Below are 57,671 nucleotides of genomic sequence, written 5' to 3'. Positions count from 1 at the left end.
TCCCCAGCCGAGCTGGTGCGCCGTGGAGCCGAGGAGGTTGCCGTCGAGGACGACGTAACCCCAGTACACCGCGATGGCGATCGCCCAGATGAAGAGGGCGCCGTAGCGTCCGAACTGAGGACGGGACTGCACCATCTGCGGCAGACCCAGGTGCGGGCCCTGCGTCGCGTGCGCCGCGACGGGCACCGTCCCGATCACGGTCCCGACCAGCAGGGCGATGACCGACCAGAAGAGGTTCAACCCCAGACCGATCGCGAGCGCTCCCGTCGCGAGACTGAGGAGATGGGCACTTCCCGCGAACCAGATCGTGGCCTGGTCCGACAGCCGACCCTTCCGCTCGTGGAGCGGGACATAGTCGATCGACCGGGCTTCGACCCGGCCTCTCAGTGACCCCCGAGAAGCCATTTCGTCTCCTGTGTGCACCGTGGACACCGTGTGACCTCCTACCGCCGCGTCGCCTGTACGACGCGCTGATGCCCGGATGCTAGGTGGCGCGCGTCACACGCTGGAATGCGACGAGATGACAAGGCGACGGGTGTCGCTGCTATCGGCGTACAAACGCGTAGCGTGTGTGGAGCGCGTGCTCGTGATCGATGATTGGCTCCCCGAGCAGGCCGTGCGGACGAGGATGACCATGCTGACTGTCCAGGACCTGGTGGCGAACCCGACGCTCCGGACGCGGGTGCTCGCCGGCGCCAGCGGCATCGGGCGCGAGCTCACCTGGGCGCACTCCATCGAGCTCCCCGAGCCCTGGGTGTGGATGGGCAACGGCGAGCTGCTCATGACGACCGGCCAGAACTTCCCTTCCGACCCGGCGGGCCAGGTTCACTTCATCCGCAACCTGGACGCCAACGGCATCTCGGGTCTGGCGTTGGCCGAGAAGATGTCGGCCCCCCTCACCTCCGAGGCCGAGGCGGAGGCCGATCGGCTCGGGTTCCCTGTCCTCGAGACCGCGTACGAGGTCCCGTTCGTCCTGGTGGCGCGCGCGGTGTCCGACTCGAGCAGCCGCGACTCCCAGCTCACGAAGATCCTCCGGGTCTACGAGCTCTACCGACTGTCCTCGGTGCAGAACCTCTCCGAGGAGGCCGTCTTCGACCGCCTGGGCAGTGAGGTCGGCGCGCGCCTCGGCGTGGTGAGCATCGACACCTGGGATGTCCTCGTCCCTCCGAGGCCCGGCGTGTCGGAGCTCGACCCGGAGATGCGGGCGCAGCTCCCGACACGCCGGCCGCTCCCGGCCGTCACCCGCGTCAAGTCCGACGAGACCGAGCACCTCCTGCTGCCGATCGGGGACGGGACCCGGTATGCGCTCCTGGCCGAGGTCACCAGCGCGGCGTTCGACCTGGTCGTCCTCCAGCACGTGTCCACGATCGCCTCCGTCCAGGCCGAGAAGCTGGTCGCGGAGGCGGCGGCGTACCTCCACAGGTCGACGCGCCTGTTCACCCAGCTCATCAGCGGCTCGCTCGACACGGAGTCGGCACGCGACCAGATCGGCGCACTGGGACTGAGGCGCGGGCCGTGGTTCACCGCTGCCCTCGACACCCCGGACGCGATCGATCTGCTGCGGCTCCAGCAGCGGCTGTTGCGAGCCGACGTGCCATCCCTCGTGTGCGACGTGCAGCAGCGCACGATGGTGCTCTTCCCCGTGTCGAAGAAGGCGGGGGCGATCCCGATCCTCGAGGCTGCCGTCGGCGACCAGGGCCGCATCGGCGTCTCCGACGCCACCCAGCGGCTCAGCGACGTCGCCGACTCCGTCCGTGAGGCGTCGTGGGCGAGCCAGGCCGCTCGCCTCGACGACACGACGACCGCCTGGTACGGCGTCGACCGGCCCCTGTTCCTACCGGGAACCGTGACCGAGGCCAAGGCCGTGGTGGCTCGCGTCCTCGGAGTCCTCATCGAGTACGACCGCGAGCACGACACCGAGCTCACGACGTCGCTGGAGACCTACTTCCGCGAGAGGCGCTCGTGGCAGACCGCCAGCCAGAAGCTGTCCATCCATCGACAGACCCTCATCTATCGGATGAGGCGCGTCGAGGAGCTGACCGGGCGGCAGCTGGACAACCTGGACGACCTCACCGAGCTGCACCTGGCACTCCGCACGCGCAGGCTCCTCGCCCGCGACACGACGCTCGACTGACTCCTCCGGCGCGGCCGTTCAGCCGACGAAGCTGGTCGGGTCGAGGCCGGCGACAGCCACCAGCGTCCTGCCAGGTCGCTGCCCGTCGTCCTCGAGGCGCTCCTTGCGCGTGATCGCTCGGCGGACCACCTGACCACCGAGGAAGCGGGCGGGCTCGGGTGGCAGTCCACCGCGCGGAGTCCGCACGAGCGGGAAGCGGCTCCACTGGTCGTCCAGCCCGAGTGCACGCGAGGCGAGGACGTGACCCGCGAGTCGCGACGGGCCGACGCCGTCTCCTGAGAATCCGGCGACGTAGTGGACGCTCGGCATCCTCGTCAGCGACCCTAAGAACGGCATGCCGTCGATCGAGTAGTCGACGGCACCGGACCACGCGTGCGTCACCGGCACGTCACGCAGCTGGGGGAAGGTGCGGCGCAGGTGTCGGCTCACGTCGTCGACACGCTCCGACGGACCCCAGAACCGCGGGTCGATCCGACCGCCCCGGCCGATGCGCCCCCCTCCCTTGCCGAAGACGACGCGACCGTCCTTGGTGGTGCGGTAGTAGTGGACGAGCCGCCGGGAGTCCGAGATCGCCAACCCCGGGCTCCACTCGCCGATCAACGTCGGGCAGGGCGTGGTCGCGACGACGTCGCTGCCGAGCACGAGCAGGTGTCGCCGGATCTCCCGCTCGGCCACGAGCGCTGCGTTGGTGGCGAGGACGACCTGGGACGCGACGACGGAGCCCTCGGCGGTCGTCACGATGGTGTCGCCGCCCTGCTGACGCACGTCCGTCATCGGGGAGTGCTCGTAGATGCGGACCCCTCGCTCGATCGCGATGCGGCGCAGAGCGCGCACCAGCCGACCGGGGTGCAGGGTGGCGACGCCTGCCTCGAAGACACCCCCGAGATGGGTCCGGCTGCCCGTCATGGCCGCGGCGGCCGCAGCGTCGACCGGGGCGTACGGCGACAGACCCGCCTCGCCCCATCCGTCGACCGTCTCCTGCCACGAGCCGAGCTGCGCGGAGCTGGTGGCCGCCCAGAGCCAGCCTGCTGCCGTGTAGTCGGCGGCGACTCCGTGGGTGGCCGCGAACTCCCCGATCTCCGCCACCGCGTCGGCCGACGCCTGGGCGACGGCGGCACCGTCCGAGCCGACGAGCTTCCTCAACGTCCGGAACTTCGGCCACCAGGTCATCGCGAAGCCCCCGTTGGCGCCACTGGCGCCCGCCCCGCAGATACTGGCCTCGACCAGCACGACGTCGACAGACGGGTCGCGGTCCTTGATCGCAAGCGCGGTCCACAGGCCCGTGTAGCCGCCGCCGACGATGCAGATGTCAGCCCGGCTCCGCCCGTGCAGTGCCGGAGATGCCGCAGGGTCCTCGTCGAGCGCCTCCTCCATCCAGAGGGAGCTGCGCACGACGGCGAGCGGCTGTGGAACGACGGTCTTCTGCATCAATCTCTCCGAACGGTTGTGTCCGATCGCCGGCTGACCCGTCCGGTCACCCCGCAGTGGTTTGGGTTGGCGAAGCGGGGCGCCGCCGGTGCGTCGCACCGGCCGAGCCACCGCCCTGAGTCACGTGGTGAGGGATCACCAGCCCCCGACGGTCTCCCGGCTCACGCGTCCTCGGTCACCGAGCTCGAAGACCAGCAGCTTCGGCTCCATGAACGCCTCGAAGAAGCAGTCGCCGAGCTCGCGACCGACGCCGCTCTTCCCGGCACCGCCGAACGGGGCGAGCTGGTCCCAGTAGTTCGACGTCTCGTTGATGTTGACCGCGCCGTGCGGCAGCGCCTCGGCGACCCGCCACGCGGTCGCGAGGTCACGCGTCCAGAGCGAGGCGACGAGTCCCATACCGGACGAGCTCGCGATCTCGACGGCCTCCTGGGCCGACGCGATCCTCACCACCGGGATGACCGGACCGAACGTCTCGTGGACCATGACGTCGGCGTCGAGCGGGACGTCGGTCAACACGGTCGGCGGGTAGAAGTTCCCCTCCTCGCTCCCGTGCTGCCACACCTCGGCCCCGAGCTCTCGGGCCTGCGCCACGTGCGCGCGCACCCGGGTCAGGGTGGCGTCGTTGCACAGGGGGCCCATGTCGGTCGCCGGGTCATGCGGATCGCCGACCCTGAGCTCGCTGATGGCCGCCTTGAACTTCTCGAGGAACTCGTCGTAGACGTCCTCGTGGACGAGGATCCGCTCCGCGGACGTGCACACCTGGCCGGCGAGGTAGAACGAGCCGGTGACGGCGCCGGTGACGGCGGCGTCGACATCCGCGTCGGCGAGGACGATCTGCGGGCCGTCGCCGCCGAGCTCGAGGAGGAGCTTCTTGAGGCCGGCCTTGGCGGCGATCGCCTTGCCGGTCGCGGTGGAGCCGGTGAAGAAGATGCCGTCGACGTCGTCGTGCTCGACGAGCGCGGCGCCGATGTCACCGAACCCCTGGACGACGTTGATCACGCCCGGCGGCACACCGGCCTCCTCCGCGAGAGCAGCGACCATCGCACACGCTCTCGGGGCGTACTCGGAGGGCTTCCAGACGACCGTGTTCCCCGCCGCGAGCGCGTGGGCGACGGCGATGGAAGAGATGTCGGTCGGGAAGTTGTACGGAGCGATGACCGCGACGACGCCGATCGGGCGGTGGGTCAGGACCAGCCGCTTGTTGTTCGACCGCTCCTGCGTGGACGGATACGTCTTGCCCGTGTAGCGCAGGATCTGCTCGGCGGCGCGACTGTAGGCAGGCGCCGTGTACTCGTACAGCTCCTCGCGCGTCTCGCGGATCGTCTTGCCCGTCTCGGTCGTGACCATCCGGGCGATCTCCTCGCCGTGGGCGTGGACCAGCTGGGCCATGCGGCGCAGGATCTCGACCCGCTCGATCACCGACAGGTTCGCCCAGCCGACCTGGGCCGAGCGTGCCGCACGCACGGCTGCCGAGACGTCGTGGACGTCGCACCTGCTCACCTCGTGGACGACCTCGCCGGTGCCGGGCGAGCGGACCTCGAAGGTGCCGGCAGCGCCGTCGAGCCACTTGCCGTCGATCAGAACGCCGCCGTGTGCGTGGTCGAATTCCATTTTCGTCTCCTGGACAAGTGCGCAGTGGGGCGTCTGCCCCGAGCCGGATCAGGCTCGCGCTCAGGCTAGGGCGGCACGCTCTCCCCCTGAATGCGACGTGCGTCTGACCCTCGTCGCGGGTCTCGTGCATCCGTACAAGCGGCGTCGGCCACATGCGGTGGGACTCCCCGTGGCGCGCCGTCGACCCCGACGCCGGGTCAGAACAGCTAGTCGAGCCGATCGGCAGCCTCCAGTAACCGGAGGTCCACGGTCACGGCTACGGCCGACATGTCCGCGTCGAAGCCGACGTGGACCGGGTAGATCCCGGAGCCGTCCGGACAGAGGAACACCACAGCCACGACGCGACCATCGACCTCCATGGCGACGACCTTCTCGGTCAGCGCTCGGTCGTACACGGTCTTCATGTGGTCGGCGTCCTCGAACAGTGGCTGCAGGAGCGCCGCGTCGGAGATCTCGTAGAACGCACCGAGCGCAGAGTCGGAGTCGAGATGGAAGTGCTTCTCGTCCTGGAGCAGGGGTTCCCAGGTGGCCACCCGATCGAGGTCGCCGGCCGACGCCGCCACCGCCATCACATCTGCGTCGCCGTCACCAGTGCGTGTGCGCGCCACGGTGGTCAACGACGTCACCTTCGCGCCGCCGCCTCCGATGGTCGTGGCGGCGAACTTCGGCGTGGTCTCCGGGTACCACGGGTCGGCGATCGCCAGCAGACCCCACCGCATCGGCAGCGCAGGTCCGGGCATCGCGGTCAGCGTCACTGTCTGCTCCGGGTAGCGCACGTTCTCCGGGAACAGGTATCGATCGCCGAAGCGGACCAGGAACTCGGGCGGGCAGCTCATCTGCGCTCCTCAGTTGGTTGAACACATCGACACCGGCGGGCCGGTGGAATCTCGCCGAGCGTATTGCTTTCGAGCGCCGAGGAACGACGACGACCCCTGCCTGCGTCGCCGCAGGTCAGGGGCCTTCGATCGGGCGGGCCCGTCGGGATCGAGGTGACGACCTCTCACCCGGGGACCGACAGCCGGTGTGGTGCTCAGCGACCGATGAGCTCGCCGGCCTCGGCCGTGGACCCCGTCGCGGACGAGGTCGACGAGAGGCTCGTGTCGGTCGGCGGCTCGTCGTCGCTGCTCTCCACGGTCACCCGCGGCAGGACCCGGTCGAGCCACCCCGGGAGCCACCAGTTGGCCGCGCCGAGCAGTGCCATCGTCGCGGGGACGAGCATCATCCGGACGATGGTCGCGTCGATGAGGATGGCGGCGGCGAGTCCGAGGCCGAGCATCTTCAGCGACGGGATCGGGCTGAAGACGAAGCTGGAGAACACGGCGATCATGATGAGGGCCGCCGAGGTGACGACCCGGCCGGTGCCGGCCAGTCCGCGGGCGACGGACTCGGCGTTGTCGCCGGTGCGGTGGTACTCCTCGCGGATGCGCGAGAGCAGGAACACCTCGTAGTCCATCGAGAGCCCGAACAGGATCGGGAACATGATGATGACGATGACCGACGTGATGGTGGTCGGCCCGTCGAGACCGAGGAGGGTGGCGCCCCATCCCCACTGGAAGACCACGACCAGGATGCCGTACGCCGCGCCGATGGACAGGAGGTTCATCACCGCGGCCTTGAGCGGGACGGCGACGGAGCGGAACACCAGCATCAGCAGCAGGAACGACACGGCGATGACGGCGCCGATGAAGAGCGGCAGCTTGGCCGACAGCTGCGCGTTGAGGTCGTCGGTGACGGCGGTGATGCCCGAGACGTAGACGTTGCCCGGGATGACGTGGCGCACCCGGTCGATGGTGGCTGACGTCTTCAGGTCGGCCGGGCCGGTGGTCGGGGTCGCGGTGAACACGACGGTGTCGCCGTCCTCGGAGGTCTGGGGGTCGCTGACGGAGACGATCCCGGGCACCGCGGTGATGTCGGCGGCGACCGCCTGCACGCCCGCGGCGTCGACGCCCGGGGCGTCGAGGTCGATGACGACCATCAAGGGCGCGTTGATGCCGACGCCGAAGCCTTCGGTGAGCAGGTCGTACGCCTGCCGGTGGGTGGTCTCCTTCGGGGCGTCGCCGGCGGCCGGGAACCCGGTCTGCATCCACAAGGCCGGGGCGGCGACGGCCAGGAGCACCGCGACCGAGGCGAGGAGGTAGGGCCACGGACGGGCGGACACGCGATGGCCGAACCGCCACCAGGCGGTCTCCTCGGCGGTCTTGACGGGGCGGTGCCCGCGGCCGATGCGGCCCTTGTCGATGCGGTCGCCCAGCAGACCCAGCAGGGCCGGGAGCAGCGTGACGGCGGCGACGACCGAGGAGAACACCATCATCGCGGTCGCGAGCCCGATGGAAGTCAGGACGCCGACCCCGGTGATGACGAGTGCCGAGGTGGCGATGACGACGGTGCCTCCGGCGAACACCACCGCCGCACCGGAGGTCCCCATCGCGCTGGCGAGGGCTGCCTCGTTGTCACGGCCGTGGTTGCGGTTCTCGCGGTAGCGGGCGACGACGAACAGGGCGTAGTCGACGCCGACCCCGAGGCCGACGAGCCCCGCGACGGGGACGGCCGACACGGACACGTCCATCGAGCCGGCCATGAGGGTGATGCCGCCGATGCCGGCCCCGACAGCGACGATCGCGAGACCGATGGGCAGGACGGCGGCGACGAAGGTGCCGAACACGACGAGCAGGACCAGGAGCGCGACGAGGAGGCCGATGCCGACGTGCCCCGAGCTGCCGCCCCCGGCGTTGAGGAACACCGCGTCGCCGCCCAGCTCGACCCGCAGGTTGTCGGCGTTGATGCTGGTGACACCCTTCGAGAGCGTGGCGAATGCCGGCTTGCCCATGTCGCGCTCGGGTACGTCGAGGGTCAGCTCGGCGTACCCGATGCGACCGTCACGGGAGATGGTGCCGGACTGGAACGGGTCCGTCACCGTCGCGACGTGGTCGAGCTCGCCCACCTGCTTCAGGACGGCCGAGACGGCCGTCCGGTCTTCCTCGAGGGTGGTGCCGTCGTGAGCCGCGAGCACGACGAGTGCCTTGCCCTTGGCGGCCTCGGGGAAGTTGCTGTTGACGAGCTCCATCGCTCGGGAGCTCTGGCTTCCGGGCGCGGAGAAGTCGTCGACGAAGGTGCCTCCACCGAGGGCGGCGAGGAAGAAGACGGCGGCGACCGCGAGCACCCAGCTCGCGATCGTGCGCCACGGGTGCCTCGCGCTGGCCATCGCCAGGGCGCGGGTGAGTCGGTTCATGGTCGTGCCTCTCCTAGGTGTGCCGCCGTCGGTGGTCGTGCCCGTCTTCGAGGGTCGGGCTGAGCGGCGGCTGCTGTTCGGGTGGTCAAGTGGTGCCTTGTTGGACCGTGAACCTAGGAACGGATGTGGTGAGGGGTCGTCACCACAGGTGGTGACCGGGGTGGTGATCTCGTCCGGAGGGACTCAGGCGCGGCGGGCGAGGAGGCGGCCGCGCGCCTTGTGCAGGCGCGGCATCAGCCCGTAGATGACGATCGGGACCGCGATGGTCGCCAGGACGAAGGTCCGCAGGACAGGGTTGCTGTCCTTGAGCGACGGACCGATGGTCAGGTTCAGGACGGTGAGCGTCGGGAAGACGGCGATCCAGATCATCAGCGCGAGCTGGTGCTTGGTGGGAGGGCCGACGACCCGTCCGGTCGCCGGGTCGGGAACGTGCTCGGACATGGGGTGCTCCTTCGGAGTCGAGGGGGTACGCCGGGTCAGCGGGGTGCTGGACCGGTGGGTGCGGCCGGGTGCCGCGTGTCTGCGGGTTCGGCTCAGCCGACCGGCAGCCCGAGGCGGAGGTTGGTGACCGCGATCGGGAGGTCCTCGTCGACGAGGTCGTTGTTGATGGCGATGGCGGCGGCGGAGCCTTCGCCCGCCGCGGTGATGACCTGGGCGCGCGGGTTGACGGCGTTGCCGGCCGCCCAGACCCCGGCGACGCTGGTGCGGCCGGTGGCGTCGACGACGACCCAGCCGTTCTGAGCGGTCTCGCAGCCGAGGTCGGTCAGCAGGGTGTCGTTCGGCACGGGCTGCGGCCGGACGAACACCGCCGTCCGGGGCACGACCCGGCCGTTCGCGAGCTCGACGCCGCGGAGCCGGTCGTGCTCGACGACGAGCCCAGCGACGGGCTCGTCGACGACGCCGATGGCGCGGGCGACGAGCTGCTCGCGTTGCTCCGCGGTCAGCGCGCTGCCGTGGGTGAAGAAGACGACGTCGTCGGACCACTGGCGGACGATGTGGGCGTGCGCCACGGCGTCCTCGGTGGCGGTGGGGCTGCCGGCGAGGACCCCGAGGGGCTGGTCACGGACCTCGTATCCGTGGCAGTACGGGCAGTGGAGCAGGTCCCGACCCCATCGTTCACGGACGCCGGGGATGTCCGGGATGTCGTCGCGCAGACCGGTGGTGACGAGGACGCGGCGCGTCGTCAGGACGGCGCCGTCCTCGAGGACAACCTCTAACGACAGCCGGCTGTGGCGACCGACACGCGGGCAGGATGTCACGGTCGCGACCGTCCCGGAGACCAGTTGGCCGCCGTATCCGGTGACCTCGGCGCGGCCGGCCGCGAGGAGCTCGGTGGGCGGGAGCCCGTCGGAGCCGAGGAAGCCCTGCATGTGAGCTGCTGGTGCGTTGCGAGGCTGACCGGCATCGACGACGGCGACGCGACGGCGGGCGCGGGTGAGGACCAGGGCTGCCGAGAGGCCGGCAGCGCCTCCGCCGACCACCACCACGTCGTACTCGTTCATGTCATCAGAGTCCTCCGAGCCGGCCCGCTCGACAACGGATGTTGCCGAATCTGGGAACGGCGCGGTGCAATCGACCCATGACCGAGCCTCGACGCACCCCCGGACCTGACGCGGCTCCGGTCGGCAGCACCGGCCCCATCGCTGCCGCACTCGATCGGGTCGGCCCCCGGCTGAGGCGCATCCGTGCGCAGCGCGGCGTCACCTTGACGGAGGTCGCGCACCTGACCGGGATCTCGAAGAGCACGCTGTCGCGGCTCGAGAACGGCCAACGTCGCCCGAGCCTCGAGCTGCTGCTGCCGCTCGCACAGACGTACCGGGTGCCCATCGACGACCTCGTCGGCGCCCCCGAGGTGGGTGACCCTCGCATCCGGCTGAAGCCACGGCGCATCAACGGGCGCACCGTGCTTCCGCTGACCCATCCGGGCGGGATCCAGGCGTGGAAGATCATCATCCCGACGGCCCAGTCGGAGCCGAGTCCGCGCACTCACGACGGGTTCGAGTGGCTCTACGTCCTGTCGGGCCGGATGCGGCTCGTGATGGGCGAGCAGGATCTGGTCCTGGGTGTCGGAGAGGCGGCCGAGTTCGACACCCGGCTGCCGCACTGGTTCGGCAGCACCGGCGACGGGCCCGCCGAGGTCCTGAGCATCTTCGGCCGGCCGGGCGAGCGAGGGTTCACCCACGCCGGCAGGTCCGAGTCGGCGCACTGACGAAGGAGCCGTGGCGATGGCCGGACGACCCCCGTACCGACCCCCGTACTGCGATCCGTTCTGCCCTACGCTCAGGAGGCGTCGGGTCCGACGCCCAGGGAGGGAGCGGAGTGGCCGACCCACTCGTGGAGACGAAGCTGCTTCAGCCGAGCCCGCGGCGCGAGGTCGTCGCACGGCCTCGGCTCATCGGCCTGCTCGGCCGCGCTTCCGGCTCCCCGGTCACGCTGGTGTCGGCGCCGGCCGGGTTCGGCAAGACGTCGCTCCTCGCGGCCTGGCTGAGCGCGCATCGAGACACGTCGGCGGGTGAGCGGCCCGTCGCATGGGTGTCGCTGGACGAGCGGGACCGCCAGGCGACGTCGTTCTGGTCCTACGTCCTCCTGGCACTGGACCGCGCGGTCCCGGGCTCGGGTGCTGCGGCGCTCACCCTGCTCCAGTCCGGGCAGGCGTCGGTCGAGACCGTGCTCGCCGGCGTCGTCAACGAGCTGAGCGTGCACTCCGAGGAGGTCGTCCTGGTCCTCGACGACTACCACCTCGCTGACGGTGTCGATGTCGCGACCGGGATGACGTTCCTCGTCGATCACATGCCGCCCCAGCTCCGGCTGGTGATCAGCACCCGCGCCGACCCGGCGCTCCCCCTGTCGCGGCTGCGGGCGCGTGGAGAGCTGCTCGAGGTCCGTGCGTCCGACCTGCGCTTCAGCGGAGACGAGGTCGCGTCCTACCTCAACGAGCTCCACGGGTTCGGCCTGACAGCGGCCGAGGTCGCCTCGTTGGAGAGCCGCACCGAGGGCTGGGTCGCGGCGCTCCAGCTGGCCGCCATCTCGTTGCGCGACCGCGACGACCCGTCCGCCTTCATCGCCGGGTTCGCCGGCGACGACCGGTTCGTCGTCGACTACCTCGCCGACGAGGTTCTCGCCCGCCAACCCGACGACGTACGCCGCTTCCTGCTCGACACCTCCATCCTCTCCCGACTCACCGGTCCGCTGTGCGATGCCGTGAGTCCGCCCGAACACCCGGGGCGCGGCCGCAGCGGCAAGGCGATGCTCGAGATGTTGGACCGGGCGAACCTGTTCGTCGTCCCGCTCGACGGATCCCGCACCTGGTACCGCTACCACCACCTGTTCGGGGACGTGCTCCTCTCCCACCTGCTCGAGGAACGACCCGACGACGTGCCCGAGCTGCACCGGCTGGCCGCCGCCTGGCACGCCGACGCGGGCGACGTCGAGGCCGCCGTCCGCCATGCACTGGCGGCCGACGACCTCGACCGGGCCGCGGACCTCATCGAGTCCTCCTTCCGAGCCTTGGGCCTGGAGCGGCGCGAGGACCTCCTCAGCCGATGGGCGCACGAGCTGCCCGACGAGGTGCTGTGCGACCGCCCGGTCCTGGCCATCGCGCTCATCGGCGGCCTGATGGCCAGCAACGCGTTCGACGGCGTCGACCGACGCCTCGACCACGTCGAGCACCTTCTGGCGGGACCGACGGCGGATCTCGTCGTGGGGAACCGCGGCGAGCTCGCCCGGGTCCCGGCGGCGGTCGAGATGTATCGTGCCGCGCTCGCTCTCATCGGAGGCGACCCAGCCGGCGCCATCGCCCGCGCGCAGCGCGCCATCGACGTCGCGGTCGACGACGACCCTCTCGCTGTGGGGGCGGCCGCGGCGCTGTCCGGTCTGGCGTCCTGGTCGACCGGGGACATCGCGTCGGCGCACGAGAGCTACGCCCGGTCCATCCCGGCGCTGACCCGGGCCGGGCACATCGCGGACGTCCTGGGCTGCTCGATCGCGATGGCCGACATGGAGCTGCGCCTCGGGCGTCTCCGCGACGCCGAACGGACCTTGACCGACGCGCTCGAGCTGGCCGAGGCCAACACCCCGCCCGGTTCGAGCGTCATGCGGGGCACCGCCGACATGCTCGTCGGCCTCAGCCGGACGGCGTGGTATCGCAACGACCTGGCCGCGTCCGCCGAGCACCTGCGGCGATCCGACGAGCTCGGCGAGGCGGCCGCCCTCCCGCAGAATCCCTACCGGTGGCGGGTCGCGATCGCTCGGCTGCGAGCAGCCGAGGGTGACCTGTCGACGGCTCTCGAGCTGCTCGACGAGGCCGAGCGGGTGTACGTCGGTGACTACTCGCCGAACGTGCAACCGGTCCATGCATCCCGCGCCCGCGTGCTCGCCGCACGCGGCGACCTGGCCGAGGCACACGCCTGGGCGCGCCAGCACCACGTGACGGTCGACGACGAGCTGTCCTACTTCCGCGAGTACGAGCACGTCACCCTCGCCAGGGTGCTCCTCGCGGACCACGCCGCCACCGGCTCCGCGCAGGCCCTCGAGGCCGCCATCGGGCTGCTGGTGCGTCTGCTGGCCGCGGCCAGCGACGGCGGTCGCTCGAGCACTGTCATCGAGCTCGAGGTGCTGCTGGCCACGGCGTACGACGCCAGCGGGGACCGGGGTAAGGCGCTCGAGTCACTGCGTCACGCCGTCGACCTCGCCGAGACGGACGGCTGGGTCCGGGTGTTCGTCGATGCGGCGGCCACCCCGACGCCGCTGCTTCGCGAGCTTGCAGCGAGCGGGCCGCCGTCCGGGTACGTGAACGACCTGCTGGCCGCCGCGACCGCGGCCCTTGCTGGCGCCGTCCCGAGCACCGCACCGCCCCCGGCACCAGCACCAACGGTGGAGCGGGGAACGGGACTGGTGGACCCGCTGAGCGACCGGGAGCTCGACGTGCTGCGACTCCTCGGCTCAGACCTCGACGGCCCGGCCATCGCACGGCAGCTCGTCGTCTCGCTGAACACGGTCCGCACGCACACCAAGCACATCTACACCAAGCTCGGCGTGAACAACCGACGCTCCGCGATCAGCCGGGCGCACCAGCTCGGCCTCCTGACGCACTCCGGGGCGCGCTGAAGGGCGCGCTGAGGACGCGCTGAAGGGCATCGCCATGGCCGCGCCGGCGCCGGAGCCCCGAGGTTCACCACGTCGCTCACCACATGATGTGACGACCGCTCACCGCATCCGCTCCTAGCGTGCAGACATCAGGACGACTCCGGCCTCGCTGGAACCGTCAGGACCAGCAAGAGGAGCACTCCCATGAGCAGCCACTGCGTCGGCCAGCACGAACCGGGGCTGTACGAGATCCGACTCGAAGGTCGGCTCCACGAACGGTGGCTGACGTGGTTCGACGGCATGATCCTCGACAGCGTCACCGACACCGGCCCACAAGGCCGGGGCGGCGAAGGTGCGGGCGTCATCACCGTCCTTCGTGGCCCGGTCGCAGACCAGGCGGCGCTACACGGGATGCTCGCGCGACTGCGCGACCTCGGGATGCCGCTCATCTCCGTCGCCCGAGTCGAGCCCGGGCCGGCAGACGGTCGCGGTGTCGCCACCGGGAGCGACGGGTGAACCGCGGTCCCGCGCCCTCTCCACCATCCGCCTCTGCAGCTGCCGCCGTCCGGGCGTCGAGGGACTGCGGTGCGTTCTACTCGCTCTTGTCGCCGACCAGGGTGCCGCCGGCGACCATGCCGAGCTGGGGGTGTTCAGGCTCGCCGACGAGGTGTTCCTCGATGACACGACGTCCGACGGCCGGGATCTTGAGGGCGACCGCGGCGCACACGAGCATCACGACCATCAGCGTGGCGAAACCGCGGGTGTAACCGGACTCGTGGGGCAGCCCGTTGGGGAACACGCTCGCCGTCACGATGGTCGCCATCACGGCGGCGCCGATGGAACCGCCGACGGTGCGGATGTTGGCGTTCATGCCGCTGGCCACGCCGGTCTGCTCAGCGGGCACCGCGGCCACGATCAGGTTGGACAGACACGCGAAGATCAGCCCGATGCCGGCACCCATCACCGCATTGGCGACGGCCAGCTGCCAGGGGTGATCGTGGACGAATGCGACCATCCCCATGGAGAGTGCCGCGATCAAGGAGCCGGTCACGACGACGGCCTTGGGGCCGATCCTTCGCGCCGCGCGCGCCGAGTACATCCCGGCCAGGAACATCGTGACCGACGACGGCAGGAGGATCAGCCCGGACTCGGTGACCGAGGCGCCGAACCCGTAGCCGGCCGCGGTCGGCGTCTGGCTCAGCTGGGGCAGGAACGCAAACGACCCGTACATCGCGAATCCGACCAGCAGCGCCACCAGGTTGGTGGTCCACACGGCCGGGAGCCGCATCATCCTCATGTCGATGAGGGGAGACACCGACCGGTTCTCGACCCACACCCACGCCCCGGCCAGGACGACCGTCGCCACCAGCAGCCCCACCACGGTCGCAGAGGTCCACCCCCAGTCGGAGCCCTGGCTCAACGCCAGCAGCAGGCACACCAGCCACGATGAAAGCAGCACCGCCGGGAGGACGCTGATCCTGCCGGGGGTCCGCACCGGAGACTCGGGCACGAACACCACAGTGGCTGCGGCGGCGCCCGCCGTGATGATCATGGGGAACCAGAACAGCCAGTGGTAGTCGAGGGCCCGGACGATGGGGCCGGCGAGCACGAGTCCGAGTCCGGCGCCGACCGCTGAGAGGGAGGCCACCGCCCCGACAGCGCTCGGCACCTTCTTGGCAGGGAACTCGTCGCGGATGATCCCGAACGACAGCGGGAGCACGCCACCGCCGACGCCCTGGATCACGCGGCCGACGATCATCGGCCCGATGCTCGTGGACAGGGCTGCGATGAGCGACCCGACGGACAGGGCAGCGAGAGCGACGACCAGCATCCGCTCCTTGCCGACCTTGTCGCCGACCCGGCCCACGATCGGCGTACACACGGAGGCGGACAGCAGGTACGCCGTCAGAACCCACGTGACCGTCGTCTGGCTCGTGTGGAGGTCGGCCTGGATCTCCGCGAGGACCGGCACCACCAGCGACTGCAGCAGCGCGAAGGCCGACACCGAGACGGCGAGGACCGCGAACGTGACCTGGTAATGGGACCGGCGCTGAGTGGCGGACACGGGGATCCTTCGGGTTGGGTGACGTTGAGACTAACAGAAACGGAGACTTAGTCCGCTTGTGCGACGATCGTCACACCGGCACGCTTTGACGACCACGTCGTCGCCAGTGCCGCGGATCCGAGTCATCACGTGACTCGGGATCACGGCACACTGCACCGCCTCGGACCCAGCGGACTGGGACACCTGACGCGAACGCCGGAGCCTCGCTACCCGGCCCGCCCGACGACCAGCTTGATCGGCGCTCGAGGTCGAGACAGTGACGGCGGTGCCGCCGATCACGTGCCCATCACGTACTCCTGCGGCCGCCGCCCAGGAACGACGAAGGCCCCTACCCTGCGTATCCACAGGTCAGAGGCCTTCGATCCGAGCCGCCTGTCAGAATCGAACTGACGACCTACTCATTACGAGTGAGTTGCTCTACCGACTGAGCTAAGGCGGCGTGCTGCACTCGAGGAGTGCAACGCGGGGAAGCATACCGACGACCCCGCCAGGCGACGAAACCGGCGGGGCCGTCGGGAAGCGCGAGTGCGTCCAAGGAGGGGCACACCCGGCTGGCGACGTTGCGTCGTCCGCCTACCGATCGGGCACGGGACCCGAGCGGGAGGGATCAGGCGGCGACGGCGTCGACCGTACGGCGGCCGGCGAGCCGGCCCGAGATCGTGGTCTGCTCGGCGCCACACCAGCAGGCGAAGCGGAGCTCGATGCCATGGGCGGTGTTGTCCAGCGAGGTGAGCTGGCTGTCGAAGATCAGGTACGTCTCATCGCAGACGGAGCAGTGGTGCGCGAACATGTCTCAAGTCTGACGGGCACACCACTCATAGAGGTAGGCTCTCTTTCCAGGAGAACCAATAGGATGTCCCTATGCTTTCGCTGCACCAGCTGCGGTGCTTCCTCACGACCTACGAGATGGGCTCGCTGACCGCCGCGGCCGAGGAGCTCGGCTACGCCCAGCCGTCCATCTCCGAGCAGATCCGCACCCTCGAGAAGACGCTCGGCGTCCAGCTCTTCCGGCGGGTCGGCCGCGGCGTCGTGCCGACCACGGTCGCCGACGAGCTGCGCCCGCACGCCGAGCGGACGCTCGCGGCGGCCGAGGGGGCGCGCAGGGCCGTGCAGAGCGTCAAGCAGTTCGAGACCGGCACGATCAGGTTCGGGATGTTCGGGGCCGCGCGGCTCTACTTCGGGGCGCGGCTCGTGGCCGACGTACTCGAGCGGTATCCGGGGGTGCGCGTCGAGCTGATCGGGCAGAACTCCACCGAGGTGCACGAGGAGCTGAGGCGGGGGCGCCTCGAGGCCGCGATGATCGCTGTCGCCAGCCTGGAGAGCGAGGGCATGACCGTGACCCCCGTGGCGCGGGACGAGCTCGTCTACGTCAGCGCGGACCCGGCGCACCTGGCGACGCCCGTCACCGCACACCGGCTCGCCCTGGCGTCGCTCGTCATGCCGGAGACCACCTGGCGACAGGTGGACTCGATCCGGATCATCCTGCGACGGATGCTGCACGAGACCGGCCGCAACCCGGCCACGCGGATCGAGGTCGAGGACGTCGAGACGGCCGTCGAGCTGGTCGGCATGGGACTCGCGGACTCGATCATCCCGCGCGGCGCGGCCGACCAGCTGCTCCCCCGGCTGGCCCCGAACGCCGGCTGGGTGTCGCTGCGCCCGAGGATGTACGACACGTTCGCGATCGTGCACCGCGCCGACGCGACCCTGTCACCGGCCGCGCGGCTCATGATCGAGCTGGCGAGCGCGCGGATGAGGGAGATCGCCGAGCCGCTCTGAGGGTGCGGCGGGTCGGCGCCGCCAAAGTGTCACCGTGATAGTTCGAGCGACCGGTGACAGTTAGCAGGTATCACCCACCCCGCAAAGCATCACGGTGATAGTTAGGCCCGGACACGCCCGGACCAGGGCCGGCCGGGCGGCAGTCAGCAGGCGAGGCCGTCGCGCGGGACGGTGCCGTCGATCAGGTAGGCCTCGAGCGCGGAGTCGACACACTTGTTGCCGGAGTTGTACGCCGTGTGGCCGTCACCGTCGCGGGTGACGAGCACACCGGAGTCGAGCTCGGAGGCGAGGTTCTTCGCCCACTGCAGCGGCGTGGCGGGGTCGCGGGTCGTCCCGGTGACGACGATCGGCGGAGCACCCTTCGCGTGCAGTGCGGCCGGCTTCGACGTGGTCGGCTCCTGCAGCCCGGAGCACGACGCGCCCATCCAGGCGAACACCCGACCGAACGTCGGCGACGCGGCCTCGAAGGCGGGGATGTCGGCCTTCACCTCGGCAGCAGTGTGACGCGCCCAGGGGTCGTCGAGGCAGTTGACCGCGTAGATCGCCTCGGAGGAGTTGTTGTCGTAGGTGTGACCGGTGCGATCGGCGTACGCGTCGGCCAGCAGCATCAGAGCGGTCCCCTGACCGGCCATCGCCGACTTCAGCGCGGAGCTCAGCAGCAGCCAGTAGCTGCGCGAGTAGAGCGGCAGCGCCAACCCGAGGAACGCGTCCCCCTCGGTCAGCTCGCGTCCGTCCTTGGTCGGCAGCGGCTTCTGGTCGAGATCGGCGAGGAACGACTGCACCTTCGCCACGCCTGCGTCGACGGAGTCGCCGAGGAAGCACCCGGGCGACTTCGTGCAGTTCGCGACGTACGCCCGCAGCGCCGTCTCGAACCCGGCCGCCTGCTGCAGGTTGAGCTCGCGGGTCGGGAGAGCCGGGTCGAGAGCGCCGTCGAGCACGAACCGCCCGACGCGCGACGGGAACAGGTCGGCGTACGTCGCGCCGAGCTTGGTGCCGTAGGAGGCGCCGAAGTACGTCAACCTCGCCTCGCCGAGCGCAGCGCGCAGCACGTCCATGTCTCGAGCCGCCTCGACCGTGGACACGTGCGCGGCGATGGCGCCCGATCGCTTCGCGCACCCCGCGCCCATCTCGCGGGCGGAGGCGAAGTAGGCCGACTCCTCGTCCGCGTCGTCGGGGTCCGGGTCCGCCGAGAGGAACGCCGTCAGCTCGCCGTCGCTCAGGCAGTCGACCGGACTGCTCGCGCCGGTGCCGCGGGGGTCGAACCCGACGATGTCGTAGCGGTTGCGCAGCGGTTCGCGGAAGGCCCTGGCGGCAGCCGCCGCATAGTCGGTGCCGGGCACGCCGGGGCCGCCGGGGTTGACGACCATCGCGCCGATCCGCTTCCCCGTCGCCGGCGCCGAGAGGAGCGCGAGCTTGATCGTGGTGCCCGTCGGGTGCGCATAGTCGAGCGGCACCTCGAGCGTCGCGCACCAGAAGTGGCCACGGCACTTCTGCCAGTCCAGCCGCTGGGCGTAGAACCGCTGCAGGGCCGGGTCGGGAGCGTCCTGCGCACCCGGCTCCGCCGACCCCGCGGCCGGCGACGGCGGCGGACCGCTGGTCGCCGCGCTGTCATCGGAGCGAAGCAGGGTCAGCACGACGAGGCCGGAACCGCCGAGCACCAGGGCGAGGACGACGACCAGCGCGACGATGCGGCTCAACGGAGCGCCTCCTCGGTGACGCGGAGCGCGACCATCATGGACTCGAGGGCGAGCGCGGGCTGGACGTTGAACTCCAGCATCTGCTCGCGCGCCTCGAAGACGGCGGCGATCCGCTTGATGTTGAGCTCGGGCGTCGAGGTGCGCGCGAGCTCCTCGATATCGGCTCGGATGTCCTCGTTGACCAGGGCCCCGGGCGCACCGGTCGAGAGCGCGATCGCGTCGCGGTAGACGCTGACCAGATCCATGAGCCCGCGGTCGACGACGTCGAGCACCCGACGCTTGCCCCGCGTGCGCTGGGAGTCCTCGAGGCGCTTGAGCGCCGGCCCGTACTCCCGTGGGCGGCGGCCGCGGTCGACGACGCCGTACGACGCGTCGAGGTCGGCCTTCTCCCGGGCGTCGAGGTCGGTGGTGATCACCTCGGCCTCGGCCCGCGCCACCTCGACCATCCTCTCCGCCGCACGCAGGCAGGCGCCGAGGCTCGTCAGCCGGGTGGGGATCGACACGATGTCGCGGCGCCGGTTGCGGGTCGGCTCGTCGCGCGCGAGCGCGCGGGCACGCCCGATGTGACCCTGGCTGGCGCGGGCGGCGTACGTCGCCAGGGCGTCGTCGACCCCGTCGTTGGCGCTCAGGAACCCGGCGACCTCCTCGGTCGTCGGCGTCGACAGCGTGACCAGCCGACAGCGCGACCGGATGGTCGGCAGCAGGTCCTCGACGGTCGGCGCGCACAGGATCCAGACCGTGTGGGCGGTGGGCTCCTCGATGGCCTTCAGGAGCGCGTTGTTGGCCTGCTCGGTGAGTCGGTCTGCGTCCTCGACGATCATGATCTGCCAGCGGCGCCCGACCGGTGCGAGCGCGGAGCGCCGGACCAGGTCGCGCACCTCGTCGACGCCGATGGAGAGCTTCTCGGTGCGGACGACGCTCACGTCGGCGTGGCTGCCGCCCAGGACGGTGTGGCACTCGTGGCAGACCCCGCAACCGTCGCCCGGAGACGCGGCCGACCGGCACTGCAGCGCCGCGGCGAACGCGATGGCCGCGTTGGACCTGCCCGATCCGGGCGGCCCGGTGAACAGCCAGGCGTGGGTCATCCCGCGACCGGCCGCGGCCGCGCGCAGGACGTCGATCGACCTGCGTTGACCGACGAGGCTGCTCCAGACCGTGGTCATCGCGCCGCCTGCGCGAGCAGCGGGTCGATCCGCTTCCGGATGGCGGCCGCGATCTCGGCGACGGGAGCGCGCGCGTCGAGCACGAGGTAGTGGTCGGGGTCGGCCTTCGCCATCGTCACGAACGCCTCGCGGACCCGCTCGTGGAACTCCAGCGACTCGCCCTCGATCCGGTCGCGGCCCTCGAACCGGCCGAGCCCGGCCGACGGCTCGAGGTCGAGCACGACGGTCAGGTGGGGCCGCAGGTCGCCGGTGGCCCACCGCGCCACCTGCTCGACCTCCGCGACGTCCAGGGAGCGGCCCGCGCCCTGGTAGGCGAGCGTCGAGTCGACGTACCGGTCCGTGACGACCACCTCGCCGCGGGCGAGAGCGGGGAGCACGACCGTCTCCACGTGCTCGGCCTTGTCGGCGGCGTACAGCAGGGCCTCGGTCTTGTCGGCGAGCTCGCCGGTCTCGGGGCTCAGCACGATGCGGCGCAGCTCGCGACCGACCAGCGTGTCGCCGGGCTCGAACGTGAGCAGCACGGAGTAGCCCTCCGCGTCCAGCGCGTCGCGCAGCAGCTTGGACTGGGTCGACTTGCCCGACCCCTCCCCGCCTTCGAGGCAGACGAAGACGCCGCGGTCCGTGTAGAGGCTCACCCCGACAACCTATGCGGTCGCACGGACAGTGCTCGCGGCCCACGCCACGATCCGCGGTACGACGACCTCCGGCCGCCTCGCCCACTTGAAGTGGTCGATCCCGTCGACGTCCAGGTGCTCGCGCTCGACCCGTGCCGCGGGGAGCTTGGCCACCAGCGCGTCGACCGCGCGGGCGGGGCCGAGCCAGTCGCCCTCCACGGAGACGACGAGCAGCGGCAGGTCGACCCTCCCCAACCCGTCCTCACCGGCGACGAACCGGCCGGTGCGCGCGAGGTGGGCCCAGTCGCGGATCACGCCGCGCGCCTCACGACCGGCGAAGCGCACCCGCTGACCGGGGAAGTGGCCGAGCAGTGCGCCGGTGGCCGCGAACGCCGCGCTCACGGGCAGGATCCAGGGGGACCAGGTCCGCCAGTGCGGCGTCGACGAGGCCGCCAGGACGACGCCGGCCGCCTCGTCGGGGTGCAGTGCGGCGTACATCGTGGCGAGCTGGCCGCCCATGCTGTGGCCGAGCAGCACCACCGGCGCCTCCGGGAGGGCCGACCGTGTCGCGGTCACGGCGTCGGCGACGTCGGCGACCATGTCGACGTACCCGAAGTCGTAGCCGCGCCCCGGGATCCGGCCACCTTCCGCCTCGTGGCCGCGCAGCTCCATCAGCGAGCAGTGCACGCCCGCGTCGGCGAGCGCTGACCCGAACCGGTGGTAGTAGCTCGCGGGCATCCCCATCGCCGGAACGACGAGGACTACGGGCGCGGTCGCGTCGGAGGCGGACCAGACGGTGAGCGTCGACCAGGTGCCCTCCGCGCGCTCGAGGACGATCTCGGTCGCGCTCACGCCTTCTTCGTCGCCTTCTTCGCCGTCGCCTTCTTGGTCGTCTTCTTGGCCGGCGCCTTCTTCGCACCGCGCTTGGCGGTCTTCTTGGCCGGGCCCTTCGCACGCTTCTCCGCGAGGAGCTCCGCTGCGCGCTCGAGCGTCATGGCCTCGACCGAGTCGTCGCGGCGCAGGGTCGCGTTGTACTCACCATCGGTGACGTACTCGCCGAAGCGCCCGTTCTTGATGACGATCGGGTTGCCCGACACCGGGTCCTTGCCGAGCTCCTTGAGCGGAGCCGCGGCGGCGGCGCGGCCACGCTGCTTGGGCTGGGCGTAGATCCTCAGCGCCTCGTCGAGCGTGATCGTGAGCAGCTGGTCCTCGGTCGTGAGCGAGCGCGAGTCGGTGCCCTTCTTGAGGTAGGGCCCGTAGCGGCCGTTCTGCGCGGTGATCTCCTCGCCGTCCTCGCCGGCGCCGACCACGCGGGGCAGCGTGAGCAGCTTGACGGCGTCGTCGAGGGTGACGGTGTCGAGGCTCATCGACTTGAACAGCGAGCCCGTGCGCGCCTTGGCGCTCTTGGGTGCGTCCTCGGGGAGCAGCTCGGTGACGTAGGGCCCGAATCGCCCGTTCTTGGCCACGACCTCCAGCCCGGTCTCCGGGTGGCGGCCGAGCCGGACCTCCTCGCCGGCGGGGTTGGCCAGCAGCTCCTTGGCCTTGTCGAGCGTGAGCTCGTCGGGCGGCAGGTCGTCGGGCACGTTGGCGCGCACGGCCAGCGGCGTCCCATCGTCGCCCGGGCCCTCGAGGTAGGGGCCGTACTTGCCCACACGCAGCTGGACCCCCGACTCCTCGCCACCGATCAGGTACGTCGCCAGGTCGCGCGCGTCGATGTCGCCGAGCCCGTCGACGAGCGCCTTGAGGCCCGGGTGGCGGTCGGAGCCGAAGTAGAACTCGCCCAGCTCGTTCTGACGGGTGCTGCGTCCGCCGGCGATCTCGTCGAGGGCGCGCTCCATCTGCGCGGTGAAGTCGTAGTCGATCTGCCGCGGGAAGTGCTCCTTGAGCAGCCGCACCACCGAGAAGGCGATCCAGGCCGGCACCAGCGCGGTGCCCTTCTTGTAGACGTAGCCGCGGTTGAGGATCGTCCCGATGATGCTCGCGTACGTCGACGGGCGGCCGATCTCGCGGTCCTCGAGCTCCTTGATCAGCGTCGCCTCGGTGTAGCGCGCCGGCGGCTTCGTCTCGTGGCCCTGGGCGCGCAGGCTGGCGGCCGTGACGGCGTCGCCCTCGGAGACGTTCGGCAGCCGGGTCTCCGCGTCGTCGCTGCTCTGGTCGGCGGAGTCGGTGCCCTCGACGTAGGCCTTGAGGAACCCGTGGAACGTGATGACGCGACCGCTCGCCGAGAAGACGACGTCCTCGCCGCTCGCCGCGGCGCCGCCGAGACGGATCGTGACCGACTGGCCGACGGCGTCCTTCATCTGGGAGGCGACCGTGCGCATCCAGATCAGCTCGTAGAGCCGGAACTGGTCGCCGGTCAGGCCGGTCTGCGCCGGCGTGCGGAAGGAGTCACCGGCCGGCCGGATGGCCTCGTGCGCCTCCTGGGCGTTCTTGACCTTGCTGGCGTAGACACGGGGCGCGTCGGGCAGGTACTCGCCGCCGTACAGCTCCTGCACCTGGCGGCGGGCAGCCGTCACGGCCGTCTCCGACAGGCTGGTGCTGTCGGTACGCATGTACGTGATGAAGCCGTTCTCGTAGAGCCGCTGCGCGACGCTCATCGTCACGCTGGCGCTCATGCCGAGCTTGCGGGAGGCCTCCTGCTGCAGGGTCGTCGTCCGGAACGGCGCGTAGGGGCTGCGGCGGTAGGGCCGGGACTCGACCGAGCGGACGCCGTACGTCGTCTCGGCCAGCGCCGCGACGAGCGCCTCGGCCCGGGTGCGGTCGAGGTGGACGACCTCGGTGCCGGTCCCGGGCGTCTTCAGCAGGCCGTCCGGGCCGAAGTTGCTGCCGGAGGCGACGCGGGAGCCGTCGACCGTCCACAGCCGGGCCGGGAACATCCGCTGGTCGGACGAGCTGCCCGCGTCGAAGGTGCCGTCGATGTCCCAGTAGGACGCGACCTTGAAGTCCATCCGCTCCTGCTCGCGGTCGACCACGAGCCGGGTCGCGACCGACTGAACGCGGCCCGCGGAGAGGCCGGAGGAGATCTTCTTCCACAGGACCGGGGAGACCTCGTAGCCGTACAGGCGGTCGAGGATGCGCCGGGTCTCCTGCGCCTCGACGAGGTCCATGTCGAGCTCGCGCGGGTTGTCCGCGGCGGCCTGGATGGCCGCCTTCGTGATCTCGTGGAAGACCATCCGCTTGACCGGGATGTTCTTCGGCTTCAGCTCGTCGAGCAGGTGCCAGGCGATCGCCTCTCCCTCGCGGTCCTCATCGGTGGCGAGGTAGAGCTCGTCGGCGTCCTTGAGCAACGTCTTGAGCTTGGAGATGTGGCTCTTCTTGTCGCGCGGCACGACGTAGAAGGGCGCGAACCCGTTGTCGACGTCGACCGCCAGCCGACCCCAGGGCTTGTCCTTGATCTTGGCCGGGGTGTCGGCTGCGCTCTGCGGGAGGTCGCGGATGTGGCCGATGGAGGACTCGACGACATACCCCTGCCCGAGGTACCCGCCGATCGTGCGGGCCTTCGCCGGGGACTCGACGATCACCAACTTGTGCGCCACTGCTGCTCTTCCTACTCGACCTTGTCAGCCCCACACGGGGCTCACGGCGGACCACGGTAGCGCCTGATGTCCAGTCGCCCTCCCACTGATTCCACCACCAAGCCCTCGCCGGACTGTCGGTGGCGTGCTGTCTGATGGGTCACGGACGACGACTTCCAACCCGCACTGGAGGTCATTGATGTACGACGAGATCGACAATCTGCTCGGCGACGAGCGGGGCCGTTACTGCTTCGACTGCGCGTCGCTGGTCGAGCGTGCGCTGACGGTGATCGACCGGCTCGAGACCGAGCAGCTCCGGCCCCGACCGCCCGAGCGGAAGGAGCACGAGCTGGCCCTGGAGTGGCTGGCCTCGGTCTGTGGAGGTCCCGCCGCCGTGGCCGCGCTCCACGACCGGCCACTCACCGACGACGGCCTCGGGCTGCCGCTCGTCGAATCCGCGGCCGACCGACAGCGCCTCGACGCGGTCGCCGAGCTGCTCGACGGAGCGGCCGAGCGGTTCTTCGACGCCGAGGTCGGTCACGCGCTGCGCCGCGCGCTGCTGCGGTTGTGGGAGCTCGAGCCCCTGGTCGTCCTCGGCGCACGGCCCGCGACCCAGGTCGCCGCCGGGATCTGCCACGCGGTGGCGTCCGCCAACGGGCTGGTCGGGCCGAAGGGTGTCGTGCGGCAGTCGGCGCTGCGTCAGTTCTTCACGGTCTCGCAGTCGCCGTCGGCGTACGCACCGCCGGTGACGCAAACCCTGCGCGGCTTCTGGCCGTGGCACGACGTCTCACGACCGTGGATGTGGCAGCGCCAGCTCCCCGAGCTGACGGCTCTCGGCTACGCGGACCTGCTCACCGCCCGTGTGCGAGGACAGCTGCTGCGGGTGCGCGACCAGGCCGTCGCAGCGGCCGGAGCCGGTCAGGCCGGCACCAGGAAGCCTTCGCCGACGAGCTCCTGCGCGATCGGCACGTAGGTCGCCCGGGTCTCGGCCGGGTCGAGGCCGAGCAGCTCGCTGATGGCGTCGAGCAGCTGGCCGACGGCGAGCTCCCCGTCGCAGGCGCCCGCGAGCGCCGCGGTCACGGTGTCGACCTGACGGGCGCGCCTGAGGCCACGCTGCTGGCGGAGCACGACGGCGGTCGGGTCCTCGGCGCCCGGTGCCCCGACGGTCTCCTGCTGCACGTCCACCGGCAGCACCAGCCGAGACTCGGGGCCGACCTCGACACGGACCGCGGTGCCCCACGAGGCGATCGCGGGGGCGATCGGCTGCTCGACGTCGTACGGCCACTCGAGCAGCTCGCGCCGCGATCCCGGGCCGCCGGTCTTGTGCAGGTTGATCCATCCGAACCCGACGCCCTCGACGCCCTGCTCCTCCATCCAGGAGAGCCACGTGTCGTAGCGGAGCCGGTAGTCGTCGGCGTGGCCGCTGCCGGTGGAGGGGTGGTGGCCCGAGTCCTTGAGCCAGAGCTCGACGTAGGCGGCCGGGTCGAGGATCTCGCGTTGCACGACGAACGCATCGGTGTCGTCTCCGAGCCACGACCCGAGGCGCTCGTCCCAGGCGATGTCGCGGGAGATGACCCAGTTGGCGAGGATCTGGCACCAGCCCCCGGGGTTGAGGAGCTCGGGTGCGCCACGGACGATGTCCTCGACGACACGGTCGCCGGGCAGGCCCGAGTCCCGGTAGACCAGCCGCTCGCCCGTCGCCGGCGAGATGACGAACGGCGGGTTGGTGGCGATCAGGTCGAACGTCTCGCCCCGCACGGGGTCGAAGAACGAGCCCTCGCGGACCTCGACGTTGTGGCCGACCTCGTTGAGGGCGGCGTTGAAGCGGGTGATCCACAGCGCCCGCTGGTTGACGTCGGTGGCGACGACGTGGCCGGAGTGGGCGGCGAGGTGGAGCGCCTGGACGCCGCACCCTGTCCCGAGGTCGAGGCTGCGACTGACCCGGTCCCGGATGGTGAGCTGGGCCAACGAGGTGGACGCGGGGCTGATGCCGAGCACGTAGTCGGCGCCCACGCGCTGCGGCGCACCGTCGAGACCCGGAGTGAGGTCGGAGACGACCCACAGGCTGCCACCGGAGTCGGCGGCGGCGTCGGTCGCGTAAGGCCGCACGTCCATGCGTGCGGCGACCTCGCCGACGGACTGGTCCAGCAGGCCCTCGACCGCCAGTCGGTCCACGAGACCTGGGAGCGCGCCCTCCGCGGCGGCGAGGGGCACGGGCGTCTGGAGCAGGAAGAGCCTGACGAGGGTCTCGAGCGGGCTCCCGCCACGGGTCCGACGCAGCCCGGGCGTCGTCTCGTTGCGACCGAGCGCGGCATGGGCGAGCGGCCCGAGCACCTCGGCGACGTCGTCGTAGGTGAACCGCGCCGCGGTCAGCGCCTCGCGGAGCCGGTGGGGGAGGTCGGTCACGTCGCGCACGTCCGGGACGTTACCCGCTCTCCCGCACCGGCTGCTCCGGCCGGGGCCGGCCTCAGGTCAGTCCGCTCCTCACCGGCGGCGCCGCCACGGCGTCCGGCTCGCCGTCGTCGCTGCCGATGGCGATCGGGCGCCGCTTGGACACGTACACCGCGACCACGATCCCGGCCGCCGCCGCGACGGCGATGAGGACACGCAGCCAGTCGCTCGCGTGGGTGCCGTACGTCAGGTTCACGATGGCCGCGACGATGAGCAGGCTGACCAGGTTCATCACCTTGAGCAGCGGGTTGATCGCCGGACCGGCGGTGTCCTTGAACGGGTCGCCGACCGTGTCGCCGATGACCGTCGCCGCGTGCGCGTCCGAGCCCTTGCCGCCGTGGTAGCCGTCCTCGACGAGCTTCTTGGCGTTGTCCCAGGCGCCACCGGAGTTGGCGAGGAACACGGCCATGAGCGTGCCCGTCGTGATCGCGCCGGCGAGGAAGCCGGCCAGCGGGCCGATCCCGAGGCCGAAGCCGACGGCGACCGGCGCGAGGATGGCGAGGATGCCCGGCGTCGCCAGCTCGCGCAGCGAGTCGCGGGTGACGATGTCGACGACCTTGCCGTACTCCGGGCGACCGGTGCCCTCCATGATCCCGGGGATCTCGCGGAACTGCCGGCGCACCTCGTAGACCACCGCGCCGGCCGCCCGGCCGACCGCGCTGATCGCGAGTCCCGAGAAGAGGAACACCACGCTCGCGCCGAGCAGGGCGCCGACGAGCAGCTTGGCGTCGAACACGAGGAAGCCGTCCAGGATGCCGGACTCCCCCTTGCCGGTGGCCTTGGCGAACGCGTCGAACGCGCTCTGGGTGTAGGACGCGAACAGGGCGCTCGCGGCGAGCACGGCGGTCGCGATCGCGATGCCCTTGGTGATCGCCTTGGTCGTGTTGCCGACGGCGTCGAGCTCGGTGAGGATCTTGGCTCCCTCCTCGCCGACCTCGCCGGACATCTCGGCGATGCCCTGGGCGTTGTCGGAGACCGGGCCGAACGTGTCCATGGCGACGATCACGCCGACCGTCGTCAAGAGGCCGCAACCGGCGAGCGAGACCGCGAAGAGGGCGAGGGAGGTCGTGCCGCCGGCCAGGAGCGCCGCCCCGAACACGGCGGCGCCGATGACGAGCGCGGTGTAGACGGCCGACTCGAAACCGACGGAGAGGCCGCTCAGGATCACGGTCGCCGCGCCGGTCAGGCTGGTGCGGCCGACGTCTCGCACGGGTCGGTGCTCGGTGCCGGTGAAGTAGCCGGTCAGCGCGAGGATCGCGGCGGCGAGGACGACGCCGATCGCCACCGCACCGGCAGCAAGGACGCGCGGGCTGACGTCGGCGGCGGCGCCGGACCCGTTGAGGCTCGCCCAGTCGCCGGGGAGGTAGAGGAAGGCCGCGATCGCCGAGGCCACCGCGCCGATCGCCGCCGAGATGTAGAAGGCACGGTTGATCGTCCGCAGGCCGTTCTCTCCGACGCGAGGGCGGCAGAGGTAGACACCGGCGACCGCGGTGAGCGCACCGATGGCGGGGACGATGAGCGGGAAGACCAGGCCCTTGTCGCCGAACGCCTGCGAGCCGAGGATCAGCGCGGCGACCAGGGTGACGGCGTACGACTCGAAGAGGTCGGCGGCCATGCCTGCACAGTCGCCGACGTTGTCGCCGACGTTGTCGGCGATCGTCGCGGCGTTGCGCGGGTCGTCCTCGGGGATGTTCTGCTCCACCTTGCCGACCAGGTCTGCGCCCACGTCGGCGGCCTTGGTGAAGATGCCGCCGCCGACACGCATGAACATCGCGAGCAGCGCTGCGCCGAACCCGAAGCCCTCGAGCACGTGCGGCGCCTGGTCCTGGAAGATGATCACGACCACGCTGGCGCCGAGCAGCCCGAGTCCGACGGTGAGCATGCCGACCGTGGCTCCGGTGCGGAAGCCGATGGTCATCGCCGGCTCGCGACCGCTCACCTCGGCGGCGGCGGCCACGCGCACGTTGGCACGCACGGCGAGCGACATGCCGAGGTAGCCGACGGTCGCACTGAAGCCGGCGCCGAGGAGGAAGAAGATCGAGCGCCCGACGCGGACGCCGACGTCGTCGGCCGGCAGCGCGAAGAGCACCACGAAGGCGATGGCGGCGAAGACGGCGAGGGTGCGGAACTGACGACCGAGATAGGCCGAGGCGCCCTCCTCCACCGCTTGGGCGATCGTCCTCATCTTCTCGGTGCCAGTCTCGGCCGCGAGCACCTCGCGCCGGAACATGAAGCCCAGGCCGAGACAGGTCAGCGCGACCAGCCCGACGATGATGACGAGGACGAGATCGCCTCCGGATACTTCGACTTCGGGCATTCGGTCCTCCTGCGCGCGGGTCGGTTCCCACCGCAGGGTATGTGACCCGTGCCACAGTGTGAAGGAGGCGAAGCGAACGAGTGCGCGCAAAGTGCGCCGAAGACGGCGAGCGCCCGCGTCGCCACAGGGCGAGCGGGCGCGAGGGGGTCGTCTGCGAGCGTGGGTCGACGGCGCGTCGCGGCGTCAGTCGGCCGCGATCGCCGCCTCTGCCGAGCCGTGGATCGCGAACACCTTCGCGAGGCCGGTGATGCGGAAGATCTTCAGGAGGCGGTCCTGCGTGCACACCAGCTGCAGGCTGCCGTCGTGCGCACGCACCTTCTTCAGGCCGCCGACGAGGACGCCGAGCCCGGTCGAGTCGAGGAACTCGACGGCCTCGAGGTCGACGACGAGGTCGTGCGAGCCGGCGGCGACGAGCTCGGTGATCTTGTCGCGGAGCTTCGGCGCCGTGTAGACGTCGATCTCACCACCGACGGACACGACGGTCGTCCCATCGACCTCACGAGTCGAAAGGGTCAGGTCCACGGAGCACTCCACTCGGACGTCAGGTGACGGACGGTCGGGCCACGTGCCGGGATCACGACGTCCCGGTCCGCGAAGCCGGACCCTATGTAATCACGTTCCACGACCCACCGTACAAAGAAGTCGCACAGGGCGACCCCGCGGGTGACGCCGCGACGGCCGTTGTCGGTGTCGTTTGGGAGGATGGAGCGGTGACGGCGCCTCCGATGCACCACGACGTGCCGACCCTGCTGCAGCGGCTCTCGGCCGTCCCCGGCCGGGAGGGTCGTCTCACGCATCTCGAGGAGCTGCCGCCCCGTCCCGCCGACGAGGTCGACTGGCCGGGATGGGCCGATCCGACGGTTGTCGAGGCGTTCCACAGCCGCGGCGTGGAGCGGCCCTGGCGGCACCAGGTGGTCGCCGCCGACGCGGCCTACTCGGGCGCCCACGTCGTGCTCGCCACGGGCACCGCGTCCGGCAAGTCGCTGGCCTACCAGCTGCCTGCGCTCACGGCTGTTCGAGAGGGGCGCGGGCCGAAGGGACAGCGGGGTGCGACGGTCCTCTACCTGGCGCCCACGAAAGCGCTGGCGCAGGATCAGCTCGCCCGTCTGCAGTCGCTCGAGCTCGACGTGCGGGTCACGACCCACGACGGCGACAGCCCGCGCGAGCAGCGGGACTGGACGCGTGCGTACGCCGAGTACGTGCTCACGAACCCGGACATGCTCCACCGCTCGCTCCTGCCCGCGCACAGCCGATGGGCGTCGTTCCTCGGCTCGCTGACCTACGTGGTCGTCGACGAGTGCCACCACTACCGCGGCGTCTTCGGCGCCCACGTCGCGCACGTGCTGCGACGGCTGCGACGCGTCGCGGCGTCGTACGGCGCCTCACCCACGTTCGTCCTGGCCTCGGCGACCGTCGCCGAGCCCGAGACGGCGGGCCACCGGCTGACCGGGCTCGACGTCGTGCCCGTGACGACCGACGGCTCTCCCCGCGGGCGCGTCTCCCTCGCGCTCTGGCAGCCTCCGTTGACCAGCTTCGCCGGGGAGAACGGCGCGCCCGTGCGCCGCGCCGCGTCGTCCGAGACGGCCGACCTGCTCGCCGACCTGGTCTCCTCGGAGGTCCGCACGCTGGCGTTCGTGCGCTCGCGGACCGGCGCCGAGCAGGTCGCGCTGACGGCGGCCGGCCTTCTGGCCGACGTCGACCCGGACCTGCCCGGCCGCGTGGCGGCGTACCGCGGTGGCTATCTCCCCGAGGAGCGCCGCGAGCTCGAGCAGGCCCTGCGGTCGGGCCGTCTGCTCGGGATCGCGGCCACCAACGCCCTCGAGCTCGGCATCGACGTCAGCGGGCTCGACGCGGTGCTGATGGCCGGCTTCCCCGGCACGCGAGCGGCGCTCTGGCAGCAGGTCGGCCGCGCGGGCCGCGGCGCGCAGGACGCGCTCGGCGTGCTGGTGGCCCGGGACGACCCGCTCGACACCTATCTCGTCACCCATCCCGACGCGCTGCTCGGCCGTCCGGTCGAAGCGACCGTGTTCGATCCGGGCAACCCCTACGTCCTCGGTCCGCACCTGTGCGCCGCCGCTCAGGAGATCCCACTGACGTCGGCCGACTTCGAGCTCTTCGGCCCGACCGCTGCCGGGATCGTCGAGAGCCTGACCGAGGCCGGTGTCCTGCGCAGGCGACCGCGGGGGTGGTTCTGGACCGACCGACGCAGAGCCGCGGACCTGGTCGACATCAGGTCGGCGGGCGGCAGCGCCGTCCAGCTCGTCGAGGCGTCGACGGGGCGCGTCGTGGGGACGGTCGACGCCGCCCGCGCCCACGGCACCGCCCACGCAGGCGCCGTCTACCTCCATCAGGGCGAGACCTGGCTGGTCGCCTCGCTCGACCTCGAGGAGGGCGTCGCGGCCATCGAGCGTGCCGACCCCGGCTACACGACGACCGCACGTGAGACGACCGACATCAGCATCGTCACCGAGCAGGAGCACGAGCGCTGGGGCGACTGCCGGCTGTCCTTCGGCGACGTGGACGTGTCGCACCAGGTCGTCTCGTTCCTGCGGCGCCGCCAGCCAGGCGGCGAGGTGATCGGCGAGGAGCCCCTCGACCTGCCCGTCCGGAGCCTCCGGACGAGCGCCGTCTGGTGGACGGTGCCCCATCACGTCGTCGAGGGCGCGGGCTTGCAGCAGGTCGACGTGCCGGGCTCGGCGCACGCCGCCGAGCACTGCTCGATCGGACTGCTGCCCCTCTTCGCGACGTGTGACCGTTGGGACATCGGCGGGGTGTCGACCGCCGTGCACCCGGACACCGGGGTCCTCACCGTCTTCGTGTACGACGGCCACCCCGGCGGGGCCGGCTTCGCCGAGCGCGGCTTCCGGGCGGCCGGCGACTGGCTCTCGGCGACGCTGGAGACCATCGAGGCGTGCGAGTGCGACGACGGCTGCCCTTCCTGCGTCCAGTCGCCGAAGTGCGGCAACCAGAACAACCCGCTCGACAAGAACGGCGCGGCCCGGCTCCTGGGGGCGTTGCTCGCGGCGAGATCGAACGTCACCGCGCCCGTCAGCGAGTAGCTGTCCTCCAGACGCACCGCGCGTTCCACGGACGGCCGCGCTAGCCCGGTCCCGCCCGCGCCTGCGCCGTGAGGTCGCCGTGGGCTCCCAGCCAGCCCGGTCCGCGCACGACGACGGTGACGCGGAGATCGGCCCCCTCGGCGACGCAGTCGGCGAGCGACGCGCCGTTGCCTGCCGCGATCCTCGCGGCCGCACCACAGCCGTCGCCACCGTCGCCGAGCGCTGACGCGCCGGCGAGCGCGGCAAGGTCCGCGGCCGCCTGCGCCCTGCGGTGATCGACGACCATCGCACCGACGACCCCGAGCGCCGCCCCGAGCAGCAGGACCAGTCCGAGACAGGCGACGGCGAACGGCACAGCGGAGCCGCGGTCCACCCCGCTCAGGGCGCGTCGCCCGCCTCGGTCGCGGCGACCGCCCGGGCATGGACCGTGACGCCGGGAAGGAAGCCGAACAGCCCACCCGGTCCTTGGACGCGCGCACGGGCGGTCACAACGACCTGGTCGCCGTCCGAGTGCACCGAGACGCTGGTGCCGTCCGGGCCGACCCGCACACCTCGGTCGACCGCTGCGGTCCCGTCGTCGCCGCGCGCCCACGCCCGGGCCGTCTCCCGGGCGGCGTCGACCGTGCGGACCTGGGCCGCGCCGACGGAGAGCAGCCACACCAGCCCAAGCGTCACGGCGACCAGAGCGGGCAGCACCATCACCAGCTCGGCCGTCGCCGCGCCCCGGTCTCGTGCCGGCGACGACATCAGATGCCGAGGAGCTGCATGACATGGTCGTACAGCCTCTGCAGCAGCTCGCTTCCGAAGCCACCCGTCAACATCTTGAAGAGCAGACCGGCGAGGCCCGCACCGGCGGCCGTGCCGACTGCGTACTCAGCGGTCGTGATCCCCCGGTCGGTCCGGCCGTGGCGTCGTGACGAGTGCTGCATGGGCATCTCCTTCGGGTTCGGGCCGCGGGCGCGGCTGATCCAACGATCTGTCTGAAGCCGTTCGTCCGCGCGCCGGGTTCGGCGCCCTGTGGAGCGCTGGAGCGGTCAGGGCGACGGTGGACGGCCAACGGCCCGTCACAGGCGCAGCGACGCCAGGAGTCCGCCGACCAGAGGCACGATGCCGATGAGCAGGAAGCACGGCAGCAGGCAGATGCCGAGCGGCACCGCGGCCTTGACGCCGACGCGCCGGGCCCGGTCCTCGGCATCGGCACGTGCAGCCCGCGCAAGCTCGTCACCGAGTCGTTGGACGGACACGACCACGCTCGACCCCGACGACTGGCCCCGGGCGAGAGCGCGCCCGAGCGGCGCGAGCGCGGGCTCGTCGGCGAGCCCCTGCCACACCGCGACCGGGTCGGCACCGAGGCGGAGGCGGGCCGCGGCCGCGCCCAGACGCGCGCCCCCTGGCCCGGGCAGTGCGTCGGACACCGCCTGGGCGGCCGTCGCCGGCGCGGCACCGGCAGCGAGTGCCGCAGCCAGCAGGCGGGCCAGGTGCGGCAGCTCCCGACGGAGCTCGTCCCGCTGCCGTCGTACGTCGGCCGGCTCGGCGCGGCCGATCGCCCGCCAGCAGCCGCCCGCTGCGACGGGCGCAATCACCCACCCCGGCATCCCGCCGACCAGGGTCGACGCGGCGACACCGGCGAGCAGGCTGAGCGCGATCCGGTGGCGCATCATCCACCCGGCGTCGTCGGTCGCGACCGTGACTGACGGCGGGTCCCGTAACGAGGGACGCGGCCGCGGCGCCAGGGCCACCGCCAGTCCTGCGCCGGCGCCGACGAGGAGCGAGACGCTCACGCCGCCTCGACTCCTCGCGCGATCGCCTCGATCCACCACAGCCCCAGCCAGCCGAACCCCAGACCCGCGGCGAGGCATCCGAGGCCGACCGGTGTGCCGAGCAGGAAGGTCCAGGGGTCACCGCCGACTCCCCTGCCGGTGGCCAGCGCGGCGAGAGGCAGGAGCGCCACGAGCTTGGCCGTCGCGCGCGCTGACGCCAGCTCGCCGTCGACCACGCGCCGCGTGGCCTGCTCGGCGCGCAGGTCGGCGGCGACCCGGTCGACCGCGTCCGCCAGGCCCTGCCCTGTTCGGTGCGCGACCTCCCAGGCCGCGGCGACCCAACGCAAGCCGTCCGCGCCCGGCGTCAGAGCTGCGACGCGCAGGGCGCCCGGGACGTCTGCCCCGACGCGGGCGGCCTCCGCCACCGGAGCGAGCACGGGCCAACACCCGGCGGCCCGGTCGAGGGCTCGACCAGGGGGCTGACCGGCGGCCAGCTCTGCAGCGATCTGCTCGCAGGCGTCGACCAGTGCTGTCGCGGTGCGTGCGGCCGACAACCGGGCGGCCCGACGGTGCCACAGCGATGCCCCTCCGGCACACACCGCGATCGCGGCGGGGCCGAGGACGAGCAGGCGGGGGGATGCGAGGAGCACGAGCACGCCGAGCGCGCCCAGGGATGCCAGCGTGGCAGGCACGCGACCTCCGACCGTCGGACGAGCTGACCCAGGCGGGGTGAGCAGACCAGCAGCAGCCCCGCCGGCAGCCGCCGGAAGGACCCACATCGCCATCACGATCGCTCCAGCAGAGCGGTGAGCCGCTCCGCGCCCGGGCCCTCGACCAGGCCTCCTGAAGGCTGGAAGGTCGCGCCCAGCTCCATCCGCACGAGTCCGTCGCCCTGGCGGACCGGCAGGGCGATCTGGGCGAGTCGACGCCGGCCGTCGCGTCCACGCTCGAGGTGCAGCACGGCATCGACCCCCGAGGCGAGCTGGCTGTGCACGGCCTCCCGGCCCAGGCCGGCGGCCAGCGCCAGCGCCTCGACGCGGGCGGGCACGTCGAGCGCGGAGTTGGCATGCAGCGTGCCGCAGCCACCCTCGTGCCCGGTGTTGAGCGCGGCGAGGAGATCCACAACCTCGCCGCCGCGGACCTCGCCCAGCACCAGCCGGTCCGGTCGCATCCGCAGGGCCTGCCGGACGAGCGCGCGAAGGTCGACCGCACCGGCGCCCTCGATGTTGGGGGGCCGCGCTTCCAGTCCGACGACGTGCGGGTGATCCGGTCGGAGCTCGGATGCGTCCTCGACCACGACGAGCCGCTCGTCCGGGCCCGCGAGCCCGAGAAGGGTCGCGAGCAGCGTCGTCTTGCCGGTGCCCGTGCCGCCGCTGACCAGGAAGGCGAGTCTGGCCGTGACGACCGCGCGCACCAGGGCAGCGCCGGCGTGGGACAGGGCGCCAGCGGCCACGAGGTCGTCCAGCGTGAAGGACCGCCGGGAGGGGACGCGCAACGAGATGGCCGTCCCGGGCCGCGCGAGCGGGGCGAGGACGGCGTGGAAGCGGGTGCCGTCCGCCAGCCTGAGATCGACGTACGGCGCGGCGTCGTCGAGCCTGCGCCCGGCGGCGGCCGCCAGTCGCTGCGCGAGCCGCCGCACCGAGCCGTCGTCGGGAAAGCGCACGTCGGCCCGCTCGAGACCATGGCCGCGGTCGAGGAAGACCTGGTCGGGTCCGTTGACGAGGACGTCGGTCACGCCGGGCAGTCGCAACAGCGGCTCGAGCGGCCCGGCTCCGACGACGTCGCGCCGGAGCAGCTCGTAGACGGTGAGGACGGTCGCGTCACCCACCGGCCGGCCCGCGGCGCGCAGACCTTCGGCCACGCGGTGCGGGGTCAGGTCGCCGGGCGTCCGGGCGAGCCAGTCGCGGACCTCGTCGACGACCTCGGGGGCGAGCTCCACGACGCGGCTCATGCCGCCGCCGGCATCAGCCCGAGCACCGTCGACGCGGCGCGGCCGAGGGGCCCGCGACGCGAACGCACGGGCCCGAGCCCGAGGTCGATCGACTCCGCGAGACCACGCTGGTCGCCCATCGCCGCGATGAGCGGGACGCCGACGGCCCCGGCCACCGCCTCCGGCTCAGCCCCACCCCCACGTACGACGAGCCGCACACGCGACAGGTCGCCGAACCGTCCGACCAACCGGCCCGCCGACGCGATCCCGGTGACCGTGGCGGCGACGACGAGCAGCACCTGGTCGCAGCGGTTGGCGAGCTCCTCCGTGACCGTGTCGCCGGACCGCGGCAGGTCGACGACGACCGTGTCGTGCCCGCGTCTGGCGGCCGACATGACCTCCCGGACGCTCGACACGTCGAGCTCACGGGGGTCGCCCGGGCCCCAGGTGAGGACGCCGAGGTCGGCGTACCGCGGGAGGCCTTCGCGCAGCGAGCGGGCACTCAGCCTGCCCGCGGTGCGCGACAGCTCGCCCCACCGCACGCCCGGCCGCCACTCGAAGCCCAGCACACGGTCGACACCGGGCCCCAGCGGGTCGGCGTCCACGACGACGGTCGGGCCGGCCTTGGCGGCGAGCTGAGCCAGCGCGCAGGCGAAGGTGGTCGCTCCGGCGCCGCCCGACCCGGCCATCAGACCGATCGTGAGACCGCGTGCGCGCCCGACGTCCCCGATGTCGCCCAACAGCGCGGCGAGCCACTCGGTCGATCCGGGGAGCAGGGCGACCCCTTCGGCACCGACCATGAGCGCCGCCCGGAAGAGCTCGTCGGGCGCGCTGCCCCAGGCGACCACGTGGACGCCGTCGCGTCTGGCCGGTGACGCACGGGCGAGGTCGGCGGCGAGGTCGGCCCCGACCAGCACGAGCGCGGCTGACGACCAGCCCCGCAGTGCCGACCCGACGTCGGCGGAGACATGCGGAGTCGTGCCCGCGGCGGCGCAGAGCCGGACGAGCTCGTCGAGCAGTGCATCGTCGGCGGTGACCAGGAGTGCGTGAGTCATGCCGACGAGACTCCCCGCGGACGCCGACAGGCTCACGTGGGCGGGCGCCGCGCTGTGGACCGTGGTTCGGCCGGATACGTCTGTGGAGCGGAAGCGGCCCCTTTACAGTGGTAACCATGGCAAGCAGCCGGCAAGCGGCGTTCTTCGACCTCGACAAGACGATCATCGCCAAGTCGAGCACGCTGGCGTTCAGCAAGCCCTTCCAGGCCGGCGGGCTGATCTCACGCAAGGCCCTGCTGCGCAGCGTCTACGCACAGTTCCTCTACGTCGTCGGCGGTGCCGACCACGACCAGATGGAGAAGATGCGACGGTTCATGTCGGACCTGGTCACCGGCTGGGACGTCGACACCGTGCGCGAGATCGTCGCCGACACCCTCCACAACATCGTCGACCCGATCGTCTACGACGAGGCCGTCAACCTCATCGAGGAGCACAAGGCCGCGGGCCGCGACGTCGTCATCGTCTCCACGAGCGGTCGTGAAGTCGTCGAGCCGATCGGCGAGATGCTCGGCGCCGACCACGTCGTCGCGACGCAGATGAGCGTCGCCGACGGCCGCTACACCGGCGAGATCATCTACTACGCCTACGCCGCCGAGAAGGCCAACGCGATCAGGGCGCTGGCCGAGGAGCGCGGCTACGACCTCGACGAGTCCTACGCCTACAGCGACTCGGCCACCGACGTACCCATGCTGGAGGCCGTCGGGCACCCGCACGCCGTGAACCCGGACAAGGAGCTTCGCCGCGTCGCGACCGCCCGCGACTGGCCGATCCTCGTCTTCACCAAGCCCGTCGCTCTGCGTGGCAGCCTCCCTCTGCCCCCCGCCAGAACGACCCTCGCGGCCCTCGCCGTCGGCGGTGTCGTGGTCGCCGGCGGGGTCATGTGGGCCAACGCGAAGAAGCGCCGGATCGGCGCCTGACAGCGGTCGCGGAGAGCCTCGAGGGGCTCGCGACGGGTGTCGGATCATCCCTTACTACGGCGAGAAGTCAACCCGTGGCGGCCCTTGAAGGGGTTCGCAAAGGGGCGTAGAAACGAAAGTGAGAGAACTCAAGAGCGCCACACGATCGGGTACCCACGCGGCGATCCACCCTTCCTACAGGGCGCTGTGAAGGCGGGGAGAAAGCCCGCCGGCAGCAATAAGCTGATGCACGCCTGGTAGCCCGACGATCGTGTGTCACGCGGTGGCATCCGGCATGTTCCTTGAGAACCCGGGTGCCACCTGCACGTGGTTTCGGCGCTACAGCGAGGTGCGGCGCAGGGGCGACGCCTCGGCGCCGGCCGCGAAGGCCTCGGCGCCGTACAACAGCCACGCGTGTACGCCGGCCCGCGACCCGCTCGCGTAGCCACGCAGGTTCGACTCGTACTCCGCGCGCAGCGCCAGGTGCCCGGCCTCGGGCACCACGAGCGACTTCTCGTCGACGCCCCGCGCGACCAGCACCAGCCGCTCCGCCGCACGGGCGACGATGCCGTTGTGCGACGCGAACGGCGCGGCCGTCGCGAGGTCGGCGTGCGCGATCGCGGCGACCACGAGCGCCGGCGCCGACGTCTGCATCGTCAACAGGTCGGCGAGCCCGCGCAGCCGCTCGGCGGCCTCGGGCGAACGCGGTCGGCCGAGCTCGTCCGCACCGACCGAGCCGGCCGCCGCCACGGCGTGGATCCTGGCGAGCGCCTGCAGGGGCGCGCGCTGCAGGACGGGCACCAGCCCGAGCAGCTCGGTCGACAGCCGGACGGCGTCCCGGGCGACGGCGTCGCCCCCGGAGGACCGCACCTCGTCGAGAGTCGCACCGGAGCCCTCGAGCACGGCCGAGGCGTGCGCGCCCCGCAGCAGCGACTCGGCGGTCGTCTCCGGCGACGTCCGGCGCAGCCCCCGGTCACGCAGCATGACGTCGATGCCGTCCCTCGTCGCGGCGTACGCCGACGACACGCCCTCCAGCGACACCAGCCAGGCCAACGGATCCGCGCTCACGAGGCCCCACGCTAGTCAGGCACCTCCCACGGCCGGGCACGGAGGGTCGCCGCGATCGCCCGCCGGTGCGGTGCCCGGTGCGGTGCCCGGTGCGGTGCCCGGTGTGGCGGCCGGTTCCGCGACCCGCACGCGGGTAGCCTGCGATTGATGACGGAGCAGGGGCGGGTGTTCGGGAAGGTCGCGGAGTCTTACGACCGTGGCCGGCCGGGCTATCCCCGCGAGGCGGTCGAGTGGCTGGTCGGCCCGGGGCCGCGCAGCATCCTCGAGCTCGGCGCCGGCACCGGGAAGCTGACCCGCACCCTGGTCGAGCTCGGTCACGACGTGCACGCGACGGATCCCGACGAGGCGATGCTCGACATCCTGCGCCGCCACCTGCCCGACGTACGCACCAGCGTCGGCGGAGCCGAGAGCATCCCGGCCCCCGACCTGAGCTATGACGTCGTGATCGCGGGACAGGCCTTCCACTGGTTCGACCTCGACAAGGCGCTGCCGGAGATCTCGCGGGTGCTCAACCCCGGGGGGACGCTGGCGCTCGCGTGGAACCAGCGCGACGAGTCCATCCCGTGGGTCCGCAAGCTCGGCCGCCTGATCGAGAGGCCGATCGAGTCGATGGACCCGAGCGAGTCGCTGCTCGACTCGGGCTGCTTCGAGGGGATCGAGCACGCGCAGCACACCTTCTGGCAGACGATCCACCGCGCGAGCGTCGTCGACCTGGTGCTGTCGCGCTCGAACATCGCGATGCTCTCCGATGAGGATCGCGCGGCCAAGCGCGCCGAGGTGCTGGCGTTCTACGACGACTACGGTCGTGGCATGGACGGCATGCAGCTGCCCTACATCTGCCTGTGCTACCGCGCCACGGTCGTGCCGCAGGTGCCGGTGCGGCCCGCGCCGCCGGTGATGCCGACGACGTTCATCTCGTCGGCTCGCGACTCGATGACCGACACGGCGCAGGCGCTGCCCCGGATCCTCGACCGGCTGCCCGACGACGGCCCGGACACCGAGAGCATGCTCCTGATCGACTTCCGCTGATCGGGCGACGCGTAGGCGGGTACACCGAAGTCGCGTCCCCGGTGAGCGCGCTCGCTCAGACGCGCGCCTCGGCCGGGACTTCGGTGTACCCGCCTACGCGAGCCCGCTCGACGACCAGGTCGACGACCAGGGGATGGACACCGATCGGCTCAGCGACCACCGCCGCGCCGAAGGAGAGCGCCAGCGTGCGGGCACGGTCGGCGAAGTGCCCGGGCGCGAGCAGATACGGCGACACGGCGTCGCCGACCGCGAGGACCTCCTCCGGTCGCGGGCCGGTGCCTGACAGCACAGCGACGCGGACGCGCGTGCCCCACACCGCGCCGAGCAGCCGGGCCGAGGCACGCAGGTCCTCCTCCGCCCGGGCGTCCTGGGAGCCGGCGGCGATCATCACCACCGGATCGCCCGGTGCGGCGCCGGCCTCGATGAGCCGTGCGGACTGAGCGCGGGCGAGAAGCGGATGCGGGCCCAGCGGCGGCGTGACGGTGATCGCGCCGGCGGCGCCCCTAGCCGCGGCCGGGAGGTCGACGGCGACGTGGTGGCCCCGGGACAGCAACAGCGGGACGGCGACCATCGGCTCGTCGCCGGACGCGACCACGTCGGCGAAGAGCGGCGCGCACAGCTCGACGTACGACACCCGGGAGTCCACGCCGAGGCGCTCTCCCGCCCGCCGGGTGATCTCGGCTGCGACCCGGTTGCCGGCGGCGTGCCGGGTGCCGTGCGCGACGGTCACGAGACGGGTGCGTCCCGGAACGAGGCGTGACCCCCTGCGCGGCTCCACGACGGCGGTCACGGCCCGACCGCGAGCCGGTAGCCGCGCTTGACGACAGTCTGGACGGCACGCGTGCCGAGCGCGGAGCGGAGCCGGGCGACCGCCATCTCCACGGCGTGCTCGGAGCCCGCGGTGCCGGAGGGCAGCATCGCGAGCAGCGCCTGCCGGGAGACGACGTTGCCCGGGTTGGCGACGAGCGCCTGGAGGACGGCGGCCGGCGCGGGTGACAGCTTCACCTCGACACCGTCGAGGAGGACGTCCTCCCCGTGCAGGAGAAGCACGTGCCCGCCGACGAGCTCGACCGCCAGGCCGGCGCGGCGGGACGGCAGCTCGACCTCGAGCTGCTTGACCATGGCGGCCAGCCGGGAACGGTCCGGGTAGATCGTCGGCACGCCCCACATCTCGAACGCGGCGGCAGTGACGGGGCCGACGCAGGCGGCGACCACGTCCGCCTGGAACGCGGTGACGACCTCGTCGCGCCGCCCGGTGGACCCGGCCGCCTCCATCAGCGCGGCGACGGCGGGTGCAGCGGTGAACGTGACCGCGTCGACGGCGCGGTCGGCGATCATGTCGATGAGGTGGAAGACCGGCTCCGGGTCGGCGGTCGACTCGACGCGATAGACCGTCACCGTGACCACCGACGCCCCCTGCCGCCTGAGCGCGTGGGCGACCATCGACAGCGACTGGCCGTGCTCCTGGACGACGATCCGGCGACCCGTCAGGTCGCGGCCGCGCAGGTGCTGGAGCACGTCGTCGAACGACTCGGACTCCGGCGCCCACAGCTCGCGCAGCCCGCGCCGGCGCAGCGCGCCCACGCTCTTGGGGCCGCGAGCCAGGATCTCGGCCCGTCCGAGGTGCTCGGTGAGCCGGTCGAGCAGGCCCCACTGCTCGGCACGGTCGAGCCACGCCTTCATGCCGATGCCGGTCGTGGCGAGCAGCATGTCGACCTTCTCCGCGAGCACCTCCTCGGTGGCCGCGCGCAGTGAGGCGTCGTCGACGTGGTTGGGGTCGACCGAGAGCGCCGGCGCCCAGACCACGGTCGCTCCGCGCCGCTCCAGCAGCGCCGCCTGCTCGTCCGCCTTCCGGGCGGCCGTGACGCCGATCCGGAAGCCCGCGAGCGGCTGCGTCTCGGCGGTCGTCGGTGCGGGGGTCACGATGACGATTCTGGGACGTGTCGGTAACGGCCGTCACCCGCCAGCCGTGTCGTGGACGTCACGAGGTCCTCACGACCTCACGACGTCACGGGGCTCGGCGGCCGCCGGCCCCCGACCAGGACGAGCCCCTCGCGGACGACCACGTCGTACGACGCTACGCGGACCGTCGGATCGTCGAGGCACTGCCCGGTGCGGAGGTCGAACGCCTGCTTGTGCAGCGGCGACGCGACGACCGGGACGTCCCCGCGGGTCCCGACGATGCCGCGCGCCAGCACGTTGGCACGGCCGAACGGGTCGTAGTGGGACAGCGCGAAGACCTGGTCGTCGTACGTCCTGAACACCGCGACGGCCTCACCGTCGACGAGCGCGGCGACACCCGAGTCGGGGTCGATCCGATCGAGTTCGCAGACGAGGGTCATGGTCTCGACACGCTCGCCGGCGCTCGACACCCGGCCAACGAGATCGCTCATCGGGCTGCCCCGACCGGGATGGCGGCACCCAGGTCGACGGTGGTCGGCACGATCTGCTCACGCGTCGTGTCGAAGTCGATGCTCGGGTCGGGCACGCCTGGCGCGTTGACGAACGACACGAACCGCGCCAGCTTCTCCGGGTCCTCGAGGGTCGCCCGCCACTCGTCGAAGTAGCCGTCGACGTGCGTGGCCATCGCCGCCTCGAGCTCGGTGCCGAGACCGAGGACGTCGTCGACGACCACCTCGCGGACCCGGTCGAGCCCACCCTCGAGCGAGTCGATCCACGTCGAGGTGCGTTGCAGCCGGTCGGCGGTGCGGATGTAGTACATGAGGAACCGGTCGAGGTGGCTGACGAGCTCCTCGGTCGACAGGTCGCCGGCGAGCAGCTGGGCGTGTGCCGGGACGGCGCCGCCGTTGCCGCCGACGTACAGGTTCCATCCCTTCTCGGTGGCGATGACGCCGAAGTCCTTGCCACGAGCCTCCGCGCACTCGCGGGCGCAGCCGGAGACGCCGCCCTTGAGCTTGTGCGGACTGCGCAGGCCGCGATAGCGCAGCTCGAGCATGATGGCGAGGCCCACGGAGTCCTGGACGCCGTAGCGGCACCAGGCCGACCCGACACAGGACTTCACCGTCCGCAGTGCCTTGCCGTATGCGTGGCCGGACTCGAACCCGGCGTCGACGAGCCGCCTCCAGATCGCCGGGAGCTGCTCCATCCGTGCCCCGAGCAGGTCGATGCGCTGGCCCCCGGTGATCTTCGTGTAGAGCCCGAAGTCGCGGGCGACCTCTCCGATGACGATGAGCCTCTCGGGGGTGATCTCCCCGCCGGGGATGCGAGGGACGACCGAGTAGGTGCCGTTGCACTGGATGTTGGCGAGGAAGGCGTCGTTGGTGTCCTGCAGGGTGCGGTTCTCGCGGGCGAGGACGTGGCCGTTGATCTGGCTGGCCAGGATGCTCGCCACCGTCGGCTTGCAGACGTCGCAGCCGCGGCCGCGGCCGTGCGCCTCGACGATCTCGTCGAAGGTGCGGTAGCCGTGGACGAGCACGGCGTCGAACAGCTCCGCGCGGGTCAACGCGAAGTGCTCGCACAGGCTCCGATCGACCACGCGGCCCTGGGCGGCGAAGTGGTCCTCGACGATCTTCTTGACCTGCACCTTGCACGAGCCGCAGGTCGAACCCGCCTTCGTGGTGCGGGTGACGTCGGCCGCGGTCTCGCAGCCCGCGTCGACGGCCGCCTCGATCTCGCCCTTGCTGACGTCGTTGCAGGAGCAGACCTGCGCCTCCGCGGGGAGCGTCAGGGCGGCCCCGCCCCCGCCGGCCGGGAGGATGAGGTCCTCGGGGTTCTCGGGGAGTGGCAGACCGCTGGCGGCCATCGGCCGGAGCACGCCGTACGCCGATGCGTCGCCGACCAGCACGCCGCCGAGGAGCCTCCGGCCGTCACCGGAGATGACCAGCTTCTTGTAGACGCCGGCCACGTCGTCGGCGTACACGAGCTCGAGCGCGCCCTCGGTGGCGCCGTGGGCGTCGCCGAAGGAGGCGACGTCGACGCCCAGGAGCTTGAGCTTCGTGGACATGTCGGCGCCCTCGAAGGAGCCCCCGCCGCCGAGCAGGGTGTCGACGACGACCTCGGCCATGGCGTAGCCGGGAGCAACCAGGCCGTACATGACGCCGCCGGGCGCCGCGCACTCGCCGATCGCGTAGACGTGCTCGTCACTGGTCCTGCAGTGCTCGTCGACGAGGAGCCCGCCCCGCTCGGCGACGGCGAGGTCGGCGGCGCGGCCGAGGGAGTCGCGCGGTCGGATGCCGGCGGAGAAGACCACGAGGTCGACGTCGATCGGCTTGCGGTCCTTCAGCGCCATCCCGGAGACCCTGTCGGTGCCGAGGATCGCCTCGGTCATCGCACCGGTGTGGACGGTGAGACCGAGCTGCTCGACGTGGCGCGAGAGCGTGCGGCCGCCCGCGGCGTCGACCTGGACGGCCATCAGCCGCGGGGCGAGCTCGACGACGTGGGTCTGGAGACCGAGCTGGCTCAGCGCGTTCGCGGCCTCGAGGCCGAGGAGGCCGCCGCCGATGACGGCGCCGCTCCGGGCCCGCTTGGCTGCCTTGCGGATCGCCTCCAGGTCCTCGATGGTGCGGTAGACGAAGACTCCGGGCAGATCCTTGCCCGGGACCGGCGGCACGAAGGGGTACGAGCCGGTCGCGAGCACGAGCTCGTCGTAGTGCAGGTCCTCGCCGGTGTGGAGCGTGACGATGCGCTGGCGCGGTGAGACCGCGACGACCTCGACGCCGGTCCGGAGGGTGACCCGCGGGTCGGCGTACTTCCCGGAGGGGAGGAGGCTCAGCGCCTTCGCCCCGCGCTCGAAGAAGCTGGTCAGCGCGACCCGGTCGTACGCCGGCCGCGCCTCCGCCCCCAGGACGGTGATGTCGTGGGTCTCGGTCAGACCGCGCTCGACGGCCGCCTCCACGAACCGGTGAGCGACCATGCCGTGACCCACCACGACCACCTGCCTGCGCCGGTGCTGCTGTTCCGTCATGCGACCTCCTCGCGTCGTACGACGACGCTAGGAAGCGGATGTGAGGGGTCGGTTTCCCGAAGTGGTGGATCTCGTCACGTCTCCCTCACGACCTCACGGCACCGGGCGGCCGGCTGGGGTAACTCACTGTTCGCTCAGGCAGAACGCCGTTGGAACGGTTGTCCACCTCGGTGAACGGTGAGTTACCCCCGGACCAGAGCCGCGACGGTCGACGCGCAGCCGCCGCAGCCGGTGGTGGCGCGTGTCGCCTCGCGGGCCTCGTCGATCGTCGAGCAGGCCCGGATCCGGCCGGCCGTGACGCCGGCGCAGGCGCAGACCTCGGCCTCGTCGGGGAGCGCCGTGGCCGCGGCATCCCGGGCGGGCGCGGCACGTGGCGGCATGACGAGCGCGGCGGGCTCGTGGGGGCCGAGGACGGTACGCCGGTCGAAGCACTGCGTGATCACGCCGATCTGGGACAGGTCGCCGACCAGCGTGGCCGCCACGATCGCGCCACCCTGCACGACGAGCCGCTTGTGGCTCCCGGTGATCGGGTTCGACATCTGCACCGACTCGCCGCCCTCGTGGTCGGCGTCGCCGAGCACCGCGACCTCCAGGTCGGTCGCCCGCAGCCGGGCGACGGTGCGATGGCCGTCGTAGGTGCTGCCGCCGCCGGCGAACCGGTCGGCCAGGATGCCGGCCTGCTCCCACGCCGGGCTCACGAAGCCGGGTGTGCGGCCGTCGTGCTCGGCGCAGTCGCCGATCGCGAAGACGTCCGGATCGCTGGTGGCGAGCGTGGTGTCGACGACGACGCCCCGTCGGGTGGTCAGGCCCGCCCGCCGTGCGAGGTTGACGCTCGGTCTCCCACCGGCCGTGAGCACGACGAGGTCGGTGTCGAGGGTGACGCCGTTGTCGAGGCGCAGACCCGCACCCGGCGCGGCGTCGGTCAGCCGCACGGCGCGGGCGCCCGTGTAGACCCGTGTGCCGAGTCGCTCCAACGAGCGCTGCAGCACCGTCCCCGCCGCCTCGTCGACCTGGCTGCGCAGGAGGTGGCCGCCGCCCTCGACGATCTCCGTGTCGACGCCGCGGACCGCGAGCGCTCGGGCGACCTGGAGGCCGAGCAGCCCGCCCCCGACGACGACGGCCCGCTCGGCGCCGCCCTCGACCGCCTCGATCAGCCGGGTGCAGTCGTCGAGGTGCCGGAACGCGTGCACGGCGTCGTGCAGCCGGCCGTCGGGCCGCACCAGGCCGCGGATCGGCGGCAGGGTCGGGATGCTGCCGGTGGCCAGCACCAGGCGGTCGTAGTCGACCTCGGTCCGGTCGGCGAGCTCGACGACCCGGCGAGGCCGATGGACGTCGACGACGCGCGTGCCGATCCGGAGGTCGACCCCGTGGTCGGCGTACCAGTGGACGGGGCGGAGCGTGATCGCCTCGGGTCGGTGGGTGCCCTCGAGGACGGCCGAGAGCAGGATGCGGTTGTACGGCGCGTGCTGCTCGTCCCCCAGCACCGTGATGTCCCCGACGCCCCGCGAGACGAGCCCCTCGACGAGTCTGACCGCGGCCATGCCGTTGCCGACGACCACCGTGCGCCCGGTCATCGACGGGCCGCCCCGGAGGGGGTGACCTCGCCCGCCGGCCTCACCCGGCAGGCGCACACCTTGAACTCCGGCATCCCGCTGACGGGGTCGAGGGCGTCGGAGGTGAGCCGGTTGGCGCCGACCCAGTGGAACGGCACGAAGACAGTGTCGGAGCGGATCGACCCGACGACCCGCGCGGGCGCGGTCAGCGCACCCCGCCTCGTCGTGACGGTGACCGGCCGACCGTCCTCGACGCCGATCCGTGCGGCGAGCAGCGGGTGCAGCTCGACGAACGGACCCGTGTCCGGCAGCTCGCGGATCCGGCGTGTCTGCGCACCGGACTGATACTGCGCGAGCACCCGGCCGGTCGTCAGATGGACGTCGAAGGCGTCGTCGAGCGGCTCGGCCGGGCCGTCGTAGCTGACCGGGACGAAACGGGCGCGGCCGTCCGTCGCGGCGAAGGAGTCGGCGAACATCCGCGGCGTCCCAGGATGCTCGACGCCGTCCGCGGTGGTCGGGCACGGCCAGAAGAGGCCGCCCTCGTCCCGGATGCGGTCGTAGCTGATCCCGCTGTAGTCCGCACGCCCGCCCGCAGACGCCGCGCGCAGCTCGGTGAAGACCTCCTCCGGGTCGGTCGGCCAGGCCGACGGCGCGCCCAGACGGTTCGCCAGTCCCGCGATGACCTCCAGGTCCGACCGGACGCCGGCGGGCGGCGTGACCGCCTGCTGTCGCAGGATGACCCGCCCCTCGAGGTTGGTCATCGTGCCGGTCTCCTCGGCCCACTGGGTCACGGGCAGCACGACGTCAGCGAGGGCGGCGGTCTCGCTCATCACCAGGTCGCACACGACCAGCAGGTCCAGCGCCTCGAGCCGCTCGGTCACCGCGGTCGCACGAGGCGCGGAGACGACGGGGTTGGAGCCGAACACCAGCAGGCTCCGCGGGCCGTCGGGCGTGCCGAGCGCCGAGAGCAGCTCGTACGCAGACACCCCCTTGCCCGGCAGGGACGCCGGTGGGACGCCCCACACCGCGGCGACGTGCTCGCGCGCGACCGGGTCGTCGATCATCCGGTAGCCGGGCAGCTGGTCGGCCTTCTGGCCGTGCTCACGGCCGCCCTGCCCGTTGCCCTGACCGGTGAGGCAGCCGTAGCCGGCGTACGGGCGGCCGGGGAGCCCCAGGGCCAGCGCGAGGTTGATCCACGCGAGCACGGTGGCCGTCCCGTCGGCGTGCTGCTCGGCGCCGCGGGCGGTGAGCACCACGACCCGCCGGCTCGACGTCAGCAGCGTCGCGAGCGACCGCAGCTCGCCCGCGCCCACGCCGGTCACCCGCTCGACCCGCTCGGGCCACCACGCGGCCGCGGTCGAGCGCACGGTCTCGAAGCCGGACGTCCGCGAGGCGACGTACTCCTCGTCGACGGCCCCTGCGGCGTCGACCAGGTGCAGCAGGCCGAGAGCGAGCGCGAGATCCGTGCCCGGCACCGGCTGCACGAAGACGTCGGCACGCTCGGCGGTCGGAGTACGCCGCGGGTCGACCACCACCACCCGGCCGCCGCGCGATCGCAACCGGTCGAGGTGGCGCGCGGCCGGTGGCATCGTCTCGGCGAGGTTGGAGCCGACCAGCACGACGACGTCCGCCTGCTCGACGTCGGCCAGCGGGAACGGCAGTCCCCGGTCGATCCCGAACGCCTGGTTGCCGGCACTGGCCGCCGACGACATGCACCAGCGGCCGTTGTAGTCGATCATCGCCGTGCCGAGCGCGACGCGGGCGAGCTTGCCGAGCAGGTAGGCCTTCTCGTTGGTGAGGCCGCCACCGCCGAACACGGCGTTCGCATCAGCGCCGTGCGCGACCCGGATCGCAGCGAGCCGGGACGCGACCAGGTCGAGCGCCTCGTCCCAGTCGACGGCCGACCACTCGCCGCTCGCCCGGTCCCGCACGAGCGGCGTGGTGAGCCGCTCCCGCGATCCGCGCAGACCGCCGGCGGTCCAGCCCTTGCGGCACAGGGCGCCCTCGTCGTCGGGGCTGTGCGCGTTGCGCTGGGGACGCGGCTGCACCTCCAGCGCGGGACCCTTCCTCGCCAGGGTCATCCCGCACTGGAGGCTGCAGTAGGGACAGTGGGTGTCGACCATCAGGCTCCGCCTCAGACCGGGCTGTCGACCAGGCCCGCGACGAGCGCCGGCCGGCGCAGGTAGCAGGCGTAGGTGACGGCCCCGCAGACGATGTAGTAGCCGGCGAAGACCACGAACGCGCCCTTGGTCGCGGCGAGCGGGCTGTGCACCCACGGGCTGTTGAACGCGATCGGGATGAGGAAGCCTCCGAGCGCACCCACGGCGCCGATCACGCCGAGCGCCGCCGAGGACTGGGCCGGGGTCTCGTACAGGCTCGGGATCATCTTGTACGTCGACCCGTTGCCGATCCCCGTCGCCGCGAAGACCAGCAGGAAGAACCCGAGGAACCACCAGAACCGGCCCTCGTTCGCCGACGCGATCGCCGGGTCGGCGGTCGGGTTCGCAGTGAGCTGAGTGAGCGTCCACAGGACCGCGAGCGTGGCGACGACGAGGCCGCCGAACGCGGCCAGCGTGACCCGCGCTCCGCCCAGGCGGTCGGCCAGCCAGCCGCCGAGCGGCCGCGTCGCCGAGCCGACGAGCGCACCGAGGAAGGCGAAGTAGGCGAAGTAGATGCCCGTCCCCAGCGGCGCCGGCGCCGGCACCCAGAAGTTCAGCTTGATGAGCAGCGGCATCGCCGAGCTGAAGCCCATGAACGAGCCGAACGTCCCGATGTAGAGGAACGACATCACCCACGTGTGGGGGTTCCGCACGATCGCGAGCTGGGCCCTCGGCGACGACTTCGCGGTGCCGAGGTTGTCCATGAACAGGTACGCCGCCACGGCCGCCACCACCGCCAGGCCGGCGTACACGTAGGCGGCGCGCTCGAGGTGCACGCCGCCGGCCGAGGCCTGGACGAGGCCGAAGATGCCCGCTCCGCCGACGATGACGGGCAGCAGCAGCTGGACCAGCGCGACACCCAGGTTGCCCCCGGCCGCGTTGAGGCCGAGCGCGGTGCCCTTGAGGCGGGCGGGGTAGAAGAAGTTGATGTTCGTCATGGACGAGGCGAAGTTGCCGCCACCGACCCCGGCGAAGGCCGCGAACACGCAGAAGGCCCAGTACGGCGTCCCTGGGTGCGTGACGGCGACGGCGTACCCGGCCGTCGGGACCAGCAGGGCCAGCGCCGAGAAGATCGTCCAGTTGCGACCGCCGAACGCCGGCACCGCGAACGTGTAGGGCAACCGGAGCAGCGCGCCGACCAGGCTCGGGATGGCGACCAGGAAGAACAGCTGCTGCGGGGTGAAGTCGAACCCAGCCGCGGCCAGGAAGGCCGCACTGACGCTCCAGATCATCCACACCGAGAAGCCGAGATGCTCGGCGAAGATCGACCAGAGCAGGTTGCGCCGCGCCGTGCGCGCGCCGGTCGCCGCCCAGAAGGACCCGTCCTCCGGTCGCCAGTCGTCGATCCAGCGGCGGGTTCGGCGTCGCGGTGCCGCCTCGGGCGGTGTGGTCGCCTCGACGGGCGTGCTCAGTGTCATGTCAGCTCCTCGGGGATCGGGTGTCCCGATCCTCGGAGCCCGCGGTAACACGCCCGCCATGCGCGGGTCTCCGTCCCGTCAACTTCCGCTCACGGCCTCACGGGCCGCCCGGCCGGGGCCGGACAGACCGCCGGCCCGTGCGCCACCCGGCGGATCCCACGGCCACGCCGGGCCTCGCGGGCCTAGGGTGGCGTTGGCCAAACCTCGGAGACTCCGCACGGGAAGTGATCGATCGTGACTGAAGAGACCCTGTCGAACCTGCTGCACGAGAACCGCCGGTTCGAGCCGCCCGCCGATCTGGCCGCGGCTGCCAACGTGAAGGCCGATGCGTACGACGCCGCCGCGGCCGATCGCGAGGGCTTCTGGGCCGCCGCCGCCGACCGGCTGTCGTGGGCGACGAAGTGGGACCGCGTCCTCGACTGGGACAACCCGCCTTTCGCGAAGTGGTTCGTCGGGGGCCGGCTCAACGTCGCCTACAACTGCGTCGACCGTCACGTCGAGGCCGGGCTCGGCGACCGGGTCGCGCTGCACTGGGTGGGCGAGCCCGTCGAGGACAGGCGCGACGTCACCTACGCGGAGCTCCAGGCCGAGGTCTCCAAGGCGGCGAACGCGCTGACCTCGCTGGGGGTGGCGACCGGCGACACCGTCGCGATCTACATGCCGATGATCCCCGAGGCGATCTTCGCGATGCTGGCCTGCGCCCGCATCGGTGCACCGCACACGGTCGTGTTCGGCGGCTTCTCCGCCGAGGCGCTGGGCTCGCGGATCGAGGACTTCAAGGCCAAGGTCGTCATCACGTCCGACGGTGGCTACCGACGCGGTGCCGCCTCGCCGCTCAAGCCGGCCGTCGACGAGGCCCGCGGGATCGCATCACGGTCCGGGCACGACGTGGAGAAGGTGCTCGTGGTCCGGCGTACAGGCCAGGACATCGCATGGGACGAGTCCGTCGACGTGTGGTGGCACGACGTCGTCGACTCCGCCAGCCCCGAGCACACCCCGGAGCCGTTCGACGCCGAGCACCCGCTCTTCGTGATGTACACCTCCGGCACCACCGGCAAGCCGAAGGGCATCCTGCACACCACCGGCGGCTACCTCACCCAGGCCGCGTTCACGCACTGGGAGGTCTTCGACCTCAAGCCCGAGTCCGACGTCTACTGGTGCACCGCCGACATCGGCTGGATCACCGGGCACTCCTACATCGTCTACGGACCGCTCGCCAACGGCGCCACGCAGGTGCTCTACGAGGGCACGCCCGACTTCCCCGAGCGGGGCCGCTGGTGGCAGATCATCGCCGAGAAGAAGGTGACGATCTTCTACACCGCCCCCACCGCGATCCGCTCCTTCATGAAGCAGGGCCAGGAGATCCCCGACCGCCACGACATGTCGAGCCTGCGGATCCTGGGCTCGGTGGGCGAGCCCATCAACCCGGAGGCCTACGTCTGGTACCGCCACGTCATCGGCGGCGACCGCACGCCGGTCGTCGACACCTGGTGGCAGACCGAGACCGGCGCCATCATGATCAGCCCGCTGCCGGGCGTGACGGCGGGCAAGCCCGGCTCGGCGATGACAGCCCTGCCCGGCGTGACGGCGGAGGTCGTCAGCGACGAGGGGGTCGCCGTCCCCAACGGCTCGGGCGGCTACCTCGTGCTCACCTCTCCGTGGCCGTCCATGCTGCGCACCATCTGGGGCGACGACGAGCGGTACGTCGACACGTACTGGTCCCGCTTCCGCGAGGAAGGCTTCTACTTCGCGGGTGACGGCGCCAAGTTGGACGAGGACGGAGACCTGTGGGTGCTCGGCCGTGTGGACGACGTCATGAACGTCTCCGGCCACCGGCTCTCCACCACCGAGATCGAGTCCGCCCTCGTCTCCCACCCCAAGGTGGCCGAGGCCGCCGTCGTCGGCGCGACCGATCCCGACACCGGCCAGGCCGTGGTCGCGTTCGTGATCCTGCGCGAGACCGCGACGGCCGACGGCGTCGACCTGACCGGCATCGAGAAGGAACTCTCCGACCACGTCCGGTCCCAGATCGGCCCGATCGCCAAGCCCCGCCAGATCATGATCGTCCCCGAGCTGCCCAAGACCCGCTCGGGCAAGATCATGCGACGCCTGCTGCGTGACGTCGCCGAGAAGCGCGAGGTCGGCGACACGACCACCCTCGCCGACTCATCGATCATGGAGCTCATCTCGGCCGGCCAGGCCACGTCCACCGAGGACTGACTTCGCCCGGACGTCATACGGGGTGGTTGCCTGGGCGACCACCTCGTATGACGTCCGCGAGACCCCGGTGCCTCACGAGTCCCGTGAAACCCACTGGAACCACGCGGCCGCAGGATGGTCTGATGACACCATGACCGCGCTCGTCCTCCCCACGCTGGACCTCTACGAGAGCTGGGCTGCCTGCGTCGCCGACTACGAGCCGGGCATGACCCACGGCTCCGGCATGTGGAACCTCCCCGAAGCCCTCCAGACCGACACCGACCGGGACACGTGCGAGGCGCTCGTCGCGCTCCTGCGCCGCCTCGGTCGCGAGGTGCCGGGAACCATCGTCCCCAGCGACTACTGGTGGATCACCGACGGCGCGGACGTCATCGGATTCCTGGCGATCCGGCATCGGCTCAACGACTGGCTGCTCAACGAGGGCGGCCACATCGGCTACTCGGTCCGACCGTCACGCCGACGGGAGGGACACGCCTCGCGCGCGCTCGGCCTCGCGCTGGCCCGCTCCCGCGAGCTGGGCATCGACCGGGCACTGGTCACCTGCGACGACGACAACGTCGGCTCGGCGAGGACGATCGAGAGCCAGGGCGGCGTGCTGGAGGACGTCCGAGGCGTCAAGCGCCGCTACTGGATCGAGCTGTGACTGGCGGCATGGCCGCCCAGACCCGGCCGCCGGCCACCCAGCCCCGCCCCCAAAGTGTCACCGTGACACTTCGCGGCACCGGTGATAGTTCGCAGGTCTCACTCACCGCGCAAACCATCACGGTGACACTTTGAATCGGCGGGCGGGGAACCACCCGAGGACCTACGTACGCGGGGACGGCTGCTGCTGCGTGATGCAGTGGATCCCGCCGCCGCGGTCGAAGAGCGGCCGCGCGTCGACGCTGACCACCTCACGGCCGGGATAGGCCTCGCGCAGGATCGCGACCGCCTCCGCGTCGTGCGGGTCGTCGAACGAGCACGCGATGACGCCCCCGTTGACGACCAGGTGGTTGACGTAGGACCAGTCGACCCAGCCCTCGGCGTCCCGCAGCGTGACCGGCGCGGGCAGGTCCACCACGTCGAAGCGGGCGGCGAGCAGCTCGCGCAGCGACCGCGACACCTCGTGGTCGGGGTGCGCGGCGTCCCGCTGGTCGTGCAGCAGGACCCGGCCCGGTGAGGTGAACGTCGCGACGATGTCGACGTGCCCGCGCGTGCCATAGCGCTCGTAGTCACGGGTCAGCCCGCGGGGCAGCCAGACCACCTCGGTCGCGCCGATCGTGCGCGCGAGCTCCTCCTCGACCTGCGCGCGCGTCCAGTCCTCGTTGCGGCCCTGGCCGAGCTGCACGGTCTCGGTCACGAGCACGCGCCCGGTGCCGTCGACGTGGATCGCGCCGCCCTCGTTGACCATCGCGGACCCGATGCGCGGCACCCCGGCGGCACCACACACGAAGGCACCGATCTGCGAGTCCCTGTCCCAGGTCGCCCAGTCGCACTGGCCCCAGCCGTTGAAGACCCAGTCGACGCCGGCCAGCGACCCGTCCGGCTGGTGCACGAAGGTCGGCCCGATGTCGCGCATCCAGGCGTCGTTGAGGGGCGCCTCCACGATCTCGACCTCAGGCGCGAGCACCGACCGCGCGGCCGCCGCCTCGACGGGGTCGACTACGACCGTGACCGGCTCGAAGGCCGAGCAGGCGTTGGCCACGGCGGCCCACGTCGTACGCGCCTCGTCCGCGTCCTCCGCCGTGTCGCCCAGGGAGTAGCCGGGCGCCGGGAACGCCATCCAGATCCGGTCCTGCGGCGCCCACTCCGCCGGCATCAGAGGGGTCGGAGTGAGACTCATGGCTGGACTCTACGAAACAATGGCCGCGTGTACGACGTCGTGGAAGCCACCATCCCCTCCCTGCGCGCCGCCCTCGAGGCCGGCGAGGTCACCAGCGTCGGGCTGGTCGAGGCCTACCAGGCCCGCATCACGGCGTACGACGCCTCCGGGCCGCGCCTCAACGCCGTGGTCGTGCCCAACCCCGCCGCGCTGGACGAGGCCCGTGCCTCGGACGAGCGACGTGCGCGCGGGGAGACCCTCGGTCCGCTCGACGGCATCCCCTACACCGCGAAGGACTCCTACCTCGTGCGCGGCCTGACGGCGGCGGCAGGCAGCCCCGCCTTCGCCGATCTCGTGGCCCAGTGCGACGCGTTCACGATCGAGCGGCTGCGGTCCGCCGGCGCCGTCTGCCTGGGGCTCACCAACATGCCGCCGATGGCCAACGGCGGCATGCAGCGCGGCGTCTACGGGCGGGCGGAGAGCCCCTACAACGGCGACTTCCTGACCGCGCCGTTCGGCTCGGGCTCGTCCAACGGCTCGGGGACGGCGACCGCCGCGAGCTTCGCCGCGTTCGGGCTCGGCGAGGAGACGTGGTCGAGCGGGCGCGGCCCGGCATCCAACAACGCTCTCTGCGCCTACACCCCGTCGTGGGGCGTCATCTCCGTGCGCGGCAACTGGCCGCTCGTGCCGACGATGGACGTCGTCGTGCCGCACACCCGCACGATGGTCGACCTGCTCGAGGTGCTCGACGCGGTGGTCGCCGACGACACGGACACGCGCGGCGACTTCTGGCGGGTGCAGCCGTGGCTCGACGTGCCGCGGTCGAGCGAGGTCCGCCCGGCGTCGTACGTCGCCCTGGCGGCCGCGCCCTCCCTGGACGGCGTACGTCTGGGTGTGCCACGGATGTACGTCAACGCCGATCCTGACGCCGGCACCGCCGAGCACCCGGGCATCGGCGGGCCGACCGGGCAGCGGATCGAGACCCGTCCGTCCGTCATCGCGCTGTGGGAGACGCTGCGCGCCGACCTCGAGGCGGCTGGCGCCACCGTGGTCGAGGTCGACTTCCCGGTCGTGAGCAACTACGAGGGGGACCGTCCCGGCGCGCCCACGATCAGGACGCGCGGGCTGGTGAGCGAGGCCTTCCTGCAGCGCGAGATCGTGGACCTGTCGGCATGGGCGTGGGACGACTTCCTGGCGGCCAACGGCGACCCGGCGCTGAGCTCGCTCGCCGATGTCGACGGCGCGACGATCTTCCCGCACCCCGAGGGGGCGCTGCCGGACCGCTACACCGGCTTCGACGACGACATCGCCACCTATCCCGAGCAGGTGCGCACGCACCCGTACTCCTCCCTCACCGAGATCCCCGAGCTCGAGGCGGGGGTGCGCGGGCTCGTCGAGACGCGCCGGGTCGACCTCGAGGAGTGGATGGACGGCCTCGGACTGGACGGCGTCGTCTTCCCGGCCGTCGCCGACGTCGGGCCGGCCGACATGGACGTCGACCCGGCCTCGGCCGACCTCGGCTGGCGAAACGGGGTCTGGGTCGCCAACGGCAACCTCGTCGTCCGCCACCTCGGCATCCCGACGGTCACGGTGCCGATGGGCACCATGGCCGACACGGGGATGCCGGTCGGGCTCACGATCGCCGGTCGGGCGTACGACGACACCGCGCTGCTCCGGCTCGGCGTCGCCGTCGAGGCCACGGGGACGCGCCGCACCGAGCCGCCCCGGACACCCAGGCTGGGCTGAGCCCGGCGGCCTAGACTGGCCGCGGTGTGCCGGGAAGTCTGGTCGGCGAGCATCCGACGACCCCGAGGAAGCCCGATGGCCCGAGAGAACCGCCGACGCCTGCTCTTCGAGCGAGGCTCCTTCCTGGAGAGCTCGCGTGTCGCGGACATCCTCCGCGCGGAGACGACCGGCGGCCTGCTCCTCATCGCCGCAGCGGCGGTGGCGATCGTCTGGGCGAACAGCCTGTGGCAGTCCTCGTACGCCGCCCTGCGTGACTTCCAGGTCGGCCCGGAGGCGCTCCACCTGCACCTGAGCCTCGGCGCCTGGGCATCGGACGGGCTGCTCGCCATCTTCTTCTTCGTCGCCGGGTTGGAGCTGAAGCGGGAGTTCGTGGCCGGCGACCTCCGCGACCCACGGCGCGCGGCGCTCCCGGTGGCAGCGGCGGTGGGCGGCATGGCCGTCCCGGCGCTCGTCTACACGGTGGTGAACACGGTCAGCCCCCAGGGTGACCTGGCCGGCTGGGCGATCCCGATGGCGACGGACATCGCCTTCGCGGTGGCGGTGCTCGCCGTGATCAGCACCCACCTGCCGAGCGGGCTGCGCACGTTCCTGCTCACGTTGGCCGTGGTCGACGACCTGCTCGCGATCACGGTCATCGCGCTCTTCTACACCGACCACCTGGCCCCGGCGTACCTGCTGCTCGCGGCCGTGCCCGTCGCCGCGTTCGGCGTCCTGACCCAGCGCCGGATCCGTACGCCGTGGCTGCTCGTCCCGCTCGCCCTGCTCGCCTGGGGGCTGGTGCACGCCAGTGGCGTCCACGCGACCGTCGCCGGCGTCGCGCTGGCCTTCACCGTGCCCGTGCGACGCCGTGACGGCGGCGAGGGCCGAGGCCTGGCCGAGCACCTCGAGCACCTCGTCCGACCGGTCAGCGCCGGCGTCGCGGTGCCCGTCTTCGCGTTCTTCGCCGCCGGCGTCACGGTCGGCGGGTGGGACGGCTTCGTCCGCGCGCTGCAGGACCCGGTCGCGATCGGGGTCGCGGTCGGCCTCGTCGCCGGCAAGACGGTCGGGATCAGCGGCTCGACGTGGCTGCTCGCCACCTTCACCAAGGCCGACCTCGACGACGAGCTCAGCTGGGTCGACGTGATCGGCATGGCGATGCTCGGCGGGATCGGCTTCACCGTCTCGCTACTGATCGGCGAGCTGGCCTTCGGCGCCAGCACGCTGCGCGACGAGCACGTCAAGGTCGGGGTGCTGCTGGGGTCGCTGGTCGCCGCAGCGCTGGCGGCCGGGGTGCTCCGCGCACGCAACCGGGTCTACCGCCGGGTGTGCGAGGTCGAGCAGGTGGACGACGACGCCGACGGGGTACCAGACGTCTTCCAGCGCGGTGATCGGTAAGGTCTGTCGCAGCCACACACCTGAAGGGGGACGCATGGCCCAGCACCAGGCCCAGCAGCCGGGCGAGGAGCCGACGATCGGCCGACTCGTCGCCGACGCGAGCCGGGACATCTCCTCGCTGATCTCGAAGGAGATCGAGCTCGCCAAGTCCGAGCTCAAGGTGTCGGTGCAGGCGGGTGGCATCGGCATCGGCATGTTCGCCGGCGCGGCGTTCATCCTGGTCCTCGCGATCATCATGCTGTCGTTCGCGTTCGTCTACCTGATCAACTGGAACGGCCAGGGCCTCGACCTGCACTGGGCGTTCCTCATCGTCTTCGCCGTCTACCTCCTCGTCGCCGCGCTGCTCGCCTACATCGGCGTGCGCAAGGTGAAGCAGGTCAAGGCGCCCGAGCGGGCGATCAACCAGGGCCGCGAGATCCCGAACGCCCTCAAGGGCAAGGCCTGATCCGCGAGACGTCAATCCCAACGGTCCGAGACGTCAATCCCAACGGTCCGAGACGTCAATCCCAACGGTCCGAGACGTCAATCCCAACGGTCCGAGAGGTCGATCCAAACGCACCGAGAGGTCAATCCGTCGGCGTCTAGCCTGAC

Annotated in this window: 47 protein-coding genes and 1 tRNA gene (1 of these 48 only partly in view); 14 read left to right on the top strand and 34 right to left on the bottom strand. The window is 71.9% G+C overall.

Annotated elements, in window-relative coordinates; translation table 11 throughout:
• A protein-coding gene (locus tag ABD205_RS05660) for a purine-cytosine permease family protein (RefSeq protein WP_344043270.1) crosses the window boundary here: on the bottom strand, positions 1–405 show its 5' end (the start). The gene continues 1,035 nt to the left of window position 1, outside the view; 405 of the gene's 1,440 nt are visible here — the first part of the coding sequence; it begins with the start codon at positions 403–405; the stop codon falls past the left edge of the window.
• Positions 406–634: 229 nt separating this feature from the next.
• On the opposite strand from ABD205_RS05660, the gene ABD205_RS05655 reads away from it, so the two are divergent.
• Entirely contained in the window at positions 635–2,134 is a 1,500-nt protein-coding gene (locus ABD205_RS05655) for a PucR family transcriptional regulator (protein WP_344043269.1), read from the top strand.
• An 18-nt stretch (positions 2,135–2,152) separates the two neighbouring features.
• On the opposite strand, the gene ABD205_RS05650 is transcribed toward ABD205_RS05655, so the two are convergent.
• The 6 genes from ABD205_RS05650 to ABD205_RS05625 all read right to left on the bottom strand — a co-directional run bounded on the left by ABD205_RS05650 (position 2,153) and on the right by ABD205_RS05625 (position 9,904).
• Positions 2,153–3,562 carry an NAD(P)/FAD-dependent oxidoreductase gene (locus tag ABD205_RS05650; protein WP_344043267.1) on the bottom strand — a complete coding sequence of 470 codons (1,410 nt, stop codon included), beginning with the start codon at positions 3,560–3,562 and terminating at the stop codon, positions 2,153–2,155.
• A 135-nt stretch (positions 3,563–3,697) separates the two neighbouring features.
• Complete coding sequence (locus tag ABD205_RS05645) at positions 3,698–5,173, bottom strand: aldehyde dehydrogenase family protein (RefSeq protein ID WP_344043266.1); 1,476 nt, start codon at positions 5,171–5,173, stop codon at positions 3,698–3,700.
• A 206-nt stretch (positions 5,174–5,379) separates the two neighbouring features.
• The gene (locus ABD205_RS05640) at positions 5,380–6,009 is read right to left on the bottom strand and encodes a hypothetical protein (protein ID WP_344043264.1); all 630 of its coding nucleotides are present in this window, start codon (positions 6,007–6,009) and stop codon (positions 5,380–5,382) included.
• Between the two features lie 194 nt (positions 6,010–6,203).
• A complete protein-coding gene (locus ABD205_RS05635) occupies positions 6,204–8,402 on the bottom strand; it encodes an MMPL family transporter (RefSeq protein ID WP_344043262.1) in 2,199 nt (732 codons plus the stop codon).
• A 183-nt stretch (positions 8,403–8,585) separates the two neighbouring features.
• On the bottom strand, positions 8,586–8,843 hold the full coding sequence (locus ABD205_RS05630; protein WP_344043260.1) for a putative antibiotic biosynthesis monooxygenase: 258 nt from the start codon (positions 8,841–8,843) through the stop codon (positions 8,586–8,588).
• 92 nt (positions 8,844–8,935) lie between these two features.
• The gene (locus ABD205_RS05625) at positions 8,936–9,904 is read right to left on the bottom strand and encodes an NAD(P)/FAD-dependent oxidoreductase (RefSeq protein WP_344043258.1); all 969 of its coding nucleotides are present in this window, start codon (positions 9,902–9,904) and stop codon (positions 8,936–8,938) included.
• A gap of 77 nt (positions 9,905–9,981) precedes the next feature.
• On the opposite strand from ABD205_RS05625, the gene ABD205_RS05620 reads away from it, so the two are divergent.
• From ABD205_RS05620 to ABD205_RS05610, 3 genes are all read left to right on the top strand, one after another.
• A complete protein-coding gene (locus ABD205_RS05620) occupies positions 9,982–10,611 on the top strand; it encodes a helix-turn-helix domain-containing protein (protein ID WP_344043256.1) in 630 nt (209 codons plus the stop codon).
• A 110-nt stretch (positions 10,612–10,721) separates the two neighbouring features.
• Entirely contained in the window at positions 10,722–13,508 is a 2,787-nt protein-coding gene (locus ABD205_RS05615; RefSeq protein ID WP_344043254.1) for a winged helix-turn-helix domain-containing protein, read from the top strand.
• Positions 13,509–13,691: 183 nt separating this feature from the next.
• Positions 13,692–14,003 carry a hypothetical protein gene (locus tag ABD205_RS05610; RefSeq protein ID WP_344043252.1) on the top strand — a complete coding sequence of 104 codons (312 nt, stop codon included), beginning with the start codon at positions 13,692–13,694 and terminating at the stop codon, positions 14,001–14,003.
• A gap of 76 nt (positions 14,004–14,079) precedes the next feature.
• Here ABD205_RS05610 and ABD205_RS05605 read toward each other — a convergent pair whose 3' ends face one another.
• The 3 genes from ABD205_RS05605 to ABD205_RS05595 all read right to left on the bottom strand — a co-directional run bounded on the left by ABD205_RS05605 (position 14,080) and on the right by ABD205_RS05595 (position 16,342).
• Positions 14,080–15,552, bottom strand: coding sequence for an MFS transporter (locus ABD205_RS05605; RefSeq protein ID WP_344043250.1), 1,473 nt, complete (start codon positions 15,550–15,552; stop codon positions 14,080–14,082).
• 366 nt (positions 15,553–15,918) lie between these two features.
• Positions 15,919–15,991, bottom strand: a tRNA-Thr gene (locus ABD205_RS05600).
• A 168-nt stretch (positions 15,992–16,159) separates the two neighbouring features.
• On the bottom strand, positions 16,160–16,342 hold the full coding sequence (locus ABD205_RS05595) for a hypothetical protein (protein WP_344043248.1): 183 nt from the start codon (positions 16,340–16,342) through the stop codon (positions 16,160–16,162).
• 71 nt (positions 16,343–16,413) lie between these two features.
• On the opposite strand from ABD205_RS05595, the gene ABD205_RS05590 reads away from it, so the two are divergent.
• Complete coding sequence (locus ABD205_RS05590; protein WP_344043246.1) at positions 16,414–17,331, top strand: LysR family transcriptional regulator; 918 nt, start codon at positions 16,414–16,416, stop codon at positions 17,329–17,331.
• Between the two features lie 143 nt (positions 17,332–17,474).
• Here the strand turns inward: ABD205_RS05590 and ABD205_RS05585 are convergent, their stop codons facing one another.
• From ABD205_RS05585 to topA, 5 genes are read right to left on the bottom strand one after another with little or no spacing between them, the layout of a single operon-like run.
• Positions 17,475–19,028: an alpha/beta hydrolase gene (locus ABD205_RS05585; protein WP_344043244.1), complete on the bottom strand. Its 1,554-nt coding sequence runs from the start codon at positions 19,026–19,028 to the stop codon at positions 17,475–17,477.
• The gene (locus ABD205_RS05580) at positions 19,025–20,191 is read right to left on the bottom strand and encodes a DNA polymerase III subunit delta' (protein WP_344043242.1); all 1,167 of its coding nucleotides are present in this window, start codon (positions 20,189–20,191) and stop codon (positions 19,025–19,027) included. Before ABD205_RS05580 ends, ABD205_RS05585 begins: the two co-directional genes overlap by 4 nt.
• The gene (gene tmk / locus ABD205_RS05575) at positions 20,188–20,826 is read right to left on the bottom strand and encodes a dTMP kinase (protein ID WP_344043240.1); all 639 of its coding nucleotides are present in this window, start codon (positions 20,824–20,826) and stop codon (positions 20,188–20,190) included. Before tmk ends, ABD205_RS05580 begins: the two co-directional genes overlap by 4 nt.
• Positions 20,827–20,835: 9 nt before the next feature.
• Positions 20,836–21,657 carry an alpha/beta hydrolase family protein gene (locus tag ABD205_RS05570; protein ID WP_344043238.1) on the bottom strand — a complete coding sequence of 274 codons (822 nt, stop codon included), beginning with the start codon at positions 21,655–21,657 and terminating at the stop codon, positions 20,836–20,838.
• Positions 21,654–24,341 carry a type I DNA topoisomerase gene (topA, locus tag ABD205_RS05565; RefSeq protein WP_344043236.1) on the bottom strand — a complete coding sequence of 896 codons (2,688 nt, stop codon included), beginning with the start codon at positions 24,339–24,341 and terminating at the stop codon, positions 21,654–21,656. Before topA ends, ABD205_RS05570 begins: the two co-directional genes overlap by 4 nt.
• A gap of 178 nt (positions 24,342–24,519) precedes the next feature.
• Between topA and ABD205_RS05560 the strand changes: the two genes are divergently transcribed.
• The gene (locus ABD205_RS05560) at positions 24,520–25,293 is read left to right on the top strand and encodes a hypothetical protein (RefSeq protein ID WP_344043234.1); all 774 of its coding nucleotides are present in this window, start codon (positions 24,520–24,522) and stop codon (positions 25,291–25,293) included.
• Here the strand turns inward: ABD205_RS05560 and ABD205_RS05555 are convergent.
• The 3 genes from ABD205_RS05555 to ABD205_RS05545 all read right to left on the bottom strand — a co-directional run bounded on the left by ABD205_RS05555 (position 25,239) and on the right by ABD205_RS05545 (position 29,610).
• Positions 25,239–26,735 carry a DUF7059 domain-containing protein gene (locus ABD205_RS05555; RefSeq protein WP_344043232.1) on the bottom strand — a complete coding sequence of 499 codons (1,497 nt, stop codon included), beginning with the start codon at positions 26,733–26,735 and terminating at the stop codon, positions 25,239–25,241. The two genes, ABD205_RS05560 and ABD205_RS05555, sit on opposite strands and share 55 nt — an antisense overlap.
• 52 nt (positions 26,736–26,787) lie before the next feature.
• Positions 26,788–29,088, bottom strand: coding sequence for a sodium-translocating pyrophosphatase (locus ABD205_RS05550; RefSeq protein WP_344043230.1), 2,301 nt, complete (start codon positions 29,086–29,088; stop codon positions 26,788–26,790).
• A gap of 183 nt (positions 29,089–29,271) precedes the next feature.
• The gene (locus ABD205_RS05545) at positions 29,272–29,610 is read right to left on the bottom strand and encodes an STAS domain-containing protein (protein ID WP_344043228.1); all 339 of its coding nucleotides are present in this window, start codon (positions 29,608–29,610) and stop codon (positions 29,272–29,274) included.
• A 203-nt stretch (positions 29,611–29,813) separates the two neighbouring features.
• Between ABD205_RS05545 and ABD205_RS05540 the strand changes: the two genes are divergently transcribed.
• The gene (locus ABD205_RS05540; RefSeq protein WP_344044466.1) at positions 29,814–32,147 is read left to right on the top strand and encodes a DEAD/DEAH box helicase; all 2,334 of its coding nucleotides are present in this window, start codon (positions 29,814–29,816) and stop codon (positions 32,145–32,147) included.
• Between the two features lie 40 nt (positions 32,148–32,187).
• On the opposite strand, the gene ABD205_RS05535 is transcribed toward ABD205_RS05540, so the two are convergent.
• From ABD205_RS05535 to ssd, 7 genes are all read right to left on the bottom strand, one after another.
• Positions 32,188–32,520, bottom strand: coding sequence for an Rv3654c family TadE-like protein (locus tag ABD205_RS05535; RefSeq protein WP_344043226.1), 333 nt, complete (start codon positions 32,518–32,520; stop codon positions 32,188–32,190).
• Positions 32,521–32,525: 5 nt separating this feature from the next.
• Positions 32,526–32,894: a TadE family type IV pilus minor pilin gene (locus ABD205_RS05530; protein WP_344043224.1), complete on the bottom strand. Its 369-nt coding sequence runs from the start codon at positions 32,892–32,894 to the stop codon at positions 32,526–32,528.
• A complete protein-coding gene (locus ABD205_RS05525; RefSeq protein WP_344043222.1) occupies positions 32,894–33,076 on the bottom strand; it encodes a DUF4244 domain-containing protein in 183 nt (60 codons plus the stop codon). Before ABD205_RS05525 ends, ABD205_RS05530 begins: the two co-directional genes overlap by 1 nt.
• Before the next feature lie 135 nt (positions 33,077–33,211).
• Complete coding sequence (locus ABD205_RS05520; RefSeq protein ID WP_344043220.1) at positions 33,212–33,928, bottom strand: type II secretion system F family protein; 717 nt, start codon at positions 33,926–33,928, stop codon at positions 33,212–33,214.
• Positions 33,925–34,599: a type II secretion system F family protein gene (locus ABD205_RS05515; RefSeq protein ID WP_344043218.1), complete on the bottom strand. Its 675-nt coding sequence runs from the start codon at positions 34,597–34,599 to the stop codon at positions 33,925–33,927. Before ABD205_RS05515 ends, ABD205_RS05520 begins: the two co-directional genes overlap by 4 nt.
• 92 nt (positions 34,600–34,691) lie before the next feature.
• Positions 34,692–35,858, bottom strand: a complete 1,167-nt coding sequence (locus ABD205_RS05510; RefSeq protein WP_344043216.1) for a TadA family conjugal transfer-associated ATPase — start codon at positions 35,856–35,858, stop codon at positions 34,692–34,694.
• Positions 35,855–36,892: a septum site-determining protein Ssd gene (gene ssd, locus ABD205_RS05505; protein ID WP_344043214.1), complete on the bottom strand. Its 1,038-nt coding sequence runs from the start codon at positions 36,890–36,892 to the stop codon at positions 35,855–35,857. Before ssd ends, ABD205_RS05510 begins: the two co-directional genes overlap by 4 nt.
• Before the next feature lie 116 nt (positions 36,893–37,008).
• Between ssd and ABD205_RS05500 the strand changes: the two genes are divergently transcribed.
• Positions 37,009–37,809 carry an HAD family hydrolase gene (locus tag ABD205_RS05500; protein WP_344043212.1) on the top strand — a complete coding sequence of 267 codons (801 nt, stop codon included), beginning with the start codon at positions 37,009–37,011 and terminating at the stop codon, positions 37,807–37,809.
• 318 nt (positions 37,810–38,127) lie between these two features.
• Here ABD205_RS05500 and ABD205_RS05495 read toward each other — a convergent pair whose 3' ends face one another.
• The gene (locus ABD205_RS05495) at positions 38,128–38,856 is read right to left on the bottom strand and encodes a Fic family protein (protein WP_344043210.1); all 729 of its coding nucleotides are present in this window, start codon (positions 38,854–38,856) and stop codon (positions 38,128–38,130) included.
• Positions 38,857–39,003: 147 nt separating this feature from the next.
• Here ABD205_RS05495 and ABD205_RS05490 point away from each other — a divergent pair, with 147 nt between their 5' ends.
• Positions 39,004–39,885, top strand: coding sequence for a class I SAM-dependent methyltransferase (locus ABD205_RS05490; protein ID WP_344043208.1), 882 nt, complete (start codon positions 39,004–39,006; stop codon positions 39,883–39,885).
• A 55-nt stretch (positions 39,886–39,940) separates the two neighbouring features.
• Here ABD205_RS05490 and ABD205_RS05485 read toward each other — a convergent pair whose 3' ends face one another.
• The 7 genes from ABD205_RS05485 to ABD205_RS05455 form a co-directional block, all read right to left on the bottom strand.
• The gene (locus tag ABD205_RS05485) at positions 39,941–40,615 is read right to left on the bottom strand and encodes a sirohydrochlorin chelatase (protein ID WP_344043206.1); all 675 of its coding nucleotides are present in this window, start codon (positions 40,613–40,615) and stop codon (positions 39,941–39,943) included.
• 56 nt (positions 40,616–40,671) lie between these two features.
• A complete protein-coding gene (locus ABD205_RS05480; protein ID WP_344043204.1) occupies positions 40,672–41,808 on the bottom strand; it encodes a uroporphyrinogen-III synthase in 1,137 nt (378 codons plus the stop codon).
• A 77-nt stretch (positions 41,809–41,885) separates the two neighbouring features.
• The gene (gene nirD / locus ABD205_RS05475; protein WP_344043202.1) at positions 41,886–42,278 is read right to left on the bottom strand and encodes a nitrite reductase small subunit NirD; all 393 of its coding nucleotides are present in this window, start codon (positions 42,276–42,278) and stop codon (positions 41,886–41,888) included.
• Positions 42,275–44,809 carry a nitrite reductase large subunit NirB gene (gene nirB, locus ABD205_RS05470; protein WP_344043200.1) on the bottom strand — a complete coding sequence of 845 codons (2,535 nt, stop codon included), beginning with the start codon at positions 44,807–44,809 and terminating at the stop codon, positions 42,275–42,277. The genes nirD and nirB overlap by 4 nt, the downstream gene beginning before the upstream one ends.
• Positions 44,810–44,991: 182 nt before the next feature.
• Positions 44,992–46,383, bottom strand: a complete 1,392-nt coding sequence (locus ABD205_RS05465; protein ID WP_344043198.1) for an FAD-dependent oxidoreductase — start codon at positions 46,381–46,383, stop codon at positions 44,992–44,994.
• Positions 46,380–48,485 carry a molybdopterin oxidoreductase family protein gene (locus ABD205_RS05460; protein ID WP_344043196.1) on the bottom strand — a complete coding sequence of 702 codons (2,106 nt, stop codon included), beginning with the start codon at positions 48,483–48,485 and terminating at the stop codon, positions 46,380–46,382. The genes ABD205_RS05465 and ABD205_RS05460 overlap by 4 nt, the downstream gene beginning before the upstream one ends.
• 11 nt (positions 48,486–48,496) lie before the next feature.
• Positions 48,497–49,939 carry an MFS transporter gene (locus tag ABD205_RS05455; protein WP_344043194.1) on the bottom strand — a complete coding sequence of 481 codons (1,443 nt, stop codon included), beginning with the start codon at positions 49,937–49,939 and terminating at the stop codon, positions 48,497–48,499.
• Between the two features lie 234 nt (positions 49,940–50,173).
• Between ABD205_RS05455 and acs the strand changes: the two genes are divergently transcribed.
• Both acs and ABD205_RS05445 read left to right on the top strand, forming a co-directional pair.
• Positions 50,174–52,159 (top strand): acetate--CoA ligase, encoded by a 1,986-nt coding sequence (gene acs, locus ABD205_RS05450; RefSeq protein ID WP_344043192.1) that lies wholly within the window; start codon positions 50,174–50,176, stop codon positions 52,157–52,159.
• A 130-nt stretch (positions 52,160–52,289) separates the two neighbouring features.
• Positions 52,290–52,802, top strand: coding sequence for a GNAT family N-acetyltransferase (locus ABD205_RS05445; RefSeq protein WP_344043190.1), 513 nt, complete (start codon positions 52,290–52,292; stop codon positions 52,800–52,802).
• A 162-nt stretch (positions 52,803–52,964) separates the two neighbouring features.
• On the opposite strand, the gene ABD205_RS05440 is transcribed toward ABD205_RS05445, so the two are convergent.
• Positions 52,965–53,981, bottom strand: a complete 1,017-nt coding sequence (locus ABD205_RS05440) for an agmatine deiminase family protein (protein ID WP_344043188.1) — start codon at positions 53,979–53,981, stop codon at positions 52,965–52,967.
• A gap of 27 nt (positions 53,982–54,008) precedes the next feature.
• Between ABD205_RS05440 and ABD205_RS05435 the strand changes: the two genes are divergently transcribed.
• From ABD205_RS05435 to ABD205_RS05425, 3 genes are all read left to right on the top strand, one after another.
• Positions 54,009–55,706, top strand: a complete 1,698-nt coding sequence (locus ABD205_RS05435) for an amidase (protein ID WP_344043184.1) — start codon at positions 54,009–54,011, stop codon at positions 55,704–55,706.
• A gap of 75 nt (positions 55,707–55,781) precedes the next feature.
• Positions 55,782–57,080, top strand: coding sequence for a Na+/H+ antiporter NhaA (gene nhaA, locus ABD205_RS05430; RefSeq protein WP_344043182.1), 1,299 nt, complete (start codon positions 55,782–55,784; stop codon positions 57,078–57,080).
• 34 nt (positions 57,081–57,114) lie between these two features.
• Positions 57,115–57,525, top strand: coding sequence for a phage holin family protein (locus ABD205_RS05425; protein WP_344043180.1), 411 nt, complete (start codon positions 57,115–57,117; stop codon positions 57,523–57,525).
• Positions 57,526–57,671: the final 146 nt, after the last annotated feature.

Origin of the sequence: Nocardioides panacihumi (genome assembly GCF_039530925.1) — a bacterium.
GTDB classification, from domain to species: domain Bacteria; phylum Actinomycetota; class Actinomycetes; order Propionibacteriales; family Nocardioidaceae; genus Nocardioides; species Nocardioides panacihumi.
The sequence above is the reverse complement of the archived record's forward strand: the minus strand, read 5'-3'. Positions and strand labels throughout refer to the sequence as shown.

What these genes read in the sequence shown, in the direction of transcription:
- ABD205_RS05465 (WP_344043198.1), bottom strand. Translation starts at nt 46,383, where the DNA reads ATGACCGGGCGCACGGTGGTCGTCGGCAACGGCATGGCCGCGGTCAGA.
- ABD205_RS05655 (WP_344043269.1), top strand. Translation starts at nt 635, where the DNA reads ATGCTGACTGTCCAGGACCTGGTGGCGAACCCGACGCTCCGGACGCGG.
- ABD205_RS05560 (WP_344043234.1), top strand. Translation starts at nt 24,520, where the DNA reads ATGTACGACGAGATCGACAATCTGCTCGGCGACGAGCGGGGCCGTTAC.
- ABD205_RS05445 (WP_344043190.1), top strand. Translation starts at nt 52,290, where the DNA reads ATGACCGCGCTCGTCCTCCCCACGCTGGACCTCTACGAGAGCTGGGCT.
- ABD205_RS05580 (WP_344043242.1), bottom strand. Translation starts at nt 20,191, where the DNA reads ATGACCACGGTCTGGAGCAGCCTCGTCGGTCAACGCAGGTCGATCGAC.
- nirB (WP_344043200.1), bottom strand. Translation starts at nt 44,809, where the DNA reads ATGACGGAACAGCAGCACCGGCGCAGGCAGGTGGTCGTGGTGGGTCAC.
- ABD205_RS05550 (WP_344043230.1), bottom strand. Translation starts at nt 29,088, where the DNA reads ATGCCCGAAGTCGAAGTATCCGGAGGCGATCTCGTCCTCGTCATCATC.
- ABD205_RS05645 (WP_344043266.1), bottom strand. Translation starts at nt 5,173, where the DNA reads ATGGAATTCGACCACGCACACGGCGGCGTTCTGATCGACGGCAAGTGG.
- ABD205_RS05510 (WP_344043216.1), bottom strand. Translation starts at nt 35,858, where the DNA reads ATGAGCCGCGTCGTGGAGCTCGCCCCCGAGGTCGTCGACGAGGTCCGC.
- ABD205_RS05610 (WP_344043252.1), top strand. Translation starts at nt 13,692, where the DNA reads ATGAGCAGCCACTGCGTCGGCCAGCACGAACCGGGGCTGTACGAGATC.
- ABD205_RS05590 (WP_344043246.1), top strand. Translation starts at nt 16,414, where the DNA reads ATGCTTTCGCTGCACCAGCTGCGGTGCTTCCTCACGACCTACGAGATG.
- ABD205_RS05530 (WP_344043224.1), bottom strand. Translation starts at nt 32,894, where the DNA reads ATGTCGTCGCCGGCACGAGACCGGGGCGCGGCGACGGCCGAGCTGGTG.
- ABD205_RS05625 (WP_344043258.1), bottom strand. Translation starts at nt 9,904, where the DNA reads ATGAACGAGTACGACGTGGTGGTGGTCGGCGGAGGCGCTGCCGGCCTC.
- ABD205_RS05540 (WP_344044466.1), top strand. Translation starts at nt 29,814, where the DNA reads ATGCACCACGACGTGCCGACCCTGCTGCAGCGGCTCTCGGCCGTCCCC.
- nhaA (WP_344043182.1), top strand. Translation starts at nt 55,782, where the DNA reads ATGGCCCGAGAGAACCGCCGACGCCTGCTCTTCGAGCGAGGCTCCTTC.
- ABD205_RS05595 (WP_344043248.1), bottom strand. Translation starts at nt 16,342, where the DNA reads ATGTTCGCGCACCACTGCTCCGTCTGCGATGAGACGTACCTGATCTTC.
- ABD205_RS05455 (WP_344043194.1), bottom strand. Translation starts at nt 49,939, where the DNA reads ATGACACTGAGCACGCCCGTCGAGGCGACCACACCGCCCGAGGCGGCA.
- ABD205_RS05490 (WP_344043208.1), top strand. Translation starts at nt 39,004, where the DNA reads ATGACGGAGCAGGGGCGGGTGTTCGGGAAGGTCGCGGAGTCTTACGAC.
- ABD205_RS05620 (WP_344043256.1), top strand. Translation starts at nt 9,982, where the DNA reads ATGACCGAGCCTCGACGCACCCCCGGACCTGACGCGGCTCCGGTCGGC.
- nirD (WP_344043202.1), bottom strand. Translation starts at nt 42,278, where the DNA reads ATGAGCGATCTCGTTGGCCGGGTGTCGAGCGCCGGCGAGCGTGTCGAG.
- ABD205_RS05440 (WP_344043188.1), bottom strand. Translation starts at nt 53,981, where the DNA reads ATGAGTCTCACTCCGACCCCTCTGATGCCGGCGGAGTGGGCGCCGCAG.
- ABD205_RS05500 (WP_344043212.1), top strand. Translation starts at nt 37,009, where the DNA reads ATGGCAAGCAGCCGGCAAGCGGCGTTCTTCGACCTCGACAAGACGATC.
- ABD205_RS05525 (WP_344043222.1), bottom strand. Translation starts at nt 33,076, where the DNA reads ATGCAGCACTCGTCACGACGCCACGGCCGGACCGACCGGGGGATCACG.
- ssd (WP_344043214.1), bottom strand. Translation starts at nt 36,892, where the DNA reads ATGACTCACGCACTCCTGGTCACCGCCGACGATGCACTGCTCGACGAG.
- ABD205_RS05630 (WP_344043260.1), bottom strand. Translation starts at nt 8,843, where the DNA reads ATGTCCGAGCACGTTCCCGACCCGGCGACCGGACGGGTCGTCGGCCCT.
- ABD205_RS05460 (WP_344043196.1), bottom strand. Translation starts at nt 48,485, where the DNA reads ATGGTCGACACCCACTGTCCCTACTGCAGCCTCCAGTGCGGGATGACC.
- ABD205_RS05650 (WP_344043267.1), bottom strand. Translation starts at nt 3,562, where the DNA reads ATGCAGAAGACCGTCGTTCCACAGCCGCTCGCCGTCGTGCGCAGCTCC.
- ABD205_RS05640 (WP_344043264.1), bottom strand. Translation starts at nt 6,009, where the DNA reads ATGAGCTGCCCGCCCGAGTTCCTGGTCCGCTTCGGCGATCGATACCTG.
- ABD205_RS05425 (WP_344043180.1), top strand. Translation starts at nt 57,115, where the DNA reads ATGGCCCAGCACCAGGCCCAGCAGCCGGGCGAGGAGCCGACGATCGGC.
- ABD205_RS05635 (WP_344043262.1), bottom strand. Translation starts at nt 8,402, where the DNA reads ATGAACCGACTCACCCGCGCCCTGGCGATGGCCAGCGCGAGGCACCCG.